Source organism: Haladaptatus sp. AB643 (assembly GCF_024136975.1).
In the GTDB taxonomy this organism is placed as follows: Archaea; Halobacteriota; Halobacteria; order Halobacteriales; family Haladaptataceae; genus Haladaptatus.
In genome coordinates, this window is sequence record NZ_JAMYJW010000004.1 from 334949 (window position 1) to 390432 (window position 55484).

56 protein-coding genes, 3 tRNA genes and 1 pseudogene (1 of these 60 cut by a window edge) are annotated in these 55484 nt (G+C 61.4%); 37 read left to right on the top strand and 23 right to left on the bottom strand.

The annotated features are described in order from the left end of the window. Positions 1 to 365 precede the first annotated feature (365 nt). From NKF25_RS10965 to NKF25_RS10975, 3 genes are all read right to left on the bottom strand, one after another. A tRNA-Asp gene (locus tag NKF25_RS10965) sits at positions 366 to 438 on the bottom strand. 82 nt (positions 439 to 520) lie between these two features. Continuing rightward, complete coding sequence (locus NKF25_RS10970; protein ID WP_253226713.1) at positions 521 to 964, bottom strand: group I intron-associated PD-(D/E)XK endonuclease; 444 nt, start codon at positions 962 to 964, stop codon at positions 521 to 523. A gap of 223 nt (positions 965 to 1187) precedes the next feature. After that, positions 1188 to 1260: transfer RNA gene (locus NKF25_RS10975), tRNA-Asp, on the bottom strand. A 286-nt stretch (positions 1261 to 1546) separates the two neighbouring features. On the opposite strand from NKF25_RS10975, the gene NKF25_RS10980 reads away from it, so the two are divergent. The 8 genes from NKF25_RS10980 (at position 1547) to NKF25_RS11015 (ending at position 11071) form a co-directional block, all read left to right on the top strand. Beyond that, entirely contained in the window at positions 1547 to 1774 is a 228-nt protein-coding gene (locus NKF25_RS10980) for a DNA-directed RNA polymerase subunit H (protein WP_253226714.1), read from the top strand. Further along, on the top strand, positions 1774 to 3330 hold the full coding sequence (locus tag NKF25_RS10985; RefSeq protein WP_253226715.1) for a DNA-directed RNA polymerase subunit B'': 1557 nt from the start codon (positions 1774 to 1776) through the stop codon (positions 3328 to 3330). The genes NKF25_RS10980 and NKF25_RS10985 overlap by 1 nt, the downstream gene beginning before the upstream one ends. Further along, on the top strand, positions 3330 to 5156 hold the full coding sequence (gene rpoB, locus NKF25_RS10990; RefSeq protein ID WP_190303755.1) for a DNA-directed RNA polymerase subunit B: 1827 nt from the start codon (positions 3330 to 3332) through the stop codon (positions 5154 to 5156). Before NKF25_RS10985 ends, rpoB begins: the two co-directional genes overlap by 1 nt. Beyond that, positions 5156 to 8086, top strand: a complete 2931-nt coding sequence (locus NKF25_RS10995) for a DNA-directed RNA polymerase subunit A' (protein WP_253226716.1) — start codon at positions 5156 to 5158, stop codon at positions 8084 to 8086. Before rpoB ends, NKF25_RS10995 begins: the two co-directional genes overlap by 1 nt. Further along, complete coding sequence (rpoA2, locus tag NKF25_RS11000) at positions 8079 to 9260, top strand: DNA-directed RNA polymerase subunit A'' (protein ID WP_253226717.1); 1182 nt, start codon at positions 8079 to 8081, stop codon at positions 9258 to 9260. Before NKF25_RS10995 ends, rpoA2 begins: the two co-directional genes overlap by 8 nt. Further along, positions 9260 to 9703: a NusA-like transcription termination signal-binding factor gene (locus NKF25_RS11005; RefSeq protein ID WP_253226718.1), complete on the top strand. Its 444-nt coding sequence runs from the start codon at positions 9260 to 9262 to the stop codon at positions 9701 to 9703. Before rpoA2 ends, NKF25_RS11005 begins: the two co-directional genes overlap by 1 nt. A 310-nt stretch (positions 9704 to 10013) precedes the next feature. Beyond that, a complete protein-coding gene (locus tag NKF25_RS11010; protein WP_007979666.1) occupies positions 10014 to 10442 on the top strand; it encodes a 30S ribosomal protein S12 in 429 nt (142 codons plus the stop codon). Between the two features lie 2 nt (positions 10443 to 10444). Then, positions 10445 to 11071 carry a 30S ribosomal protein S7 gene (locus tag NKF25_RS11015; RefSeq protein ID WP_253226719.1) on the top strand — a complete coding sequence of 209 codons (627 nt, stop codon included), beginning with the start codon at positions 10445 to 10447 and terminating at the stop codon, positions 11069 to 11071. 198 nt (positions 11072 to 11269) lie between these two features. Here the strand turns inward: NKF25_RS11015 and NKF25_RS11020 are convergent, their stop codons facing one another. Beyond that, a complete protein-coding gene (locus NKF25_RS11020) occupies positions 11270 to 12031 on the bottom strand; it encodes a DUF5781 family protein (RefSeq protein ID WP_253226720.1) in 762 nt (253 codons plus the stop codon). 141 nt (positions 12032 to 12172) lie between these two features. On the opposite strand from NKF25_RS11020, the gene NKF25_RS11025 reads away from it, so the two are divergent. From NKF25_RS11025 to NKF25_RS11060, 8 genes are all read left to right on the top strand, one after another. Further along, positions 12173 to 14359 carry an elongation factor EF-2 gene (locus NKF25_RS11025; RefSeq protein ID WP_253226721.1) on the top strand — a complete coding sequence of 729 codons (2187 nt, stop codon included), beginning with the start codon at positions 12173 to 12175 and terminating at the stop codon, positions 14357 to 14359. A 534-nt stretch (positions 14360 to 14893) separates the two neighbouring features. Further along, positions 14894 to 15433: an amino acid-binding protein gene (locus tag NKF25_RS11030; protein ID WP_066144434.1), complete on the top strand. Its 540-nt coding sequence runs from the start codon at positions 14894 to 14896 to the stop codon at positions 15431 to 15433. After that, on the top strand, positions 15430 to 16380 hold the full coding sequence (locus NKF25_RS11035) for a homoserine dehydrogenase (protein WP_253226722.1): 951 nt from the start codon (positions 15430 to 15432) through the stop codon (positions 16378 to 16380). Before NKF25_RS11030 ends, NKF25_RS11035 begins: the two co-directional genes overlap by 4 nt. Positions 16381 to 16523: 143 nt before the next feature. Continuing rightward, positions 16524 to 17789: a translation elongation factor EF-1 subunit alpha gene (gene tuf, locus NKF25_RS11040; protein ID WP_253226723.1), complete on the top strand. Its 1266-nt coding sequence runs from the start codon at positions 16524 to 16526 to the stop codon at positions 17787 to 17789. A 3-nt stretch (positions 17790 to 17792) separates the two neighbouring features. Further along, positions 17793 to 18101, top strand: coding sequence for a 30S ribosomal protein S10 (gene rpsJ / locus NKF25_RS11045; protein WP_007979652.1), 309 nt, complete (start codon positions 17793 to 17795; stop codon positions 18099 to 18101). A gap of 155 nt (positions 18102 to 18256) precedes the next feature. Beyond that, complete coding sequence (locus tag NKF25_RS11050; RefSeq protein ID WP_253226724.1) at positions 18257 to 18874, top strand: rhomboid family intramembrane serine protease; 618 nt, start codon at positions 18257 to 18259, stop codon at positions 18872 to 18874. A gap of 5 nt (positions 18875 to 18879) precedes the next feature. Next, positions 18880 to 18951: transfer RNA gene (locus NKF25_RS11055), tRNA-Ala, on the top strand. Positions 18952 to 19327: 376 nt separating this feature from the next. Then, the gene (locus NKF25_RS11060; RefSeq protein WP_253226725.1) at positions 19328 to 19732 is read left to right on the top strand and encodes a hypothetical protein; all 405 of its coding nucleotides are present in this window, start codon (positions 19328 to 19330) and stop codon (positions 19730 to 19732) included. Between the two features lie 114 nt (positions 19733 to 19846). On the opposite strand, the gene NKF25_RS11065 is transcribed toward NKF25_RS11060, so the two are convergent. Further along, complete coding sequence (locus NKF25_RS11065; protein WP_253226726.1) at positions 19847 to 20428, bottom strand: hypothetical protein; 582 nt, start codon at positions 20426 to 20428, stop codon at positions 19847 to 19849. Between the two features lie 601 nt (positions 20429 to 21029). Here NKF25_RS11065 and NKF25_RS11070 point away from each other — a divergent pair. Then, positions 21030 to 21506 carry an AsnC family transcriptional regulator gene (locus NKF25_RS11070; protein ID WP_253226727.1) on the top strand — a complete coding sequence of 159 codons (477 nt, stop codon included), beginning with the start codon at positions 21030 to 21032 and terminating at the stop codon, positions 21504 to 21506. Between the two features lie 105 nt (positions 21507 to 21611). Continuing rightward, positions 21612 to 21917: a HalOD1 output domain-containing protein gene (locus NKF25_RS11075; RefSeq protein ID WP_253226728.1), complete on the top strand. Its 306-nt coding sequence runs from the start codon at positions 21612 to 21614 to the stop codon at positions 21915 to 21917. Here NKF25_RS11075 and NKF25_RS11080 read toward each other — a convergent pair whose 3' ends face one another. The 5 genes from NKF25_RS11080 to NKF25_RS11100 all read right to left on the bottom strand — a co-directional run bounded on the left by NKF25_RS11080 (position 21918) and on the right by NKF25_RS11100 (position 25482). Further along, positions 21918 to 22526, bottom strand: coding sequence for a uracil-DNA glycosylase (locus NKF25_RS11080; protein WP_253226729.1), 609 nt, complete (start codon positions 22524 to 22526; stop codon positions 21918 to 21920). Positions 22527 to 22535: 9 nt separating this feature from the next. Continuing rightward, complete coding sequence (locus NKF25_RS11085; protein WP_253226730.1) at positions 22536 to 23819, bottom strand: ribonuclease R family protein; 1284 nt, start codon at positions 23817 to 23819, stop codon at positions 22536 to 22538. A gap of 42 nt (positions 23820 to 23861) precedes the next feature. Continuing rightward, the gene (locus NKF25_RS11090) at positions 23862 to 24164 is read right to left on the bottom strand and encodes a hypothetical protein (protein ID WP_253226731.1); all 303 of its coding nucleotides are present in this window, start codon (positions 24162 to 24164) and stop codon (positions 23862 to 23864) included. A gap of 58 nt (positions 24165 to 24222) precedes the next feature. Beyond that, positions 24223 to 24702 carry an RNA-binding protein gene (locus NKF25_RS11095; protein WP_253226732.1) on the bottom strand — a complete coding sequence of 160 codons (480 nt, stop codon included), beginning with the start codon at positions 24700 to 24702 and terminating at the stop codon, positions 24223 to 24225. A 75-nt stretch (positions 24703 to 24777) separates the two neighbouring features. Continuing rightward, entirely contained in the window at positions 24778 to 25482 is a 705-nt protein-coding gene (locus NKF25_RS11100) for a DUF1028 domain-containing protein (RefSeq protein WP_253226733.1), read from the bottom strand. A gap of 114 nt (positions 25483 to 25596) precedes the next feature. Between NKF25_RS11100 and sepF the strand changes: the two genes are divergently transcribed. Beyond that, positions 25597 to 25956 carry a cell division protein SepF gene (gene sepF, locus NKF25_RS11105; RefSeq protein WP_066144483.1) on the top strand — a complete coding sequence of 120 codons (360 nt, stop codon included), beginning with the start codon at positions 25597 to 25599 and terminating at the stop codon, positions 25954 to 25956. On the opposite strand, the gene NKF25_RS11110 is transcribed toward sepF, so the two are convergent. The 3 genes from NKF25_RS11110 to NKF25_RS11120 are packed head-to-tail and all read right to left on the bottom strand — an operon-like array spanning position 25953 to position 27971. After that, complete coding sequence (locus NKF25_RS11110; RefSeq protein ID WP_253226734.1) at positions 25953 to 26345, bottom strand: DUF5611 family protein; 393 nt, start codon at positions 26343 to 26345, stop codon at positions 25953 to 25955. The genes sepF and NKF25_RS11110 overlap by 4 nt on opposite strands. Positions 26346 to 26395: 50 nt before the next feature. Further along, on the bottom strand, positions 26396 to 27280 hold the full coding sequence (locus NKF25_RS11115) for an oxidoreductase (protein ID WP_253226735.1): 885 nt from the start codon (positions 27278 to 27280) through the stop codon (positions 26396 to 26398). A 52-nt stretch (positions 27281 to 27332) separates the two neighbouring features. Next, positions 27333 to 27971 (bottom strand): FAD-dependent oxidoreductase, encoded by a 639-nt coding sequence (locus NKF25_RS11120; protein WP_253226736.1) that lies wholly within the window; start codon positions 27969 to 27971, stop codon positions 27333 to 27335. A gap of 93 nt (positions 27972 to 28064) precedes the next feature. Here NKF25_RS11120 and NKF25_RS11125 point away from each other — a divergent pair. From NKF25_RS11125 to NKF25_RS11135, 3 genes and pseudogenes are all read left to right on the top strand, one after another. Beyond that, positions 28065 to 29818 (top strand): annotated as a pseudogene (locus tag NKF25_RS11125) (2-oxoacid:acceptor oxidoreductase subunit alpha). Further along, entirely contained in the window at positions 29815 to 30678 is an 864-nt protein-coding gene (locus NKF25_RS11130) for a 2-oxoacid:ferredoxin oxidoreductase subunit beta (RefSeq protein WP_253226737.1), read from the top strand. The pseudogene NKF25_RS11125 and the gene NKF25_RS11130 overlap by 4 nt, the downstream one beginning before the upstream one ends. A 363-nt stretch (positions 30679 to 31041) precedes the next feature. Further along, positions 31042 to 32274, top strand: a complete 1233-nt coding sequence (locus NKF25_RS11135; protein ID WP_253226800.1) for a digeranylgeranylglycerophospholipid reductase — start codon at positions 31042 to 31044, stop codon at positions 32272 to 32274. Between the two features lie 47 nt (positions 32275 to 32321). Here NKF25_RS11135 and NKF25_RS11140 read toward each other — a convergent pair whose 3' ends face one another. After that, a complete protein-coding gene (locus tag NKF25_RS11140; protein WP_253226738.1) occupies positions 32322 to 32480 on the bottom strand; it encodes a hypothetical protein in 159 nt (52 codons plus the stop codon). Between NKF25_RS11140 and NKF25_RS11145 the strand changes: the two genes are divergently transcribed. Next, entirely contained in the window at positions 32479 to 33768 is a 1290-nt protein-coding gene (locus NKF25_RS11145) for an NUDIX domain-containing protein (RefSeq protein WP_253226739.1), read from the top strand. The two genes, NKF25_RS11140 and NKF25_RS11145, sit on opposite strands and share 2 nt — an antisense overlap. A 290-nt stretch (positions 33769 to 34058) precedes the next feature. Further along, positions 34059 to 34994, top strand: a complete 936-nt coding sequence (gene ddh / locus NKF25_RS11150) for a D-2-hydroxyacid dehydrogenase (protein WP_253226740.1) — start codon at positions 34059 to 34061, stop codon at positions 34992 to 34994. Positions 34995 to 35093: 99 nt separating this feature from the next. On the opposite strand, the gene NKF25_RS11155 is transcribed toward ddh, so the two are convergent. The 3 genes from NKF25_RS11155 to NKF25_RS11165 all read right to left on the bottom strand — a co-directional run bounded on the left by NKF25_RS11155 (position 35094) and on the right by NKF25_RS11165 (position 36866). Continuing rightward, complete coding sequence (locus tag NKF25_RS11155) at positions 35094 to 36221, bottom strand: M20/M25/M40 family metallo-hydrolase (RefSeq protein WP_253226741.1); 1128 nt, start codon at positions 36219 to 36221, stop codon at positions 35094 to 35096. A gap of 81 nt (positions 36222 to 36302) precedes the next feature. Further along, a complete protein-coding gene (locus tag NKF25_RS11160; protein WP_253226742.1) occupies positions 36303 to 36605 on the bottom strand; it encodes a hypothetical protein in 303 nt (100 codons plus the stop codon). 99 nt (positions 36606 to 36704) lie between these two features. Further along, positions 36705 to 36866: a hypothetical protein gene (locus NKF25_RS11165; RefSeq protein ID WP_253226743.1), complete on the bottom strand. Its 162-nt coding sequence runs from the start codon at positions 36864 to 36866 to the stop codon at positions 36705 to 36707. Positions 36867 to 36947: 81 nt separating this feature from the next. Between NKF25_RS11165 and NKF25_RS11170 the strand changes: the two genes are divergently transcribed. Both NKF25_RS11170 and NKF25_RS11175 read left to right on the top strand, forming a co-directional pair. Beyond that, on the top strand, positions 36948 to 38780 hold the full coding sequence (locus NKF25_RS11170; protein WP_253226744.1) for a PINc/VapC family ATPase: 1833 nt from the start codon (positions 36948 to 36950) through the stop codon (positions 38778 to 38780). Between the two features lie 179 nt (positions 38781 to 38959). After that, positions 38960 to 39208, top strand: coding sequence for a DUF4242 domain-containing protein (locus tag NKF25_RS11175; protein ID WP_150123107.1), 249 nt, complete (start codon positions 38960 to 38962; stop codon positions 39206 to 39208). A gap of 63 nt (positions 39209 to 39271) precedes the next feature. Here NKF25_RS11175 and NKF25_RS11180 read toward each other — a convergent pair whose 3' ends face one another. Further along, a complete protein-coding gene (locus NKF25_RS11180; RefSeq protein ID WP_253226745.1) occupies positions 39272 to 40291 on the bottom strand; it encodes an NAD-dependent epimerase/dehydratase family protein in 1020 nt (339 codons plus the stop codon). 106 nt (positions 40292 to 40397) lie between these two features. Beyond that, entirely contained in the window at positions 40398 to 40676 is a 279-nt protein-coding gene (locus NKF25_RS11185) for a helix-turn-helix domain-containing protein (protein WP_253226801.1), read from the bottom strand. Positions 40677 to 41011: 335 nt separating this feature from the next. Between NKF25_RS11185 and NKF25_RS11190 the strand changes: the two genes are divergently transcribed. The 4 genes from NKF25_RS11190 (at position 41012) to NKF25_RS11205 (ending at position 45281) form a co-directional block, all read left to right on the top strand. Beyond that, positions 41012 to 41323 (top strand): hypothetical protein, encoded by a 312-nt coding sequence (locus NKF25_RS11190; RefSeq protein ID WP_253226746.1) that lies wholly within the window; start codon positions 41012 to 41014, stop codon positions 41321 to 41323. Between the two features lie 2 nt (positions 41324 to 41325). Continuing rightward, positions 41326 to 43137 (top strand): ribosome biogenesis/translation initiation ATPase RLI, encoded by a 1812-nt coding sequence (locus tag NKF25_RS11195; protein ID WP_253226747.1) that lies wholly within the window; start codon positions 41326 to 41328, stop codon positions 43135 to 43137. Between the two features lie 152 nt (positions 43138 to 43289). Continuing rightward, positions 43290 to 43976, top strand: coding sequence for a thioredoxin domain-containing protein (locus NKF25_RS11200; protein ID WP_253226748.1), 687 nt, complete (start codon positions 43290 to 43292; stop codon positions 43974 to 43976). 45 nt (positions 43977 to 44021) lie between these two features. Continuing rightward, positions 44022 to 45281 carry a hypothetical protein gene (locus tag NKF25_RS11205; protein ID WP_253226749.1) on the top strand — a complete coding sequence of 420 codons (1260 nt, stop codon included), beginning with the start codon at positions 44022 to 44024 and terminating at the stop codon, positions 45279 to 45281. Positions 45282 to 45334: 53 nt separating this feature from the next. On the opposite strand, the gene NKF25_RS11210 is transcribed toward NKF25_RS11205, so the two are convergent. After that, positions 45335 to 45871 (bottom strand): archaemetzincin family Zn-dependent metalloprotease, encoded by a 537-nt coding sequence (locus NKF25_RS11210; protein WP_066144548.1) that lies wholly within the window; start codon positions 45869 to 45871, stop codon positions 45335 to 45337. A 21-nt stretch (positions 45872 to 45892) separates the two neighbouring features. Here NKF25_RS11210 and NKF25_RS11215 point away from each other — a divergent pair, with 21 nt between their 5' ends. Continuing rightward, positions 45893 to 46300 carry a UPF0146 family protein gene (locus NKF25_RS11215; RefSeq protein WP_253226750.1) on the top strand — a complete coding sequence of 136 codons (408 nt, stop codon included), beginning with the start codon at positions 45893 to 45895 and terminating at the stop codon, positions 46298 to 46300. 366 nt (positions 46301 to 46666) lie between these two features. Here NKF25_RS11215 and NKF25_RS11220 read toward each other — a convergent pair whose 3' ends face one another. After that, positions 46667 to 47278: a methyltransferase domain-containing protein gene (locus tag NKF25_RS11220; RefSeq protein WP_253226751.1), complete on the bottom strand. Its 612-nt coding sequence runs from the start codon at positions 47276 to 47278 to the stop codon at positions 46667 to 46669. Positions 47279 to 47402: 124 nt separating this feature from the next. Between NKF25_RS11220 and NKF25_RS11225 the strand changes: the two genes are divergently transcribed. From NKF25_RS11225 to NKF25_RS11245, 5 genes are all read left to right on the top strand, one after another. After that, the gene (locus tag NKF25_RS11225; protein WP_253226802.1) at positions 47403 to 48275 is read left to right on the top strand and encodes a TIGR01548 family HAD-type hydrolase; all 873 of its coding nucleotides are present in this window, start codon (positions 47403 to 47405) and stop codon (positions 48273 to 48275) included. Between the two features lie 240 nt (positions 48276 to 48515). Further along, positions 48516 to 49964, top strand: a complete 1449-nt coding sequence (locus NKF25_RS11230; RefSeq protein ID WP_253226752.1) for a PKD domain-containing protein — start codon at positions 48516 to 48518, stop codon at positions 49962 to 49964. A 70-nt stretch (positions 49965 to 50034) separates the two neighbouring features. After that, entirely contained in the window at positions 50035 to 50583 is a 549-nt protein-coding gene (locus tag NKF25_RS11235) for a GMP synthase subunit A (protein ID WP_253226753.1), read from the top strand. Positions 50584 to 50618: 35 nt separating this feature from the next. Continuing rightward, positions 50619 to 52472 carry a DUF2070 family protein gene (locus NKF25_RS11240; protein ID WP_253226754.1) on the top strand — a complete coding sequence of 618 codons (1854 nt, stop codon included), beginning with the start codon at positions 50619 to 50621 and terminating at the stop codon, positions 52470 to 52472. Positions 52473 to 52537: 65 nt separating this feature from the next. Further along, the gene (locus NKF25_RS11245) at positions 52538 to 53935 is read left to right on the top strand and encodes an FAD-binding oxidoreductase (protein ID WP_253226755.1); all 1398 of its coding nucleotides are present in this window, start codon (positions 52538 to 52540) and stop codon (positions 53933 to 53935) included. A 471-nt stretch (positions 53936 to 54406) separates the two neighbouring features. On the opposite strand, the gene NKF25_RS11250 is transcribed toward NKF25_RS11245, so the two are convergent. Next, positions 54407 to 54664, bottom strand: coding sequence for a DUF3194 domain-containing protein (locus NKF25_RS11250; protein WP_253226756.1), 258 nt, complete (start codon positions 54662 to 54664; stop codon positions 54407 to 54409). 3 nt (positions 54665 to 54667) lie between these two features. Continuing rightward, the gene (locus NKF25_RS11255) at positions 54668 to 55063 is read right to left on the bottom strand and encodes a prefoldin subunit beta (protein WP_066144567.1); all 396 of its coding nucleotides are present in this window, start codon (positions 55061 to 55063) and stop codon (positions 54668 to 54670) included. Between the two features lie 220 nt (positions 55064 to 55283). Between NKF25_RS11255 and NKF25_RS11260 the strand changes: the two genes are divergently transcribed. Then, positions 55284 to 55484, top strand: the start of a protein-coding gene (locus tag NKF25_RS11260; protein ID WP_253226757.1) for an NAD-dependent epimerase/dehydratase family protein. It continues 786 nt past the right edge of the window; 201 of the gene's 987 nt are visible here — the first part of the coding sequence; its start codon is at positions 55284 to 55286; its stop codon lies off the right edge, out of view.

The window sequence follows — 55484 nt, forward strand, 5'->3', positions numbered from 1 at the left end:
GTGAGCGACCAGCAATACCAGAATGAGCGAGACAACTACCCGACGATTCATCCGCCCCATCCCATGAGAACCGTCTCCCCCGTTCGTGCCATTCGTTCGTCCCCCACACCTGTCACGACGCCACCATTTGTATAGGTTTGCCTCGTGTCGGAGTGGGATTTCGTCCCGAAATCACGTCTCAGGAGACGGATGGTTCTATTCGAGAGTTGAGAGTTTAGAAAGCGCCCGAGGCGGGATTTGAACCACACCCGAGGACCTACACACGGCGCAGAACCTCAGTCTGATTCAAATTCGCTGGCGATTTCGTCCTCACTGGGAGACGAGCAACGTGGATGCGTTGCTCGTCGGTGAGTTCGGAAGAAATACGCCCGAGGCGGGATTTGAACCCGCGTCACAACCGTGACAGGGTTGTATGATGGGCCACTACACCACCCGGGCCTTCGCATTCACTTCTTTCTCGCGCCCTTATTAAGGGGTGTCGATTTCGTCGCTCTATGGTACTACGTTACGTGGGTGAATATTAAGCACACTTTCTAGGTGGGATTTCACCCGTGAACTCGTACTCTTTCGCCCAATTGATCAAAGGATGGTCGATTTTGGCATCGAATCTAAGTTCCATTTTCTGTACTGTTGCTTCATTCACATATATCCAGTACGTTTTTCCGTTTCTTGGATAACGAACGACGAATGCATCGATCTTTCCGTGATATGGATTTTCGTGATAATTTCCTTCTTTAGTTGTTTGTGAATGAGTATTGAATCGTATCGTTTCCTCCTTGTTCTGCCATGCCGTTTTGCACTGAATCCGATATAACTGTCCATCATCATCAACTATCAAGTCGTATTTGTCATTGTCGCCAAATGGGATTGAAACGCTGTATCCATGCGAGATCATTTTGTGAATGACTTTCGCCTCGGTTTCATCTCCCCTATCCTTCGTATTTGTCTCACCCGAGCATCTCATCTGTCGTATTAATGAGCTATATCAAGTATATTGACTATTTCGGTGAGAGGGACAATTTTCCGAAATCGATTTTCACGAGGTATCGAAATTACCGAAGGGGTAGAAGGGGTAGTAAACTACGGGCGAGAGCCAACGGTACATGTAATGCTTCAGCCTACACAAGAATCGAAGATCACAGAAATCAGTAGAAATGACTCTGTTCGAGAGTTGAAAGTTCAGAAAGCGCCCGAGGCGGGATTTGAACCCGCGTCACAACCGTGACAGGGTTGTATGATGGGCCACTACACCACCCGGGCCTTCGCATTCACTTCTTTCTGGCTAGTACTCTTAAGGCTTTCCAATGACGCTCCGTATGTGGATTCGTACCGAGCTATGTTAACGCATCCCGCTTGCCCAAACCATTTATACCAGAACGGAGTAGATAGCAGTGTTCAGTTGGCTGCCTCCGTCCGGTGCGGAGGTATTCGGGATAGCCGAGCGTGTGCGAACCCTATTTAGCAAGCCTTAAATGAGTGCTACGTGTAATACCCTGTAGTATCTCGTGATAGCCATTTCTCCCGCTAGCCGGAAACTCGTGCACACATGGTAGACGTAAGCCAACACAAAATGGTTCCGGAGCACACCATCGTCGATTCGGACGAAATCGACGAAGTGCTCGCGGAATACGACATCAAGAGTACAGACCTGCCGAAGATCAAACGGACCGACCCCGCACTGCCCGACGACGCAGAGCCGGGTGACGTTATCAAAATCGTCCGCGACTCACGAACGACCGAACGAGCAGTCGTGTATCGACTCGTGGTGGAATAATGCAACAGCAAGATCGACGCGAACTATCGAGGGAGTATTTCTCGAAAGAACGACTCGCGGAGCATCACTACCGCTCGTTTAACGCCTTCCTGAACCGAGGTATGCAGGAAGTCGTTACCGAGAAGGGAATCATCGACACCGACATCGGTGACAAGGAAGGAGAGGAACCGGTGTTCGTCGAACTCGGCGACATTCGTGTGGTTACTCCGCGCGTACGCGAAGCGGACGGGAGTGAAGAACTCCTCTACCCGCAGGAGGCACGCCTCCGTAACATCACGTACTCCGCACCGGTGTTCATGGAGATGACCATCGTCAAAGGCGAAGGCGACGACAAGCGTGTCGTCGATTCAACCGAGACGAAGGTCGGACGGATGCCGATCATGGTCGGCTCCGAGAAGTGTAACATCGCCAACTTCGACGAGGACGACCTGGTCGAAATCGGTGAGGACCCTGCTGACCCCGGCGGCTACTTCATCGTCAACGGTTCGGAGCGAGTGTTGATGACCTCCGAGGACCTGGCACCGAACAAGATTCTCGCCGAGTACGACACGAAGTACGGCGACGAAATTCAGGTCGCAAAGACGTTCAGCCAGCGCCGAGGATACCGTGCCTTGGTTCTGGTCGAGCGCTCGCGTGACGGCCTGCTCGAAGTGTCGTTCCCGTCCGTTTCGGGAAGCGTCAACTTCGTCACGCTCGTTCGTGCGCTGGGACTCGAATCCGACGAGGAGATCGTCCACCGCGTCTCCGACGACCCGGAAATCGTGAAGTTCATGCTCGAAAATCTGGAGGCCGCCGAAGTCCAGACACAAGAGGAGGCAATCGAAACCCTCGGGAAGCGGGTCGCCTCCGGACAGGGCAAAAACTACCAGTTGAAACGGGCAAACTACGTCATCGACCGCTATCTCCTGCCGCACCTCCACGAGGACGGTGTCGAGGAGGAGGAAGTTCGCATCAACAAGGCGTACTACCTCGCCCGGATGGCCGAGGCGTGTTTCGAACTCGCACTGGGTCGGCGCGACTCGGACGACAAGGACCACTACGCCAACAAGCGACTGAAAGTGTCCGGCGACCTGATGAAGGACCTGTTCCGGACGGCGCTGAACAAGCTGGCACGCGACGTGAAGTACCAGCTCGAACGCGCGAACATGCGTAACCGACAACTGTCCGTGAACACGGTGGTTCGGTCCGACGTTCTCACCGAGCGTCTCGAACACCCGATCGCGACGGGGAACTGGGTCGGTGGCCGCTCCGGCGTGTCGCAGTTGGTCGACCGGACGGACTTCATGGGTGTGCTGTCACACCTTCGCCGTCTCCGCAGTCCGCTCAGTCGTTCGCAGCCTCACTTCGAGGCACGTGACCTGCACGCGACCCAGTGGGGTCGCATCTGCCCGTCCGAGACGCCGGAAGGGCCGAACTGTGGACTGGTGAAGAACTTCGCGCAGGCGATGGAACTCAGCCAGAACATCGAGGACGAACAGGAACTGAAACAGGAACTCTCGTCGATGGGCGTCGAGGGGATTCCCGGAATCGAGAGCATCGAAGGGAGCGCAGACTGATGAGTCAGGGACGAGAAGCCAAAGTATACGTCAACGGCAGTTTGGTCGGAACACACCCCGACCCCGAACAGCTTGCAGATCAGGTCCGCGAGGCGCGCCGACGGGGCGACGTCAGCGAGATGGTCAACGTCTCGGTCAAGGGACGCACCAGCGAGGTCATCATCAACGCCGACGCGGGGCGCGCACGCCGCCCGCTCCTCGTGGTCGAGGACGGCGAAACGCGCATCACGGACGAGGAAACCGAGGCGCTCAAGCAGGGCGACCTCTCGTTCGAAGACCTCGTCGAGCGTGGGAAGATCGAGTTCATCGACGCCGAGGAGGAAGAGGACATCTACGTCGCCGTCGATGACACCGAGTTGAACGAGGACCACACGCACCTCGAAATCGACCCGCAACTCATCTTCGGTATCGGTGCCGGGATGATTCCGTACCCGGAGCACAACGCCAGCCCGCGGATTACCATGGGTGCAGGGATGATGAAGCAGTCGCTCGGTCTGCCGTCGGCGAACTACCGTATTCGCCCGGACACGCGACAGCACCTCTTCCACTACCCGCAGCTCTCGATGGTGAAGACGCAGACGACGGAGCAGATCGGTTTCGACGACCGACCCGCCGCACAGAACTTCACCGTCGCGGTCATGAGCTACGAAGGGTTCAACATCGAGGACGCGCTCGTCATGAACAAGGGGTCCGTCGAACGCGCGCTCGCGCGTTCGCACTTCTTCCGTACCTACGAGGGTGAGGAACGCCGATACCCTGGTGGACAGGAAGACCGCTTCGAGATTCCGGGCGACGACGTGCGCGGTGCCCGCGGTGAGGACGCGTACACGCATCTGGACGAGGACGGACTGGTCAACCCCGAGACGCGCGTGGACGAGAACAGCGTTTTGTTGGGGAAGACGAGTCCGCCGCGATTCCTCGAAGAGCCGGACGACATGGGTGGCCTGTCGCCACAGAAACGCCGCGAAACCAGCGTCACGATGCGCTCGGGCGAATCCGGCGTCGTGGACACGGTCACGCTGATGGAGGGCGAGGACGGTTCGAAGCTCTCCAAGGTGTCCGTTCGTGACGAGCGAATCCCGGAACTCGGGGACAAGTTCGCGTCGCGACACGGACAGAAAGGTGTCGTCGGTCACATCGCACCGCAGGAGGACATGCCCTTCACGCAGGAAGGGGTCGTCCCGGACCTCATCGTCAACCCGCACGCGCTGCCGTCGCGGATGACGGTCGGTCACGTGCTGGAGATGATCGGCGGAAAAGTCGGCGCGATGGAAGGCCGTCGCGTGGACGGAACCGCGTTCACCGGCGAGGATAAAGAGGACCTCCGCGCCGCGCTGCAGGAACGCGGGTACAAATCGTCGGGGAAGGAAATCATGTACTCCGGCGTGACGGGCGAGAAGATTGAAGCCGAGATTTTCGTCGGCACCATTCTCTACCACAAGCTCTACCACATGGTGTCGAACAAGCTCCACGCTCGTTCGCGTGGACCGGTGCAGGTGCTCACGCGCCAGCCGACGGAAGGTCGTGCCCGCGAGGGTGGTCTCCGTGTCGGTGAGATGGAGCGTGAGGTGCTCATCGGACACGGTGCCGCGCTGGCACTCAAGGAACGACTGCTCGACTCCTCCGACCGCGAATGGATCTACGTCTGCGGTCAGTGTGGAATGAGCGCGGTCGAGAACATCGACCAGAACCGTGTGTACTGCCCGAACTGTGAGGAAGAAACGGACATTCACGAAATCGAGATGAGCTACGCGTTCAAGCTCCTGCTCGACGAGATGAAGGCGCTTGGCATCGCGCCGCGACTCGAACTGGAGGACGCAGTCTAATGGCAACAAGTCAAACTCCCAAGGAAATCGGATCCATCAGCTTCGGGCTGATGGACCCGGAGGAGTACCGAGAGATGTCGGCGACGAAGATCATCACCGCCGACACGTACGACGACGACGGATTCCCCATCGACATGGGGCTGATGGACCCGCGATTGGGCGTCATCGACCCCGGTCTGGAATGCAAGACCTGCGGGCAACACTCCGGGTCGTGCAACGGCCACTTCGGTCACATCGAACTGGCCGCGCCGGTCATCCACGTCGGCTTCACGAAACTCATCCGCCGACTGCTTCGCGGGACGTGCCGTGACTGCTCCCGACTCCTGCTCACCGAGGAAGAACAGGAGAAGTACCACAGCATGCTCACGCGGACGAAGGAACTCGGCAACGACATCACCGACGTGACGAAGGCGGCCATCCGCGAGGCGCGGAAGAAGGACCGCTGTCCGCACTGTGGTGAGGTCCAGTACGACATCAACCACGAGAAGCCGACGACCTACTACGAGGTCCAACAGGTGCTCACGAGCGAGTACTCCGAGCGAATCGCCTCCCGGATGCAGGGCCGTGACGAGAACGGTGAGGAGGACGAGGACCTCGAACCCATGGCGCCACAGGAGTTGGCGGACAAAACGGGCATCGAGATATCGCGCATCAACCAGATCATTTCCGGCGAGTTCCGCCCGCGCGAGGCCGACCGGAAATCCATCGAGAAGGCGCTCGGTATCGACCTGACGACCGAGGACATGAACAAGCTGATGCCCTCGGACATCCGCGACTGGTTCGAGGACATCCCGGACTCGGACATCGAGGCGCTCGGTATCAACTCCGACCGCTCGCGTCCCGAGTGGATGATCCTGACCGTCCTGCCGGTCCCGCCGGTGACTGCTCGGCCGTCGATCACGCTGGACAACGGCCAGCGGTCCGAGGACGACTTGACCCACAAGCTGGTGGACATCATCCGCATCAACCAGCGGTTCATGGAGAACCGCGAGGCCGGTGCGCCACAGCTCATCATCGAGGACCTGTGGGAACTGCTGCAGTACCACGTCACGACGTTCATGGACAACGAGATTTCGGGCACGCCGCCCGCTCGTCACCGTTCCGGGCGTCCGCTGAAGACGCTGAGCCAGCGCCTGAAGGGCAAGGAAGGTCGCTTCCGTGGCTCGCTGTCCGGAAAGCGTGTGAACTTCTCGGCACGGACCGTCATCTCGCCGGACCCGACGCTCTCGCTGAACGAAGTCGGTGTCCCGCGAAGGGTCGCCCGCGAGATGACCCAGACGATGAACGTCACGCCGCGAACCATCGAGGACGCGCGACGCTACGTTCGAAACGGACCGGAGGGTCACCCCGGCGCGAACTACGTCAAGCGACCCGACGGCCGACGCCTGAAGGTCACCGAGAAGAACTGCGAGGAACTCGCGGAGAAGGTCGAGCCGGGATGGGAGGTCAACCGACACCTCATCGACGGGGACATCGTCATCTTCAACCGACAGCCGTCCCTGCACCGGATGTCCATCATGGCCCACGAAGTGGTCGTGATGCCGTACAAGACGTTCCGACTGAACACCGTCGTCTGTCCGCCGTACAACGCCGACTTCGACGGGGACGAGATGAACATGCACGCACTCCAGAACGAGGAGGCACGCGCGGAAGCGCGCGTGCTCATGCGTGTGCAGGAACAGATCCTCTCCCCGCGCTTCGGTGAGAACATCATCGGCGCGATTCAGGACCACATTTCCGGAACGTACCTGCTCACCCACCATAACCCGCACTTCAACGAGACGCAGGCACTCGACCTGCTCCGTGCGACGCGGATCGACGAACTGCCGGAGGAGGACGGCACGGAAGAGAACGGAACCCCGTACTGGACGGGTCAGACGCTGTTCTCGGAACTCCTGCCCGACGAACTCGAACTGGAGTTCATGAGTTCGACCGGCGACACGGTCGTCATCGAGGAGGGTCAACTCATCGAAGGGACGATCGACGAGGACGCGGTCGGCGCGTTCGGCGGGGAGATCGTCGACACCATCTGTAAGGTGTACGGCGAGACCCGCGCCCGTCACTTCATCAACGAAGTCGCGACGTTGGCGATGCGCGCCATCATGCACTTCGGTTTCTCCATCGGTATCGACGACGAGACGATTCCGCTGGATGCACAGGACCAGATCGACGAGGCCATCGAGAACGCATACGACCGCGTGCAGGACCTCATCGGCACGTACGAGAACGGCGAACTGGAATCGCTTCCGGGTCGAACCGTGGACGAGACGTTGGAGATGAAGATCATGCAGACGCTCGGCAAGGCGCGTGACTCGGCCGGTGACATCGCGGAGGATCACTTCGCGAGCGACAACCCGGCAGTCATCATGGCCGACTCCGGTGCACGTGGGTCGCTGCTCAACCTGACCCAGATGGCCGGCTGTGTGGGACAGCAGGCAGTTCGGGGCGAGCGCATCAACCGCGGGTACGAGGACCGTACGCTCTCGCACTACCAAGCCGACGACCTGTCCGCGGACGCCCACGGCTTCGTGGAGCACTCCTACACCGGCGGTCTGACCCCGCTGGAGTTCTTCTTCCACGCGATGGGTGGACGCGAAGGGCTGGTGGACACGGCAGTTCGTACCTCCAAGTCCGGGTACCTCCAGCGCCGTCTCATCAACGCCCTGTCCGAACTCGAAACGCAGTACGACGGAACGGTGCGCGACACCAGCGACACCATCGTCCAGTTCGAGTTCGGTGAGGACGGTACCTCGCCGGTTCAGGTCTCCTCGTCCGAGGAGAACCCGATAGACGTGGACAGCATCGCAGACCAGATTCTCGACGAGGAGTTCGACAGCGAGACCCGCAAGCTCGAATTCCTCGGCGACCGACAGCCGCCGACGAATCTGTCCGAACACGCGGACGCACGGCAGGTGGAGTCAGATGACTAACGTAACAAACGATATGGAAGCCATCGTCGAGGACACGGAACTTCCGCGACGACTCAAGGACGAAGTGTACGAGACCATCGAATCCCGCGATGGCGTCTCGCTCGAACAGGTAACGGACATCGCCAAAGCGGTCGAACACCGCTACCTCGACACCCGTGTCGACCCGCTCGACCCCGTGGGGACGGTGAGTGCCCAATCCATCGGGGAACCGGGAACGCAGATGACGATGAACACGTTCCACTACGCGGGTGTGGCGGAGATGGACGTGACACAGGGGCTGCCGCGCCTCATCGAACTAGTGGACGCGCGGAAGACGCCCGACACGCCCATCATGACGGTGTACCTCGAAGACGAGTACGCCGAAAACCGCGAGAATGCTCACGAAGTCGTCTGGAACATCGAGGCGACGAAAATCCTCGCGCTCGGTGACATCTCGACGAACGTCGCCGACATGATCGTGTCCATCAACCTGAACGAGGACACGCTCGAAGAGCGGATGATCACCCCGGACGAGGTCGCATCCATCATCGAGGACAGCCTGGGCGTGCAGACGACCCAGCAGGGAACGGTCATCGAGTTCGGTCCCGACCAGCCGAGTTACCGCAAGCTACTCCAGTTGGTCGAAGAACTCCGTGAAATCGTGTTCAAGGGAATCGAGGAGATCACCCGCGTCGTCATCCGCCGCGAATCGCTCGACGACGGCGAGGAGTTCGTCCTCTACACGGAGGGGTCGGCGTTCGCCGACGCCCTCGAGATCGAGGGCGTCGATGCCTCCCGAACGACGTGTAACAACATCCACGAGATCTATCGGACGCTCGGCGTCGAGGCGGCCCGCGAGTCCATCATCGAGGAGACGATGGACACGCTGGAAGAACAGGGTCTCGACGACGTGAACGTTCGCCACCTGATGCTCGTGGCCGACATCATGACCAACCGTGGAACGATCGAATCCATCGGTCGCCACGGTATCTCCGGCAGCAAGGAGTCCGTCCTCGCGCGTGCAGCGTTCGAGGTGACGGTGAACCACCTGCTCGACGCCGCCATCCACGGCGAAATCGATGACTTGAACGGCGTCATCGAGAACGTCATCGTCGGCAAGCCGATCAAACTCGGAACCGGTGACGTGGACCTCCGGATGGGCTCGGTTAGTCGCGGCGCGGAACCCTCCGACTGATGACGGTCACACTCACCGATACGGCACGGCAGTACATCGCCCTCTTCGAGGACGAGACGGGTGCGACCGCCCGCGACTGTGTCGTACTCGGTGACGATGGAGACGACGACGAGGAGAAACGCGTCATCTTCGTCGTCAAACCGGGGGAGATGGGACAAGCCATCGGCCCGGGAGGCGCGAACGTCCGCACGGTCGAGGAGGAACTCGACGCGGACGTGGAACTCGTCGAGGACGCCGAGGACCCGGCGCGGTTCGTCATCAACGCGCTCGCCCCGGCGGAAGTTCACCACGTCACGATCAGCGAGAACAACGATACGGTCGCCTACGCCGAGGTGGCACAGCAGGACACCGGCGTCGCCATCGGAACGAACGGTCGCAACATCGAAGCCGCGAAACTGCTCGCGGCGCGCCACTTCGACGTGGACGACATCCAGCTGACCTAAACCACCTTTTACGACGGTCACAAGCAGGAGCGATGATTGTTGTCATCGCTCCTGCTCGCGGCGAGTGTTCGACTCCTGCGATGGGTGGACATCCTGTTTGGGTAGTTTGCGGACGCCATTTCACGCTCGTTACGGACGAATTCCTTGACCGGTCAATGACACAGTTCGGTTCGAACGAACCATTTGACTCGGCTTAGAATCATTGAAACGCGCTCAGATCGCTTTATCGACCCCTTTCGAGCGACCTGCGGGCGTCTCTTCGCTTCCAAAAGGGGACGCTTAAGTACCTTCGTCGGATAGTCCACAGCATATGGCGAACGGCAAGTACGCAGCTCGTAAGCTGAAGAAGGACCGCCAGAAGCATCGGTGGTCTGACTCCGATTACGCCCGACGTGAGCGTGGTCTCGGGGAGAAATCCGATCCCCTCGAAGGCGCGCCGCAGGGCCGAGGTATCGTGCTGGAGAAAGTGGGCATCGAAGCGAAGCAGCCCAACTCCGCGATCCGAAAGTGTGTTCGTGTCCAGCTCATCAAGAACGGAAAGCAAGTCTCCGCGTTCTGTCCCGGTGACGGCGCGATTTCGTTCATCGACGAGCACGACGAGGTCACCATCGCCGGTATCGGTGGTGCGAAAGGTCGTGCGATGGGTGACATCTCCGGTGTCAACTACAAGGTCGAGAAGGTCAACGGCGTGAGCCTGAAAGAACTGGTTCGCGGAAACGCGGAGAAACCGGTCCGATAACCATGAGTGCAGAAGAAGAAGAACAACCGGAAGCGGAAGCGGAAGAGGAAGTCGACACCGAAGGCGACGAGATGGCGGCGAAGCTGTTCGGTACGTGGGACGTCTCGAACATCGAGTTCAACGACCCCAGCACCGAGCGCTACATCAACATCACGCCCGTCGCGCACACGATGGGCCGCCACGCATCGAAGCAGTTCCAGAAGAGCGAGGTCAGCATCGTCGAGCGCCTCATCAACCGTCTCATGCAGACGGAGGAGAACACGGGCAAGAAACAGCAGACGATGAAAATCGTCCGCTCCGCGTTCGACATCGTTCACGACCGTACCGAGGAGAACCCCGTTCAGGTTCTCGTCCGTGCAGTCGAGAACGCCGCCCCGCGTGAGGAGACCGTCCGCCTGAAGTACGGTGGTATCTCGGTCCCGAAGGCAGTCGACGTCGCGCCCCAGCGCCGTGTCGACCAGTCCCTGAAATTCATCGCGGAAGGCGCACTCGGCGCGTCCTTCAAGACGTCCACCGACGCTGAAGAGGCACTCGCCTCCCAGCTTATCGGCGCTGCGGACTACGACGTCCAGACCTACGCGGTCAACCAGAAAGAAGAGAAAGAGCGCGTCGCCGCCGCGGCCCGCTAAATTTCTCCCGGATATTCTCTCGTTTATCGCTCCTTGAGTGACGACTTCGGAGAGTTGGTCTTCGCCCTTGCAGTTGTAACTACCGAGAAGTAGATTTGGAAAGCCCTCGTCCGTTCCGAGAAAATGCCGGTTCCGTCGTGGCTGCAAGTATCGAGCGGCAATGAAACCGCTACGCAGAGCAACCGAGACCGGATCTGCTTAGTCCGCCGCTTGTTCGGAACCACCTTCTTCGCCACCGAGGACGTATTCACGGGCGGCGTCGACCAGCGCTTTTCGGTACTCGCTTTCGGTGGGGTCGTCGCCGAGTGAGAGGAAGCGGTATTTGAACCCCTGTACGTCAACGGACGGGGCGTCACGGGAGGCGGTGCGGGCGAGGTCGTAGAGGCGGTGGTCCCGCGCGACGAGGTCGTGGCGCTCGACCATGGCGAGCGCGAACGCGGCGTTGACGGCCGTCATCTCGGGGTCGGAGGTCGCGGTCAGTCGGCGGCCCGGAAGTCGTTGTGGGCGGTCGGCAACCGCGGCCGCGAGTTGCGATTCGAGGAAAGTGACGAGTTTGTCGCTCGGGCCGAGGTCGAGCGTGATGTCGTCGGCGTAGATGTCCTTCATGTGATTGGCGATCTGATAGCAGTGAGTGAGTTTCCGACGCTCGACTGACCGACCCGCGAACGCGAGGAACAGCGCCTCGGCGGTCGATTGGGTGTGCGAGGGGTGGGACTGCTCGTTGCGGGCCATGTGCGAGTACTCGTGGAGCGCGAGTTCACGGGCCATTACGCTGGTCGCGGCCTGCCGGGAGATGTTGAGGACGTGGTGGTCGTCGGGGTGTGCAGTCCACGTTCGTTCGTCCGGATCGTCACGCACACGTACGTGAACGGGTCGTTCGAGGTCGAGTTCGGTTTCGAAGAGGTCGGAAGCACTGAGGAATGGGTTGGGGGACGTAGAACCGTGTACTCGAATATCCATGCGTGTTGTTGTCACGCTCTGAATGGCCATTACTCTTGTGCCATATGTGACTGTTTGGCAGGGTAATGGGCCGTTTCCAGCCGTTTTGCGGGCGGGAAAACACTACGCTTTTCAACCTCGTACAGGTAGAGACACCCATATATGGGTAGACGAAAGAAGATCGTCGAACAGTGTGAGCGGCTCATGGACAAGCCGGAGCAGATTCGGAACATCGCCATCGCCGCCCACGTCGACCACGGTAAAACGACACTGACGGACAACCTTCTCGCTGGTGCGGGCATGATCGCCGACCAAGGCGAAGCCACCCAGTTGATGATGGACACGGAGGAGGACGAACAGGAACGCGGTATCACCATCGACGCGGCGAACGTCTCGATGACCCACGAGTACGAGGACAAAGACCACCTCATCAACCTCATCGACACGCCGGGCCACGTCGACTTCGGTGGCGACGTGACCCGTGCGATGCGTGCCGTCGACGGTGCGCTCGTCGTCGTGGACGCTGTCGAAGGCGCAATGCCGCAGACGGAGACCGTCGTCCGACAGGCGCTCCGTGAGGGCGTTAAGCCAGCCCTGTTCATCAACAAAGTGGACCGACTCATCTCGGAACTCCAAGAGGGTCCCGAGGAGATGCAACGCCGCCTGCTCAACGTCATCGACGACGTGAACGAGCTGATCCGCGGCATGACCGAGGACATGGACGACGTGGACGACTGGACCGTCTCCGTCGAAGAGGGAACCGTCGGATTCGGGTCGGCACTCTACAAGTGGGGTGTCTCCATGCCGTCGATGCAAGCGACGGGCATGGACTTCGGGGACATCATGGACCTCGAACGCAGCGACAAGCGTCAAGAACTCCACGAGCGAACGCCGCTGTCGGACGTCATCCTCGACATGGTCTGTGAACACTTCCCGGACCCCATCGAGGCGCAACCGCGACGTATCCCGCGCGTCTGGCGTGGTGACGACGAGTCGGAACTCGCCGAGCAGATGCGACTCGTGGACCCGGACGGCGAAGTCGTCCTGATGGCCACCGACATCGGTATCGACCCGCACGCTGGCGAAATCGCCGCCGGTCGTGTCTTCTCCGGAACACTGGAGAAAGGTCAAGACCTCTACGTCTCGGGAACCGCCGGAATGAACCGCGTCCAAAGCGTCGGTATCTACATGGGTGGCGAACGCGAGGAAGTGGAGCGCGTCCCTGCCGGGAACATCGCGGCCGTCACCGGTCTGAAAGACGCTATCGCCGGTTCGACGGTATCGAGCGTGGAGATGACGCCGTTCGAGTCCATCGAACACATCAGCGAACCCGTCATCACGAAGTCCGTCGAGGCAAAGAGCATGGACGACCTGCCGAAACTCATCGAGACGCTTCGACAGGTCTCCAAAGAGGACCCGACCATCCAGATCGACATCAACGAGGACACGGGTGAACACCTCATCAGCGGACAGGGTGAACTCCACCTCGAAGTCATCACCCAGCGTATCGAGCGCAACCAGGGAATTCCGGTGACGACTGGTGAGCCTATCGTCGTCTTCCGCGAGAAGGTCCAGGGAGCGACCACCGAAGTCGAAGGTATCTCCCCGAACCGCCACAACCGGTTCTACCTCACGGTTGAACCGCTGTCGGACGATATCGTCGAGAAGCTGAAACTCGGGGAGGTCTCGATGGACATGCCCGAACAGGAGCGCCGTGAAGCGCTCCAAGAGGCTGGCATGGACAAGGATAGCAGCCAGAATGTCGAGGAGATTCACGGGTCGAACATCCTCATCGACAACACGAAAGGTATCCAGCACCTGAACGAGACGATGGAACTCGTCATCGAAGGACTGGAAGAGGCGCTCGACAACGGTCCGCTCGCTGGCGAACCCGTCGAAGGAACGCTCATCAAACTCAACGACGCACGTCTCCACGAGGACACCATCCACCGTGGTCCGGCACAGGTCATCCCTGCGGTCCGGCAAGCAGTGCACAATGCACTCATCCACGGTCACGTCAAACTCCTCGAACCGATTCAGAACGTCCGTATCGACGTTCCGAACGACCACATGGGTGCCGCGTCCGGCGAGATTCAGGGTCGCCGTGGCCGCGTGGACGACATGTACCAAGAGGGTGACCTCATGGTCGTCGAGGGTATCGCGCCCGTCGACGAGATGATCGGGTTCTCCTCGGACATCCGCAGTGCGACGGAAGGTCGTGCGTCGTGGAACACGGAGAACGCCGGGTTCCGCTTTATGGCGGACAACCTCCAGCGAGAGACCATCATGGAGATCCGAGAGCGCAAAGGCATGAAGTTGGAACTCCCGCAGGCCGTCGATTACTTCTAATCGAGGAATCCCCTCGAACGTCCTTTCTTTCGTGCAGTCACGAACCGAGGAGCCGACGCTCTGCTCTGTTGTTCGATGGATATCGCGCCACGTAGAATCACTGTCGTCTCACTGCACTGGCTTAGAATCGCTAGCATCGCTCGCCGAGCGTTTTCAGGTCGGTGAGAAGGTGTCGTCAGTTACAGTCGCGAACAGCTATCGGTCCCCCCGGAAAACGATCTCCGCGTCGCACATGGGGCACACCCGGTTCTGGCTGTCGAACGCCGTCTGGCAGAATGCACAAACGTGATCCTGCTTCCGACTCGTACCGGAACTACTCGCACGGACCGCATCAGTAAATCTCATTTCCTATCACCGATTCATCGGTTCACGCTCCATCGATATTACTACGACCCCGTTAACGTGTAGCATAGGCAATGACTAACTGCGGTTTCGCACCGTTTTTCTCCGTTGCATCCCGTTCCCCGCTTGCGATTGGATAATTTTGCGACCGTCTGAAGGCTTATACTCCTCCATCACCCCACTCCAGTCATCATGGCGGATCACGACGAGGGGCGCGTCCAAGCATACACGGTTCGACTGGAACTATCGGACGAACCGGGTCAACTGCTCCGTGCCCTGAAACCTATCGCCGACCACGGTGGCAACTTGCTCAGTGTCTTTCACGAACGCGGGTCGCTCACACCACGCGGCAACATTCCGGTCGAAGTGGATTTCGAATGTCATCCGAACCGATTCGAGACCATCGTTGCGGCGCTTCGAACCGCGAGTATCAACGTCATTCGCGCGGGTGCGGAACGATACGACGAGGAGATCACCGTCATCCTCACGGGGCATATCATCGACACCGACGTTTCGGACACGCTCTCCAGAATCACGACGGAATCGAACGCTTCCGTCGTCGATATCTCGCTGTCCGCCCCCGAGGGGACGAGCGACGTGTCGAGCGCTCGGCTACGCCTCGCCACGGATTCCACCGAGACGAACGACGTTCTCGACACGGTGGCCACTATCGCCGGTGAGAAGGAATTACGCGTCATCCAACCGCTGACGGACGGGGAGGCGGTAGCATGAAACTCGCGGTGTTCGGAGCCGGTGCCGTCGGTCGGTCCGTAGCCGAACTGGCGGCCGAGTACGGCCACACGGTGACGGCGCTCGCGGATTCGTCGGGTGCCGTCGTGGATGCGGACGGTATCGACGTGGAGTCGGTGCTCGCGCGCAAGCAGAGCGACGGAACCGTCGGGGACGCCGACCCGGAAACGGCGCTCGAAAGCGAGTACGACGTGCTCGTCGAGGCGACGCCGACCACGCTCGGCGATGCACAGCCCGGTTTCGGTCACGCACGCGAAGCGTTCGCCAGGGACCGTCATGTCGTGCTGGCGAACAAGGGACCGGTGGCTGAACGATACGACGAACTGCGCGCACTCTCCCGCGACAGCGAAGGAAGTCTCCTGTTCGAGGCGACCGTCGGCGGCGCGATTCCCGTGCTCTCGACCATCGAGGACGTTGGCGCGGACAACGTCACTGCCGTTCGCGGCGTACTCAACGGGACGGCCAACTTCGTGCTCTCGCGGATGGCCACCGAGCGACTGAGCTACGAACACGTCCTCGCCGAAGCACAGGATTTGGGAGTGGCGGAAGCCGACCCATCGTTCGACGTGGACGGGACGGACGCCGCACTGAAATGCGCCATCCTCGCCAACGTACTGTTCGACGGTGGACACACGCTTTCGGACGCGGACGTCGATGGAATCCGCGATTTGCCGGGGAGTGCGCTCGAACTGGCGGCCGAGGACGGGTGGACCATTCGGCTGGTCGGCGAAGTCGCCCGGGACGGTGTCAGCGTCGGCCCGCGTCTCGTCCCCGAAAACGGGACGCTCGCGGTGTCCGGAACCCGGAATATCGTCCAATTCGAGACGAGATACGCCGGACGACTCAACATCAGTGGACGCGGTGCGGGCGGTCCCGAAACGGCGACGGCAGTGCTGGCCGACGTGACGCGGCTCGAACGCGAATCATAAACCCCCCGTGTTCATTTTCACCATGACATCTGTTGCCATTAACCGCCAGACGGCGGCGAGATGGCTCGCATAGCGTATCGAAATGGTTTTAACCGCTTCTGCCAAATAATTCCTCCAGAGCGCATCTGCGCGTGAGATATACAATGAGCGACAAACCACACCAGAACTTGGCCGTCATCGGCCACGTCGACCACGGTAAAAGCACGATGGTCGGGCGACTCCTCTTCGAGACAGGGAGCGTCCCGGAGCACGTTATCGAACAGCACCGCGAAGAAGCGGAAGAGAAGGGTAAAGGCGGCTTCGAGTTCGCCTACGTGATGGACAACCTCGCAGAGGAGCGAGAGCGTGGTGTCACGATCGACATCGCCCACCAAGAGTTCGACACCGACGAGTACTACTTCACCATCGTCGACTGTCCGGGCCACCGTGACTTCGTGAAGAACATGATCACGGGCGCATCGCAGGCAGACAACGCTGTCCTCGTCGTCGCCGCAGACGACGGTGTCGCGCCCCAGACCCAGGAGCACGTCTTCCTCTCGAAGACGCTCGGTATCAACGAGCTCATCATCGCGGTCAACAAGATGGACGTCGTCGACTACAAGGAAGACACCTACGACGACGTCAAAGAGCAGGTTTCGAAGCTCCTGAAGCAGGTCAACTTCAAGTCCGACGACGCGACGTTCGTCCCGACCTCCGCGTTCGAGGGTGACAACGTCTCCGAATCCTCGGACAATACGCCTTGGTACGACGGCCCGACCCTGCTCGAGGCCCTCAACAACCTCGACGCACCCGAGCCGCCAACGGACGCAGACCTCCGTCTGCCCATCCAGGACGTGTACACGATTTCCGGTATCGGTACGGTGCCGGTCGGACGTGTCGAGACGGGTACGCTCAACGTGGGCGACAACGTCTCGTTCCAGCCGAGCGACGTCGGTGGCGAAGTGAAGACCGTCGAGATGCACCACGAGGAAGTTCCGAAAGCGGAACCCGGCGACAACGTCGGTTTCAACGTGCGTGGCATCGGCAAGGACGACATCCGTCGCGGTGACGTGTGTGGCCCAGCCGACAACCCGCCGAAAGTGGCCGACACGTTCCAGGCTCGCATCGTCGTGATGCAGCACCCGAGCGTCATCACGGCCGGTTACACGCCGGTCTTCCACGCCCACACGGCGCAGGTCGCGTGTACCATCGAGTCCATCGACGCGAAGATCAACCCGTCCACCGGTGAAATCGCGGAGGAGAACCCCGACTTCATCAAGTCCGGTGACGCAGCAACCGTCACGGTCCGACCGCAAAAGCCACTCAGCATCGAGCCTGCGGGCGAGATTCCGGAACTCGGTTCGTTCGCAATCCGTGACATGGGTCAGACCGTGGCAGCAGGTCAGGTCCTCGAAGTCAACGAGAAGTAAACGATGCAGCAAGCACGTGTCCGACTCGCAGGAGCCAACCCCTCGGACCTCGACGACATCTGCGACGATGTCCGTGAGATCGCTGAGAAGACCGGCGTCTCCCTGAGCGGTCCGATTCCGCTCCCGACGAAGACGCTGGAGATCCCGACGCGCAAGTCGCCCGACGGAGAGGGCACTGCGACGTGGGAACACTGGGAGATGCGCGTCCACAAGCGCCTCATCGACCTCGACGCCGATGAACGCGCGCTTCGACAGTTGATGCGCATTCAGGTTCCGAACGACGTCAGCATCGAGATCGTCCTCGAAGACTGAACCGAGGAACTCACCGGTTGCGCGGATACCCGCGCGACGGAAATCTTTGCAAATCTTCTTTCGTTTTTCACCTATCGACCAGCGGTTGCGCCGTCACGACGACGAGCAGCCGTCCCGTGGTGTCATTTTTTGTGGTCTCGGTGACGAGTAGTAGTATGCGTCTTTCCCGCTCGCCGACGATTCAGACGCTCGCCGTCTGTCTCGTCGTCTTCGTCGTCCAATCCGCGGTTCGGTTCGTCAGCCCCGCGTTAGCGCTGGGGCTGTTCGCGCTCTCGCCGCCCGTGGCGGGCCACGTGTGGACGCTGCCGCTGAGCGTGTACTCACACGCCGGGTTCGCCCACCTCTTCTCCAACGCCGTCGCGCTGGTGCTCGTCGGGTTCATCGTCGAGCGCGGGACAACGACGGCCCGCTATCACGCCTTCTTTCTCACGGTGGGGATGGCGGCCGGACTGGTGCAGGTGTGGGTGACGGAGCTGTTCAGCAGTCAGGCCCCCGCCGTCCTTGGAGCCAGCGGCGCAATCCTCGGCCTGTACGGCTACCTCATCGCCAGCAACGACATCTCGGAGGCCGTGTTCGGCCGCCTGCGACTCTCGCGCCGCGTGCAGGTCCTCATCGTCGTCGTCTTCACGACCCTCGTCACGCTGATGACAGCGGCTCCTGGCGTCGCCCTGCTCGCCCACTTTACCGGCTTCGCACTGGGGCTAATCGCGGGACGCCTTCACATCCTCCGCACCGAAACACAAGCTACAAGTAACGCACGGATGGTACAATAATTCGAGGGCTCGTAGATCAGTGGCAGATCGCTTCCTTCGCAAGGAAGAGGCCCCGGGTTCAAATCCCGGCGAGTCCACTTCTCTCACTCCACTCCGGAAGAGCTTCGCTCTTCCGTGCTCCCGTTCGCTTCGATCACGGGAACTCCGTTCAGTCAGTCAGTGGACTCGCCGTAGTCCCCCTCGCTCACTTCGTTCGCTTGGTGGCGAGGCGATTGGTGAGTGTTCCGCAGGAACTCCACCGGACCGCCGCCCGTTCGGAAAAGCCGAAGCGAGTATCGACAAGGAGTCGGTAACAGCCAGTAGTTTCACGGAATCGAATACGTAGTAGTTCCCTGATTCATCTGGACAGCGCCTGGGGACGATGGTTGAAAAGGCCTGACTCGAAAACGATGGGTATAGTAAATATATGCCTCGGTCGTACTCGTTCTCCGCCACCTCCGACGGCGAAGAACGATGACGTTTCCAGCCCAGCGCCTTCCGGACGGGAACATTCTGGCTCCGCACCACCTCTACATCGGTGTGTTAGCGGCGTACATCGTCTGCTGGGTGGCCTCGAACCGCATGCCCAAACGAGAGGCATGGATCACCGTGACAGCGCTGACGGTGGCGCTGTTCGGCTTCCTCTTCGTGTGGCCGGATTACCCCGCCACAGGAGCGTTGCTGACACTATCGGGTATCGTAGGTTCGTTACTGGCGGTGGTGTTCCGTTCGTTCTGGTCGGACAGCGCGTCCGATCTCCGGTTGGCGGCGCTGTTTTGCGTGCTCATCGCGCTCGATGACGCCGTGTCCCACTCCTTCGGCGTTTGGACGCCGCTCGATTGGTTCTGGCACGTCTATCTGATTCATCTCGTTACTTGACGGCTTCTCGATTCATTTCGACGATATAGTGGGTTCAGGAACCGCAAGGACCCATCTCCGCGAGTCCACTTCCACCGTTTACGACGAGTAAAAACAGGAGTGACGAGTGGGAGGTTATCCCCGAACGACGTGATAAACCAAGCCGCCGAGTGAACCGACGACGAGGGGGAGCAGGAGGCCCATGAACAGGAGCGTGTCGAGATACCTCGGACCGACGCGCGCGGTCACGCCGATGGCGGAGACGTGTTTCGAGGCGATGTACGCACCGACGAGACTGATCGGCAGGTAACCGACGACGACGTGTGCACCGTTCAGCGCCGCGTGCGGGACCGTCCGGGCGCGACCCAGGTGAGAAGCGAGGAGAACGCCACCGATGAAGATGGCGACGAGCGGCAGGAGATGGAGGAACTGGATATACGGATCCGAGGAGTTAGTGATCAGATCGACGCTGTTCCGAAGATAGTTGGAGTCATCGGAACCGGAGATGGTTTGGGAGATTTCGACGAACTGCGCGTTGTAGAAGTACCACGTGACGACTTGCCACTTCTCGGCGGCGAACGAAAAGGTCGGTAGCTCGTCGAGCGTGACGAAAGCCCACGTCAAGCCATAGCCGCCAAGAAACGCCCCCACACCGGCTAAAAGCCCGGAAAATAGCCGATTTCGGTAGGTATGGTTTATCCGCCTCGTTGCTTGCATGGTGAGTGGAGTATTCTATCAACCCATAAGCCTTGTCGAGTCGTGGGAAATTCCAAATCAATAAGTGTGACATTTTATTCCACCAAGTCGAGAGCGATACGTACGACAGTTCTCTCGAAACAACCCGTAGCACTCGATTCGGCGCTCGATTCTCGCCGACTTACTCGTGCCTCCGAGGAGTCCAGCGGGTGGAGAGGTTCGAACATCCGACGATCCTCTCAACACGACAGACAAGAGGATTGTTCAGCAAAATCCGTCATTTCTCGGACCGTTTCATGGCCCAAACCCCGCGAAAACCGGCTGCAAACCGGAATTTGACCGACCCGAGAAATTCGGTTCGACCACCGTTTCACCGAGTTTTTTCCGAGGACGCCTCGCTTATTCGGAATATAATAAAGGGGGTAGCGGTATTCGTATGAAATACGCCCGAAGCCCGGGTGTACTACCAGGCAAGTGTTCGACGGTGCCGGAGGCTCTGGTGGCGAGTTGGCTTCTCGCCATGTTTCGGCCATGCCTCCCACGAAAGTTTGTCATCTCGAACGCGTGCCGACTTTTTAGGAACAGGGTATGAATAGTGAGTAGCGGTTTCGATAACAGACCAATGAGCCACGACACACTTGACGACGTAGACCGGGGCATCCTTCACTTGCTCCAAGAGGACGCACGCAATATGACGACGACGGAAATCGGGGATGCTGTGGGTGTCTCCGCCAGTACCGTCGGAAATCGACTCCAACGTCTCGAAGAGGCGGGAGTCATCAGAGGCTATCACCCACAGATCGACTACCACGAAGCGGGATTCCCGCTCCGCGTTCTCTTCATCTGTACCGCTCCGATCCCCGAGCGCGAGGAACTGGCGGCGGAGGCACTCGACGCGTCGGGCGTCGTCAACGTCAAGGAGATCATGGTCGGCGTGCAGAACCTCCACGTCGAGGCGGTCGCAACGACCCGCGAGGACGCGACCGAGGTCAGCAAACAACTCGACGACATGGGTCTAGATGTCGTCGATCAACTGCTGGTGAAAGACGAACACATGCAACCGTACGACCACTTCGGTCAGAAGGACGTCTCCGATTGAAGTCGTGATTATTTCGAAATTGGGGAAATACTATCTTTAGGATGGTATTTACACAGATTTATCCGACATACTTAACCATTGACGAATCTTAAGAGAAGTACTGGAATGGAACATACTTCCTACCATTTGCAGGACGGCGAGCGGCCCAGTACCGCCGTCGTCAACGCGATCGCGGATCACGAGGACGCGTCACCCGACGAGATCGGTCCACGTCTATACGACGCGGTGGACCCCGATGCATTGGACTCGTTGTTTCGGCCGCGAGTCGATGGGCAGGATCGGATCGGCGGCAAAGCGGTATTTAGCTACCGCGGTTACGAGATCACGTACGAAAGCGACGGGATGATACACATCACGGACGACACAGACACACCGTCCGGTGCATCCGAAACAGCACCTGCTGACGAGTGATCAAACCAACGCCGAGAGTTCGGAACCGATAGCCGCAATGTATTCCGGTCGGTCGTAGCCGAGTCGCTTCCGCCAGACGTTCTCGTACGATGGATGAAGCAGTGGCAAAGCCGTCACGCCGAGTCGCTCGCATTCGACCGGCGAGAGCACGCGTTCGAGAAAGCCGTTCATTCGAATCGACTCGAAGTCAAACAGGAGTTTCGTGGCGTGTTTTCCCGTCGTGACGACGACGGACGGGCCGACCTGTTCGATTTCCGTTTGCAAGTGCTCGAAGCAGTTCGCCAACTCCTCGGCACGCGGCTCGCGGTTCGAGCCGTCGTCCCCCTCGGGAAAGCACTTCACGGCGTTGGTGAAGTACGCGTCGTAGCCGAGTTCGTCGAACACCCTGCGAATCTTCCGTCCCGAGTGTCGCGTGGTGTACGCCATTCCCGTCCAGTTGCCGCCCTGCCACAGGTCCGCGTCCGGCGCGCCAGCACCGGGTGCTTCGCCGACGACCATCACGTCGGCATCCAACGGACCGGTCCCCCACGAGATGCGGTTTCGACACGCGGCGAGTTCGGGACAGCGCGAGCAGTTCGGTTCGAGAACGTTGCGGGAGTCGGGGAACATCGATCGCGTCTACTCGTCGTCCTCGACGACCTCGATGCCGCGGTTGTTGACCGCGTTGGGGTCGAGTCCGACCTCTTCGAGGAACTGTTTGTACTCGCGCTCACAGGCTTCCGCGTCGGCCTGTTTGTCGCTGGCGCGATCACACAGCGCTACGAGGTCCTCCGGGACATCGTTGGTGTAGACGATCCAGTGGTTGATGAGGTCCGAGAGCCGCCGGATCGGGCTGGTGAAGTGGCCGTAAATCTCGAAGTTCAGCGCGTGGTGGCCGCCGAACGGGTCGCTCATGTAGCGAGCGCGGGGCATCACCTTCATGACGGCCCACTGGATCTTGTCGAGCTGTCGGCCCGGCGCTTCCTCCAGCGTGGCGTTGACGGCCATCCGCGGGTCGTCCCACGTACTACCCGGAATCGAAACGCCGTTCAAGTCCTGTATCTCCTGGAGCGCCTTACCCCACTCGTCGGGCGTCGGCTGTGGGTGGACGCGGTACATCGCCTCGACGCCACGGCCCCACATCAGTTCGTGCGTGACGGCCTTGTTCGCCTTCAGCATCGACTCCTCGATGATGGTGTGGGCGCGGTCACGTCGCGGGTTCAGGACGAGACTGCCGTCCTCCTTTCGCTGCTCGTGCATCCGGTCGGCGAGTTCGAAGGAGAGTTTGCACTCCTCGTGGAGCGGGGCGTCCTCGTCGTCCAGTCGCTCCTCGGCCTGCGAGTAGGTGAGTCGCTCGTCGCTCCGGATGACGGATTTGTAGATGTCGATGGTCTCGTACGAGAGGTTCTCCTTGTCGAGGTGCATCTCGACGGTGTGGGCGAGGCGGTCCTCGTTGGGGACCAGCGAACAGACCGTCTCGGCCAGCATCGGCGGGAGCATGTGGATCGTGTAGGCGGGGAGATACACCGTGTTACCGCGTTTGACCGCTTCCTCCCACATGTTCGATTCGGGGTGGACGTAGTGGGTCACGTCGGCGATGTGAACCCAGAGAACGTACTCGTCCTCGTGCTCCTCGACGGAGATGGCGTCGTCGAAGTCCTGTGCGTCGACGGGGTCGGTCGTCCACGTCGTCATCTCGCGCAGGTCTTTTCGTTCCTCGACTTCGTCCTGAATCTCCTGTTGGATGTTCTCGGTTCGTTTCTCGGCCTCCGTCATCACGGGGCCGGGAAACCCGTCCCTGATTTCGAACTTCTCGAACAGCTGTTCGCGCTTGCTGTCGAGTCGCTCGGCGAGATCTTCGGAGATTTCGACCGGGCCTTGGCCTTCGGCGGTGCCCGCCTCAGCCTGTGCGTCGCTCGTCATGCCCGCTGATAAGGGAGTTGGGAAGTTAGGCGTATCGACTGACTATCCTTCCCGTTCTTCCAGCGGGCCGTATCGGTCTCGGATGGCGGTTTCGTACCGGGCTAAAAACTCGTCCTGTTCGACGTGGTCGGCGTCCATCTCCACGAGAAGCCCCTCCAACTCGTCGCGGGGCTGATGACACAACTCGCGGTGACACGCCTTGCAGAGGTGCTCGAAGGTCTTTCCGTTGCGCTCCCAGCGATTCCCCTCCTTGTCGTACTCGCGCGCCGCGGAGCGCCGAACGGCATCGCCACACGCGATACAGTCGACCGACTTTTTCTCCCGGGTCCACCGGGAACCCAACATATCACGCCCTTCGACGCCCTCACACTTCGCCTTTTTGCCGGGAACGTTTCGGGTCCGATCAGACCACGAATTCGTAGAGGTCGTCCCCGACGAAGTGAACGGATTCGACCACCTTGCCGGAGTCGCCGACCATCTCGTCGCCGTCCGTCTTCGCACGGCCGATGGCGAGCACCTTGCCGTGGGTCTCCTCGGCGATAGCCACGAGGTCGCCCGATTCGATGTCGTCGCTCGCTTCCACGATTCCGGGCCGCATCACGTCGGCACCGTCGCTGACGAACGAGACGGCACCCGCGTCCACGGTGACGACGCGCTTCGTCGGCGGGTAGGCGTTCGCACCCTGAACGGTGAGGAACGGTTCGCCGTCGGTGTAGAAGACCGTCGGTTCCCCGTCCACGAGGACGATGTCGAAGGCCGAATCCTCCAGTTCCACGAGTTCGTAGGTGTCGGCATCGAGTTCGACGCCGAGGGTGTCTTCGAGCGCCGCGTCGATCTCCCGAACCTCGTCGCTCCGGAGATGATGGCGAGATTTGACTTCCATAATCCGTCGTGCGTTCGTCTCGTCTATAAACCCACCCGTTTCGACCGGCATCGTCCGCATCGAGGGTCGTACGTGCTACGTGTCGTCGTTCCCGTCATCGTTGGCCGCTTCGTAGCGCTCGACGGCGGCGGTGAACCCGTCACCGGCGAGTTCGTAGGCCTCCCGCAGGTCCCTGATCGGCGTTTCGGTCGCGTCCACGCGCAGATCGTTGTAGTACGGATCCGTCTCCTTGGGTTCGGTCGTCTCGATCAACAGCGCGGCGCTCTGGACGGTCAGTTCCTCGCGCTTGTCCCCGCCTTCGGCGTAGCCCGCGGCCAGCGCGTCGATGAGCCGTTGGGCGAGCGGCCGGTCCTCGTCCGCGCTTTCGCGGTACGCGCGTGCCGTCTCGGCGACGACGGATTCGCCGGTCAGCAAGTTCCCGGCGACGGTGTAGTTCTCGCCGCTTTCGTGGCCGTACCAGCCGTGACACTCCTCCCCGGAAAAGGTGAACGTCCCCTCCGCGTCCACGCCGTGCAGTTGTCGGTTCTCCGCCCCTTCGTCGGCGTTGAGCAGCGCCGTGAGCGCATCGTCGATCGCGAGGCCGTCGTCCACGTACTCGATTCCCTTCCGTCCGAGTTCGACGTTGACGAGGCTCTGGGTGGCGATCGCCCCGTTTTCGCTGGCGAACGGACAGAGCGTTCCGACCCCCGGAAGGCGTGTCGTCACCGCGACGCCGAACCGCGTCTGGTCGTCCCCGCTTTCGTCCGTGTACTCCTCTCGGACACAGATGCTGAACGTCATGGAGAGGGGAACAAAGCGTGCGAGCAAAAAAGCGCGTTATTTACCTGCTCTACGTGCTCGCTCGTCGCTCCGTCTGACGTAAGAACTATACTCGTTCGATTGCCCCGTAGTTCTATGGGATTCATGAATAAGATTCTCGGCGAAACGCAATCGGGAAGCGCCGGGGATTATGTCGAGCTGGATTTGGACGATTTCGAGACCACACCCAGCGAGTCAGGATTGAACGTTCACATCGCCGAGATCCAAGGACAGCAGGACGTTATCGCCATCAAAGACGCCGTCTACGACGGCGACATCGTTATCGCTGATATCACTCGACTTCGAACGCAGGACACCACCGTCGAGCGCATCACTGACGAACTCCAGCAGGTCGCCCGCGAAGTCAACGGCGACATCGTTCAGAAAGGTGATGACCAACTTATCGTGACGCCGACCGGTGTCAACGTCAGTCGAACAAAACTCGGTCGGAATTAGACGTCGTCCGGCGTGTCCGCGTCGTCTTCGACGGTTCGTTTCAGCGAGTCACGGCGTGCCTTCGCGTCGCGGCCGGTCGCTTCGAGAAGGAACTCGTTTTTCTTGCTCACCGCGTCGGCAGCAGCGTCGGCGTTCCCCTCCGCGATGACGTCCTCGGCGGGACGCTCCTCGAAGTCAACGGCGAGTTTGTCCTTCTTTCCGCTGTACGATGCGGCACCGGCCACGATTCGCTTGAAAACGGGGTTGTCCGGTTCTTCGACCACGTAGAGTTCGTGTCCGTTGAAATCCTCGGTGGCCGTTATGGGACCGAAGTAGTCCTCGATGCTCGCTTTCAGGTCGGGCATTCGGTCTTCGAGATGCTCACCGCGTCGCATTTTGTATTCTTTCATGAGTTGGACCCAGATTAGAGGGGTGGATGTTTACCCTTTTCGCGTCGTGTCTACTCGTGTTCGCTTAGGTATCCTTTCCGACACTCCGGGCAGATGTCCCCTGCGCGGAGTGACGAACCCGAGGCAGCACCGCCGAACTGCCCGCATTCGGGACAGATGAGTTCTGCGCTCGGACTCGATTCCGAAGCTTGGTCCGGTTTCGGTGCCTCCCGTGCGCGTGTGAATCCCGTTTCCCGCTGTGGTTCGGGCCGCGTGGTCCGCACGAACCCCGTTTCTTCACTGGGCTCGGCCTCCACGAACTCGGCATCGTCCTCCGCGTGAGGCGCGCTTTCCGGCGTCAATCCGCCACCGAAGCTCACCTCGACGTCGCTTCCGTCATCGACTTGCGCGTCGAATCCCTCGTCATCGAGTCCGGTATCGGGCCAGTCCGTCGACCCGCGGGCCGACTCGTCCACGTTCGTGTCCTCGGGGTCAGGCCACTCACCGTGACCACGGCCCCGTTCTTCGACCTCGTCGTCCTCGTCGTCGAGGATGACGCCGTCGTCCTCGTCCGCGCTCTCCGGCGGATGGAAGTCATCGTCGTTGAAACCGACTGGTTCCGGGTCCGACTCGACCGTCTCGTCGATGATTTCCGTCTCGGATTCCGGTCCGGTCGTCATCGGTTCGACCGATTCCTGTTCGGCCGGTGTCGGTTCTACCGATGCCGATCCCGCTAGCCCGTCTTCCGTCCTGCTTTCCATCGGCTCCGGTGTCGGTTCCGGTTCCTCGATCGTCGTGACTTCCTTGTTCTCGCTGATGATGCTTTCGGCACCACAGCGTTGGCATTTCTCGAACTCCCGAACCGTGACCACCACTTCGTTACCTTGCTCTTCGCGCTCGCGCTCGATTTCGGACTCGCCGTAGTCGTGGCCTAACAGCGAACATCTGAGACCCATTAAGTGTGGGTTATTTTCACGGTGTGATAAAAGGGTATTGTTTTTTCCAATATCAACCGAAGTTTTCGGACTTCGCCTCGTCCGGGTCGTGTCCGACCGTCGCCAGAACGTCCCGTGCCTCCGTCAGGAACGGCGTGAATCCGTAGATGAACACCTGTCCGTCCGCGCGCGCGAGAACTGTCCGCGCGTTCTCGCTCTCGGGAAGCGGTTCGTCGGTGATGACGACCGTCGCACCGCCCGCTTCCAGTTCCCGCAGTCGTCCCTCGTGGACGGGAGCGTCGTCCTGATAGACGATGGTCACGTCGCCGCCCTCCGCGAGCGCGCGCTCCCCGATTCCGACTGCCGGGCCGACACCCGGTCCGCCCGCGAGAACGACGACGCTCGGTTCGCCCTCGTAGTACGACCGCCCGAACGGACCGGCAATCTCCACCGTCTCGCCCGCACTGCGCGCCGCGAGCCACGGGCCGAGTTCGCCGTCCGGGTCGACGGCGACCGTGATCTCGAACGTCCCCTCAGCGTCGGGCGACGAAAGGGTGTAGTGGCGCGTGATCTCCTCGTCATCGACGGTTCCCGCGACTTGCAGGAACTGTCCCGGCCGAGCCGAAAAGTCCGAAGGGGCCTCGATCTCCAACGCGATTGTATTTCCGCCGACATTACTCACCGACTTCACTTCGACCTCAGTTCCATCCATATCGGACCTTTGGCCGTAAGTACCAAATTCCTTGCCGCTTCACCGAGTCCGCTTCAGAAGGCTTTTGATTTGCCACCGGGTAGCCTAGCAACGATGCAAGACCTGAACTGGGCCTCGGCGGCGAAGCCGGCGATGGAATCGATTCGACCGGGAAAATCTTTGCGCAAGCACTCTCCCGGGCGGGCCGACATGTCTTCACGTCGAAGGATTTCGCGTCCCGTATCCGAGGTGGGTACACCGCGTACAAGATTCGGTCGTCTACCGACCGAATCGAGAGCGTCGTGGACCGATTGGACATTCTCGTAGCACTGACCCAGCGGACGATCGACGAGAACCTCGATGAGCTTCACGAGGACAGCGTCATCATCTACGACGGGGAACGAACGGAGATGGAGGACGTCGACATCCCCGAGGAGATGATCGGGCTGGCCGTTCCGCTCCGCAGCCTCGCGAAGGACGCTGGCGGAACCATCATGCAGAACGTCGTCGCGCTCGGCGCGGCCTGCGAAGTAACGAACTTCCCCATCGAGAACCTCGACAGCGCACTCGAGAAGAAGTTCGGTTCCAAAGGTGAGGCCATCGTCGAGAACAACAAGAAAGCCGCCCTTCTCGGGCAGGAGTACGTCCAGGAGGAGTACGACCACGACTTCGCCTACGACATCGAGACGACGGACAACGACTACGTCCTACTCAACGGTGACGAGGCCATCGGCATGGGCGCACTCGCCGCAGGATGTCGGTTCTACTCCGGCTATCCGATCACCCCGGCGACGAACGTCATGGAGTATCTCACGGGCCGAATCGAGCACTTCGGCGGCACCGTGATGCAGGCCGAGGACGAACTGTCGGCCATCAACATGGCGCTCGGCGCGGCACGCGCAGGCGCACGTTCGATGACGGCGACGTCCGGTCCGGGTATCGACCTGATGACCGAGACGTTCGGCCTCATCGCACAGAGCGAGACGCCGCTCGTCATCTGTGACGTGATGCGCTCCGGTCCATCGACCGGGATGCCGACCAAGCAGGAACAGGGCGATTTGAACATGACGCTGTACGGTGGCCACGGCGAGATTCCGCGGTTCGTCGTCGCACCGACGAACATCGCCGAGTGTTTCCACAAGACCATCGAGGCGTTCAACTTCGCCGAGAAGTACCAGACGCCGGTCTTCCTGCTCGCCGACCTCGCGATGGCGGTCACCGAGCAGACGTTCGCGCCCGAGGAATTCGACATGGACGCGGTCGAAATCGACCGCGGAAACGTCGTGGACGAGGACGACATCGACGCGTGGACGGACGAACAGGACAGGTTCCAACCCCACTTCCCGACCGCGGACGGCATCAGCCCCCGCGCGTTCCCCGGAACGAAGGGCGGTGCCCACATGTCCACCGGTCTCGAACACAACGCGCTCGGTCGCCGGACGGAGGACACCGAGATTCGTGTCGAACAGGTCGACAAGCGCAACCGCAAGGTCGAGACGGCCAAGGAAGAGGAGGACTTGACGCCGCGCGAGTTCGGTGACGCCGACTCGGACACGCTCGTCATCTCGTGGGGGTCGAACGAAGGGCCGATGCGCGAAGCCCTCGACTTCCTCGAAGAGGACGACGTGAGCGTTCGGTTCCTCTCGGTTCCGTACATCTTCCCGCGTCCCGACCTCACCGAGGACATCGAGTCCGCGGACACGGTCATCGTGGTCGAGTGTAACGCCACCGGGCAGTTTGCCGACGTTCTCGAACACGACGCGCTTACCCGTGTCGAGCGGATAAACAAGTACAACGGTATCCGATTCAAGGCCGACGAATTGGCTGACGATATCAAGGCGAAACTCGGACAGGAGATAGAAGCATGAGTTCAGAGGTTCGATTCACCGACTTCAAGTCGGACAAGCAACCGACGTGGTGTCCCGGATGCGGTGACTTCGGGACGATGAACGGGATGATGAAAGCACTCGCCGAAACCGGCAACACGCCGGACGACACGTTCGTCGTCGCCGGTATCGGCTGCTCCGGTAAGATCGGGACGTTCATGCACTCCTACGCCATCCACGGCGTTCACGGACGTGCGCTCCCGGTCGGCACGGGTGTCAAACTCGCCAACCCCGACCTCGAAGTGATGGTCGCGGGTGGTGACGGTGACGGTTACTCCATCGGTGTGGGTCACTTCATCCACGCAGTTCGACGCAACGTGGATATGTCCTACATCGTCATGGACAACCGCATCTACGGACTGACGAAGGGACAGGCCTCGCCGACCAGCCGCGAGGACTTCGAGACGAGCACGACGCCGGAAGGCCCCAAACAGCCGCCGGTCAACCCGCTCGCGCTCGCCCTCTCGGCGGGCGCGACGTTCATTGCACAGTCCTTCTCGACGGACGCACAGCGTCACGCGGAAATCGTCCAGAAGGCCATCGAGCACGACGGCTTCGGCTTCGTGAACGTCTTCTCGCCGTGTGTCACGTTCAACGACGTGGACACGTACGACTACTACCGCGACGCCATCGTCGACCTCGCGGACGAGGGTCACGACCCGCACGACTACGACGCGGCAAAGGAGAAAATCCTCGACGCCAGCAAGGAGTATCAGGGCGTCATCTACCAGGACGAGGACAGCGTCCCGTACGGCGAACTCCACGGTCTCGGGAAGAACATGACCGAGATTCCGGACGGCGCACCCGAGGACGCGATGGACCTCGTGCGCGAGTTCTACTGAAGCAGTTCGGGTTCGATTTCTATTTCGTTTTTTCCGCGACGGCCGGGTAGTCTACCGGCTGTCGGCCGTCCATGGTAGTATGAGACATAGACACATCTGACCATCCGCTCACGACGAAAACCCGGTTCATCAAGCCGTTTGCGCCTGTTTTTTATGAGATGAACGGTAAGAAGGTATAGAGATGACTGCGGACATGTGTACTGTCGTTAGCGGCACCGGGTGTTCCCCCGCCGCGACGACATTCGACTCTTATGACACTGGCCGACGCTGCGACGGAACCGACGGCCGTTCGACCGCCGATTCCCCCTCATTGCAAGCGTTCGAAACGGAGGAACCCTCCTCATGCGCGACGAAGGTGACGGCATGAGCGAGCACTACGATGTGATCATCGCAGGTGCGGGTCCCGCCGGTGCACAGTGTGCGCGGGACTTGGCCCAGCGTGGCTACGAGGTCGTCGTTCTCGAAGCCGAGAAGGAAGACGGCTTCCCACAACAGAGCAACAAATCGACCGCCGGGACGTTCTCGTCGATGATGGCGGCGTTCGGCATCCCGGACGAAGTCGTGATGAACTACACCGACAACGTCGTCCTGGAATCCCCGAACGAGTACTTCGCCAAGTCCCAACCGGGTGCAGTTCTCGAATTCGCTGATTTCAAGCGCTTCTTGGTGGAGGATAGCCGGGAGGAAGGTGCTGAATACTGGTTCGGCTCCCGCGTCGCGAAACCCATCATGGAGCACAACGATATCGTCGGGGTTCGCTACTCCGGCAACCAGGAAGTGTACGGCGACATCATCATCGACGCGACCGGTCCGAGCGCCCCGCTCGCAAAGCATCTCGGCGTGAGCGACCTCAAGCGCGAGAATCAGGCCATCGGCGTCGAGTTCGAGATGGAAGGCATCGATATCGACCCCGAGGGATATGCCGACCTCACCGACGCGATGATGCTTCGACTCGACCACGACCTCGCGCCCGGCGGCTACTCGTGGATCTTCCACACGGGCGAGGACACGGCAAAGGTCGGACTCTGTTACATCCAGAACGAGAGTCACAGCGACTACGCCAAGGAGGGCATGGGCATCGACGACTACCTCCAGTACTGGCTCGACAACGACCCACGGTTCGAGAACGCGGAACGAATCGAAGGCAAGCAACACCGTGGCTCCGCCCACATCCAGACGCCGGGCGCGCTCTCCACGGACAACTTCATGGCCATCGGCGACACCGTTCCGACCATCGACCCGCTCTGGGGCGAGGGTATCCACGTCGGCATGAAGTCCGCACGCGCGGCGGCGATAACCGCCGACCGCTGTTTCATGACGACCACCCCCGACACGTCGGCGGACAACATGTCCATCTACGACAATCTTTGGCACAGCAACGTCGCACCTAACGCCCGGATGCGCTTGCTGATGACGCAACTGCTCTACCTCGCCAAAAACGAGCGCTACGACACGCTGATTCGTGACCTCAAACAGCTCAGTCACAGCACGCTGGCGAACGCGAACAACGGGCAGATTCGCGGCATGCTCAAACTGATCCACAAGGAAGATATCCCGCTCCTCAAGCGGTTCATCAAAGAACGGCTCCCGATGTAACGGTCGGTTCCCGAATTACTCTCTGTTTTACTCGATTCTCGAAGTGCTCACGTATCGAAATCCGTCTCCGTTTTCGACGATGCGCTCCCGCTCTGGTGAATTCTCGCCCGATACTTTTCGAGCGCCTCGTCCAAGGCGTCGTCCGCGTCCACGTCGAGGGCGTTCGCCCACAGGTTGAACTCCCGCGCTCTCGTCGCTTCGCTCATGGACGAAACCCACGTCGTGACCTGTATGCTGCGCAACCGTGGGGAGGTGTTGCTCCTCCGGCGAAGCGAGGAGGTGGGGTCGTACTCCGGGCAGTGGGGAGGGGTGGCCGGACACGCGGAGGGGGACCCCGACGCCCTCGCGCGCGAGGAAATCGAGGAGGAGACCGGACTGCTGGACGACTGCACGTTCGTCCGAGCGGGCGACCCGTTCGAGGTGGACGACGAATCGCTGGACAAACGCTGGGTCGTGCATCCATACCTGTTCGACTGTGCGAGCCGGGACGTTCGAATCGACTGGGAGACGACCGAGGCGGAGTGGGTCCCACCGACGGAAATTCTCCGTCGCGAGACGGTACCTGATCTGTGGACCTCCTACGACCACATCGCGCCGACCGTCGAATCGGTCGCCGAGGACGCCGAACACGGGTCGGCGTATATCTCCGTCCGGGCGCTCGAAGTCCTTCGAGACCGAGCGGGAACGTGTGCGGTTCGCGGTGGCGGTGGTAGTGGTGGCGGTGGTGATGGCGGGAGCAGTGACTGGAACGAACTCACCGCCCTCGCCCGTGACTTGCTCGACGCGCGTCCGAGCATGGCCGCGCTGGGAAACCGCGTGAATCGCGCCATGGCCGACGCGAGCGGTTCGGGAGGGGACCCCGAGACAGTCGAACGCGCCGCTATCGAGGGCATCGAACGAGCCTACCGAGTGGACGAGGACGCGACGGAAAACGCCCGCGAGGAAATCGCCGACGCGGCGGTGCTCACGCTCTCGCGCTCGGGGACCGTGCTCGATGCGCTCCGGAACGCGGCGCGCGTGTTCGTCGCCGAATCGCGTCCCGCGAACGAGGGAGTTGGCGTGGCGGAGGCGCTGGCCGAGGGAACCGACGTGACCCTGCACACCGACGCCGCGACGGCGCACGTGCTGGCGACCGAAGAAATCGACTACGTCGTCGTCGGCGCGGATTCGGTGCTCCCGAGCGGCGACGTGGTGAACAAGACCGGAACGCGGGGCACGGCGCTCGCGGCGAACCGGGAGGACGTTCCCGTTCTCGTCGTCACCGCGACTGACAAGGTTCGGACGACGGACGAACCCGTGTTGGAGGACGGCTCACCGAATGCGGTGTACGACGGCGATGCGGACCTGTCGGTGGTGAATCCGACCTTCGACGTGACGCCCGCCGAACTCGTTTCCGGCTACGTGACCGAGCGCGGTATCCTGGACCGCGGAGGAATCGGTTCGGTGGCCGAGGAACTGGAAGGTCTCACCGGATGGCAGAACGAGAGTCGTTGAGTCAGCTTGCTGAACATCGTTCGGAGTCGTCGCTCGCAAGAGTCAAACCGTTCGAGCGGATACTCCCGCCCGGGCGGCGGTGACGAAAGTTACCCCCTCCGAGCCCCTTGTGACGAGGATTTCTCCCGAGCCGCCCTTCGAAATTTCGTCGAGTCGAATCTTCACACGCCTTCGAGCACCGCGACAGCCACCGCGCCCGATTTGGTACCGGGGTGACAGGAAACTATCGGTGAACCCGATCCGACTGCCGCCGTCCGAAGATTCATCCTGTCGCCGTGGGTACCCCCTCCATGGAGATTTCTCACCTCGGTGTCCACGAGTCCGTACGCGCCATCTTCCCTCCCGCGCAGTTGCGTGACGCGCTTTCGTCCGTCGACCCGACGGTCGTCGTCGTGGGCGACGACCCGGACGAGTTGGCGGACTGCGACGCGCTCGTCACCTTCGCGTACCGTGATTCGTTTCTCGATGCCGACCTCGAATGGATCCACTCGGTTCAGGCCGGATACGACCGCTTCCCGCTGGACGAGTTCGAGGACGCGGGGATCATTCTGACGAACAGCACGGGGATTCACGGCACCAGCGTCGGCGAGACCGTGTTGGGGACGATGCTCCAACTCGCCCGCCGTCTACACGTCTATACCCGCCAGCAGGGTGACCACGAGTGGAGTCGCCCGGACTGGGACGTGCCGTTCACGCTACAGGGCGAATCGCTCTGCGTCGTCGGTCTCGGCACGCTCGGACAGGGAATCGCCAAACGGGCCGACGCCATCGGTATGCACGTCACCGGCGTCCGCCGCTCGGCCGAGTCGGTTCCCCACGTCCGGACCGTCTACGCGGACGACCACCTCCACGAGGCCATCTCGAACGCCCGCTTCGTCGCGCTGGCCACCCCGCTCACCGCCGAGACGGAAGGGTTGATGGGAGAAGCGGAGTTCGACGCCATGCGTGACGACGCCTACTTCATCAACGTCGCCCGTGGCCCCTGCGCGGATCAGGATGCCTTGGTTGCCGCCCTGCAAGACGGGAGTATCGCCGGTGGCGTACTCGACGTGTTCGAGGAGGAGCCGTTACCCGAGAACTCGCCGCTCTGGGACATGGACGACGTCATCATCACGCCGCACGCCTCCGCCATGGAGGTGGATTACTACGATCACATCGCGGAACTGGTCCGGGAGAACGTCCAGCACATCGACGCCGACGAACAGCTTACGAACCGCGTCGTCTGAGTCGTGACTGGGCAGTCGATGCCCATCTCTCGGGAACTGCAATCACGGAAAGTACGACGGACAGAAAAGTCCCAACTCCGTACCCCACTCGCCACTGCCCTACAGTCGCTCGGCGGTGTTCAGGTAGGTCCGGTAACAGCGCTCCAGCACGTCGATGCCGACGCTCTCGTTCTTCGTGTGTGCTTCGCCGGGTTCTGAGGCACCGCAGACCACGCACGTCACGCCCGCTTGTGCCAGCCAGCCCGCGTCCGTGGCGTGGGGTTTCGTCACCTGTTTGGGGTCGTTGTCCTGTGCATCTTCCGCCGCCGCGAGCACGGTGTCGGCGAAGTCGGCGTCATCGCACTCCATCGGTGGCAAGTCCTGTTCGACGGACCACTCGACGCCGTCGAGTTCCTCGACCGCTTCGAGGGCGGCGCGTTCGCCGGGGACGGTGCGCTCGTCGATGGTGACGTCACAGGTCGCGGGAATGACGTTCCACGCGCTACCGCCCTCGATTTCGGTGGCGACGACGCTCCCCGAGAGTTCGTTCCCGAGGACGGAGACGGTGGGGACCGAACAGTCGCGCACGATGTCCACGGCGTCGGTGGCGCGATAGATCGCGTTCTCGCCCGCTTCGGGTTCACTGGCGTGGGCGGCCGTTCCGTGTGCCGTGATGGTGCTCGCCCGTCGGCCCCGGTGGGCGACGACGACGTCCGTGACGTCCCCTTTCGAGTAGTTCGTGGAGCCTTCGGCGATGATAGCACAGTCCGGAGCGAAGTCGTGGTCGATGGCGTAGCGTGCACCGGTCCCGCCGATCTCCTCGCCGACGAAACTGGCGAAGACGAGGTCGCAAGTCGGGTCGGCGTCGCGGAACGCGAGCATCGAGGCGGCGACGGAGCCTTTCATGTCCGCCGCGCCTCGCCCGTACAGCCGTCCGCCGCGTTCTTCGACCACGTAGTCGTCGCCGTCGGTCTGGGAGTCGTCCGGCGGAACGACGTCGTGGTGGCCGACGAACGCGAGGGACGTATCGGTCGTTCCATCGTCCGTCGTTCCGCGAGCGACGACGTTCCCGGACTGCGTCTGGGAGCCAGTCGCTCTTCGAGCGATGACGTTTCCTTTTCCGTCGCGGGTGACGTCGGCGTCCGTCTCCGATCGGAGCCATTCCTCGATACGGTCCCCCGCTGCCGTCTCGTCCTCGTGACTCGGAATCGAGACGAGGTCGCGGGTCAACTCGACCAGTTCGTCCATACACCCATCTGTTTGGCGGGGGGCTTAGTATCCAGCAACTCGGCAAGAACGGATCCGGAACTCACGTCCGGAGCGGTAGTTTCACGAGGTGAACTCGTCGGGACAGCAGTCGATTATTCGTTCCAAAAACGGGGTTTCCCGATATCGAACCGTCTCAGTCCGATCGTCGTAATCGACCATCGCGGTGTCCCGGAGATACGGAATGTGAACGTGTCGAAGACGTATTTCGGTTTGCTGTGCATTCCCCCCGAGTAGTTCGATCAGTTCTTCGACCGTCGCGGTGCCATCCGATGATTCGGAGAGGTAGTACAACAGTTGTCGCCGTTGTTCGTCCGAAAGCGTCTCGAACGTTTCATCGAGGCTCGCGGACGTGAGTGCTACCATCCTGCGCATTTTGTTCTGTCAGCCTTCTAATCTTGGCGCTTGCGATAGCAAGTGGCTTCGGCAGCAAGTGACGAAATTCGGAAGCGAACGGCGAAACCGTCAGATGCCACAGTCATCGACGTATTCGTACTCCGCGTAGCGGTCGAGTTTCCGTTCGACGGCGTCGAGAAGCCACTCTTCGACGGTTTCGTCCGCGAGGTCGGCTTCGATTCGGTCGCGTGTCTCGGCGTCGACGGTGAGAACGAGGTGGGCGTGACGCATCGACCCACATACGTTACCGACTACCAAAAGCATGACTCACACGCTGAAACCCTTATCAGGCTACCGCACGAACCGAGAGACATGAACGTAGTGCCGGATACGAGCGCCGTCGTCGATGGCCGGATTTCCCAGAAAGTCGGTGACGGTGACTTTGCCGGGGCGACGGTTCTCATCCCCGAAGCCGTCGTTAGCGAACTCGAATCGCAGGCGAACAAAGGAGAGGAGAGCGGTTGGGACGGTCTGTCGGAACTGCAGCGACTCGCGGACTTCGCGGACGCGGGCGACATCGATCTCGATTTCGTCGGGGTGCGCCCCGGACCCGAAGAGCAGGGGTACGCCCACCGCGGCGAGATAGACGCGCTCATCCGCGAACTGGCCGAGGAACACGACGCCACCTTCGTCACGAGCGACCTCGTGCAGAGCGAGGTGGCGAAAGCCAAGGGGTTGGACGTGGAGTACATCGCGCCGAAGACCGAGGACGTCGGCCGACTCAGTATCGAGGATTTCTTCGACGAGCAGACGATGAGCGTCCACCTCCGGTCGCGGGTGCCGCCGATGGCCAAACGCGGCGAGATCGGCGATATGCACTATCAGAAAATCCGTGACGACCCCTCGACCGACGAGGATCTCAAGGAGTACGCACAGGAGATCATCCAGAGCGCGAAACAGAGCAACGAGGGCTTCATCGAGATCGACGAACCGGGTATGACCATCGTCCAGTTCCGCGACTACCGTATCGCCATCGCGGAACCGCCGTTCGCGGACGCGTGGGAGATCACGGCGGTTCGACCCATCGTCAAGACCTCGCTGGACGACTACGAGCACGCGGACGAACTCCGCGGGCGACTCCTCGAACGCCAGCGCGGCGTTCTCATCTCCGGTGCACCCGGTGCCGGGAAATCCACCTTCGCACAAGCCGTCGCGGAATTCCTCGCGGACAACGACTTCGCCGTGAAGACGATGGAGAAACCTCGCGACTTGCAGGTCGGCCCGGAAGTCACCCAGTACACCGAGTTGGCTGGCGAGATGGAGAAGACCGCCGACTCCCTGCTGATGGTGCGGCCGGACTACACCATCTACGACGAGGTGCGGAAGACGAACGACTTCGAGGTGTTCGCCGACATGCGCCTCGCGGGCGTCGGCATGGTCGGCGTCGTCCACGCCACGCGACCGATCGACGCGCTGCAGCGGCTCATCGGCCGGGTCGAACTCGGCATGATTCCGCAGATCGTGGACACCGTCGTCTACATCGAAGCCGGGCAGATCGAGAAGGTGTACGACGTACGGACGAAGGTCAAGGTGCCCGCAGGCATGACCGAGGAGGACCTCGCCCGCCCCGTCATCCTCGTGGAGGAGTTCGAGACCGGAACGCCGGAATACGAGATCTACACCTTCAACCGGCAGGTCGTCACGGTCCCTTTGGAAGACGGTGACGAGAAGGAAACCGGCGTCTCGCGCCTCGCCCGACAGGAGATCGAGCGCGAAATCCAATCCGTCTCGCGCGGGCACGTCGACGTCGACCTGCAGGGGCAGAACAAGGCCGTCGTCTACGTGGACGAAAACGACATCTCCTACGTCATCGGCAAGGGCGGCGGTCGCATCGACGACATCGAGAACCGCCTCGGCATCGACATCGACGTGCGGACCCACGACGAGAAACCGTCCTCGGTCGGGACGACGGCGGTGGCTCCGAAGGGGAACGTCGTTACCCCCGAAATCACGTCGCGTCACGTCATCATCCCGCTCGACGGCCACGCCGGGGAGACCGTCGAGGTGCAGGCCGACGGCGAGTACCTGTTCACCGCAACGGTCGGCCGCGGCGGCGACATCCAGGTTTCCCGCGGCAGCGCCATCGCGGAGGAACTGGAGTACGCCATCGACAGGGAACGCCAGATCACGGTCGTTTCGGCGTAATTGGACAGCGTTCAGTCACTATTTGCTCGTGGGAAATCAGCCATCCGCGTCGATTTACGCAATCTTCACGAGCCGTCGTGGTGCTATCTCAAGAATACCCGTTCGAGTAGCTATCGTCCATCAGTAAACGTATCAATCAAAAATATTTATTCTGGTGTGTGTGCTAGATACAAGCTGCCATGCCACTATACATGGACGTACACCGGGGGGTAGAAGGGACCGCCGAAGACGTGGCGAGGGCACACGAGCAGGACATCGAGACCCAGGAAGAACACGGCGTGGAGTACAAGACCTATTGGGCAGGCGAGGACGAGGGAGTGGTCTTCTGCCTCTTCGAGGCACCGAACAAAGAAGCGGGCGAGAAGGTTCACCGGGAGGCACACGGACTCGTCGCCGACGAAATCTTCGAAGTCGAAGAAGGCGAGTGATCGTTCGTCTGTGCACCTCTGTTTTTAGTCGTGATCGATTCAGGGACCCGGATTTTATCCGTTTTACCGATACTCCGCTAGCTCTGCGACCACGTCCGAGGTCGCCACGCGCCACTCCTCGATGAGCGCGTCCTCGAACGGTTCTTCGTCCCAGTCGTCTATCTCGTCGTTCTCCTCCAACCACTCGACGGTCCGGGCGACGCCGGTCTCGAAGTCGACCGTGTACTCGTGGTCCAGATCGCGTTTCGCCTTGCTGTTGTCGAACGTCGTGGCGAACTGGAAGTGGTCGCGGAGCATGCCGGTCCGCTCCGGGACGACCGACGTGAGCACGTCGGTCGGGATGTGGACGAGTTCCGGTTCGGGCGCGCCGATGGCGCTGGCGACGCGGCGGTGGTACTGGTTCCACGTGATGAACTCCTCGCTGGTGACGTGGTAGGCCTCGCCGTACGCGGCCTCGTTGCCGATGGCGTTCACGAACGCGCGGGCCACGTCGTCGCGGTGGCACGGCCCCCAAATCGAGGTGCCGTCGCCGTGGACGATGATGGGTTTCCCCGCCCGAAGGCGGTCGAGGTAGTACGTGTCGTCGCCGAACGAATGGAGGACGCCGCCGCCCTCGCCGTAGGTGCTCCACGGGCGGATGACGGTCGTTTCGAACTTCCCGTCCTCGTGAGCGCCCATGAACACGTCCTCGGCGTCGGCCTTGTTGCGGCCGTAGTCGCTCACGTTCGGGTGTCTGGCGGCATCCTCGGTGATCGGGTTGCGCTCCGGCGGGCGGTGGTAGACATCGACGGTGCTACAGAAGACGTACTGGTCGACGTGGGGCGCGACCGCATCGACGGTCTCCCGCGCCGTCTCGGGCGAGAAACAGACCATGTCGACCAGCGCGTCCGGGTCGGCGTCCGCGACCGCCGCTTCGAGGGCGTCCGTGTCGTGTCGGTCCCCCTGTACGTGCGTCACGGTCCCCGGCAGTTCGCCGTCGTGGTTCCCGCGCGTGAAGACCGTCACGGACCGGTCGTCCGCGACGAGTTGCGTGACGATGCCGGTGCTGATGAGTCCGGTACCGCCGATAATGAACACGTTCATACCGTGTCGTTCGTGCGTGAGAACTAATGGATGCGGGTAGCGGCGAGCGAATCGAAGCATCGCCGTCGGCAAAAGGAAAGACGAAAATTGGGAGAGATGAGCGGAGTTATTCGGCACACTGGGCGTCGACGGACTGGTCCGTCTCCGCCTCGGTCGGGACGTTAATCTCGTAGAGGTTCTGTCGGGCATCGGCGAAGTAGATGTCTTCGTCCACGACGCCGATGTCTTCGAGTCGTTCGAGCGCGTAGCGAACCGTCCGTGCGGACAGCATCGATTCGTCCACGATCTGTTTCTGCGTCAGCGACCCGTTGTATTCGAGAACTTTGAAAACTAATTTCGCACTGGGTGGTAGGTCGTCAATTTCCTCCCGTTCAGTTTGGCTCATCATCGTTACGAATCGAAACACCCCATCGCCATAAAACTATTGAGACGGAGTGACACGGAAAGGACACGCGTAGCCACTACGACAGTCGTTTTCGGGGGACGAAACGGGTCTCGAAGCGTTTTCGCCGACAGCGCAGCGTCGGCATTGATACTGATTCACATACACATCCTAAAAGTCATCCACCGTCTGTATTCGGGTCGTTTCCCTGAGGACTTCGTCCCATTTCGACATCCCGACGAAACGACGTTTTCCCGCGCGACGGAACCGTCTCGGGGAAGCGGCGGAGGGTATGGACAAGCGAACATCTTTTGAGGTAGGATACCCGATTGCCACGCATGGCGACTGAAAAGGCATCTGAGCAACGGGCGTCCCATCTCCGTAGTATTACTATTACGTCGCTCGCGTCGATTGCAGGAATCATCGCCGGAGTGGCCTCCGCCATGGTGGCGGGGACCACCCCCCCAGCGGCGAAGGATCAGATGGGATTGGTCATTATGCTCGCGTTCGTGGTGGTGCAACTGCCACTGCTGTATCTCATCGGTTACGAACTGGATGGTGTGAAAGACGCGCTCTTCGTGGCGTTCATGACGTTCTCGCTCTGGTTCATTACGTGGGGAATTCTCCTGATTAACCAAGTGAGGATCTGAGAATGGCAGACGACAGTATCGCGGTCGTGGACCTTGAGCGGTGCTCACCCGACCGTTGCAACTACGAGTGTAAGAACTTCTGCCCGCCGAACCGGACGGGAAAGGAGTGCATCACGCTCCGCGGCGAGGACACGACCGAAGGACAGCCCGACCAGGTCCACATCAGCGAGGAGATCTGTCTCGGCGAGACGTGCGGTATCTGTGTCGAGAAGTGTCCGTTCGACGCCATCGAGATCATCAACCTGCCGAGCGAACTGCAGGAGGACCCCGTCCACCGCTACGGGGAAAACGCCTTTTCGCTCTACGGACTGCCGGTTCCACAGGAAGGGCAGGTCACGGGTATTCTCGGTCCGAACGGGAGCGGGAAAACGACCGCAGTGAAGATTCTGGCGGGCGAACTCGCGCCGAACCTCGGCCAGTTCGACGACCCACCGGGATGGGACACCATCCTCGAACGCTATCGCGGGACGGAACTACAGGACTACCTCGGCGATGTGCGAGACGGCGACGTGACCGTCGCCCGCAAACCGCAGTACGTCGATAAGATCCCGGACCGATTCGACGGGAGCACCGCCGAGTTGCTCACCCGAACCGACGAGCGCGGCGTGCTGGACGACCTGCTCGAACGGCTCGAAATCGAGCACGTCATGGAACAGGACATCGACAGCCTGTCCGGCGGTGAACTCCAGCGCGTCGCCCTGACGGCGGCACTCGCTCGGGACGCGGACTTCTACTTCCTCGACGAAATCACGCCGTATCTCGACATCAGCCAGCGCGTCACGGTCGCCCGCCTGCTCCAGGAGATGGCGAACGAGCAGGGTCGCTCCATGCTCGTGGTCGAACACGACCTCGCCATCCTCGACTTGGTGGCCGACAACCTCCACGTCGCGTACGGCGAACCCGGCGCGTACGGTGTCATCACGACGCCGAAATCGGTCCGCAACGGCATCAACGAGTACCTCAAGGGCTATCTCAACAACGAGAACATGCGGATCCGCCCGAACGCCATCGAGTTCGACGCACACGCCCCGCGCGAGACGGTCACCGCCGACCCGCTCGTGGAGTACCCGGACCTCAGAAAATCGTACGGCGAGGGCGAGTTCTCGCTCGACGTGGAGGGCGGAACGATCTACGAGAACGAAGTGTTGGGCATCGTCGGTCCGAACGGCATCGGGAAATCGACGTTCGCGCGACTGCTCGCCGGACGGCTCGAACCGGACGAGGGCGACGTTGACTTCGCGCTGGACATCTCGTACAAACCCCAGTACATCGAGATCGACCAACCGATGCGCGTGGACGTCTTCCTGTCGTCGCTGACCGACGACATGGGGACCTCCTACTGGGACACGGAAATCTCCCAACCGCTCCAACTCGAACGCATCATGGAGCAGGACCTGACCGACCTCTCCGGCGGCGAGCGTCAGCGAGTCGCCATCGCGGCCTGTCTGTCGAAACCCGCCGATCTCTACCTGCTGGACGAGCCGTCGGCGTACCTCGACGTCGAACAGCGCGTCCGCGCGACGCGCGCCATCCGCCGCTACGCCGAGATTCAGGACGCCACCGTGCTGGTCATCGACCACGACACGTATATGATCGACCTGCTCTCGGACCGCCTGATGGTGTTCGACGGCGAACCCGCCGAACACGGTCACGCCGGACGCCCAAAGGGAATGCGCGACGGCATGAACGACTTCCTCGCCAACCTCGACATCACGTTCCGCCGCGACGAGAACGTGGGTCGCCCGCGCATCAACAAACCCGGCAGCCAGCTCGACCGCCAACAGAAGAACGAGGGCGAGTACTACTACAGCTAGAGTCGCGTTTTTCTCATCTCACGCGTTTTCGATCCGCATCAGCGGCGGTCGCTCCGTGCGACTGGTGACAAACGACCCGACGCAGAGCGACGGGACCCATCCCCCGAGAACAGACGAAAGGTACTCAATCCAGAAGTCCGAAGGGTACGAAAATGGGTCTCTCACGGCGACGACTTCTCCAGGCAACCGGCGTAACCGGCGTAGCCGCCCTCGGCGGGTGTCTCGGTCTCGGTAAGAGCGGCGATTCGAATAGCGACTACAACATCGCGGACGCCCCGATTCCCGATAATCCGGGCAAACACACGTACGCGATCGCGGGAACGGGCAACGCCGATACGACGGTGCAGTACTTCAGCAACTGGAAGTGTCCGTACTGCGCGCAGTTCAGCACGGGCTTTCTGCATACGGTGATGTCCGACTACGTCGAACCGGGGAAGATCGACCTCGAATTTCGGTCGCTCGCGTACTACAACGGCCAACCGTTCCTGGGGGCGGACGCGCCACGCGCCTCCGAAGCGGGACTCGCGGTGTGGAACGTCGATCCGCAGTCGTTCTGGAAGTACTACGAGCAGGTGTTCTCCAACCAGCCTTCCGAACAGAAGCAGTGGGCGACGACGGACAAACTGCTCTCGTTCATGAAGAAAGCGGGCGTGAAACACCGGGACGAGATCAAATCGCAGATAGAGTCGAACAAGTACAAATCGGAGCTACAGAAGACCGATACGGCGGCCCAGAAAGCGGGCGTCAACAGCACGCCGATGTTGATCATCGACGGCCAAACGGTCGCCGCTCTCAAGACGGACAAGGTAACCAAACTGTTGGATTCCGCGACGAACTGACCCGAAACCGAATCCCTTTTTCCCCCGTCTGCGTAGGGAGGAGTAGTGATTTCCACGCTCTCCTCGTGGCTTTCTCTCTCGGACAACCGCGCAAAGTTGTTCGCCGCCCTCACGGTCGTTCTGTTCGCCACCGCAGGAGTCGGGGCGCTCACCGCACCCGACGGCCCCCACCTGACCGTCGATCAGCAGCGCCCGGCCAACAACACCTACATCGCGTTGCAGGGCTACCAACACGAAGGACGCGCCATCGAGGTCAACCCCGCAGGAAAGATCGTCTGGCAGTACACGAAAGCGGACGACGTGTTCGACATCGAAGCGCTCGGACCGAACCGAGTGCAAATCGCGACCGCCGAAGAGATTCCCGACGAAAGCTGTCCCGCGAAGTACCGGAACGACGGGTACGAAAACTGCGTTCGTGATTCCCTCCGAATCGTGGAGAAGAGCACGAAAAAGACCCTGTGGAACTATTCGTGGTACGACGCCAAACTCCAACACCACGAACTCCACGACGCCGACCACTACGTCGTCGACGGCGAGGACCGCTGGGTGATGGTCGATATGGGCAACAACCGCGTGTTCGCCGTGAACCGCGACAAACAGATCGTCTGGCAGTGGAACGCCACCGACACCTACGAATTCCCGAAGGGGATGGACAAGGAGGGCGACTGGACGCACGTCAACGACGTGGACCGAATCCGACCGGGCGTCTTCCGAATCAGCCTCCGCAACTTCGATACGGTCGCGGACCTGCACGTGCAGGAGAACGGATCGGTCACTGTCACCCCCGTGGTTGGGCCGAATTCGTACTCGAAATCCGGGAAAATCCTCTACGAACAGCACAACCCCGACACGCTGGCCAACGACACCCTGCTCGTAGCCGACAGCGAACACGACCGCGTGGTCGAGATTCGAAACAACACGACCACTTGGACGTACGGAGGGAGCGGCATGTTCGACTGGCCCCGTGACGCCGACCGACTGCCGAACGGCCACACGCTCATCACCGACTCGTACAACGACCGCGTCGTGGAAATCGACCAAAACGGGAAGGTCGTCTGGGCCATCAAAACCGGGTCGCTTCCCTACGAGGCGGATCGAGTGCCGGGCGAGGGAAGCAACGGCCCGACGGCCAGTCAACTCGGGATTCCGAATCGCACCGAGGGAGCGTCCGTGGTGAACGAACGGGTCGATTGGGGCGTCGCGATGGCGAAGTACGTCCTGCCGAACGACCTCGCACAGCAGTTGGTCACGATGCTCTTCGGCCTGTTGGCGCTCGTCGGGGCCGTCATCGAACGCTTACGCTAGCGGATCGAGATCAAGATCGTTTACCGGACCCAAAAACGGGATCGAGAGTTCCTTCAGAGCACTTGACGCTGACAGGTACCGCAGAGGTTCTCCTCTTTGACGTCCACTTCGCGGACGGTCGGGGAGAAGTTCATCACACAGCGGTTGTTGTCGCAGTGTTCGAGACCGAGGGTGTGGCCGATCTCGTGGACGACTTCCTTTCGAACACGGTCGGAGAACACCTCCTCGGTCGGTTTGGTCGTGATGCCGCCGTCGGAGGAGAGACCGTCCTTCGTGGGTTCCAGTCGATAGGTGGAGATGACGCTGCCGCGTCCGTCGAGATACGCGAGGCCGAATACGTAGTTCCGGCGACGATAGAAGAGATCCTCCGGCGTGATGGCGATGTTTTTCTCACCAGTCCCGATACGACTGGCTAGCTCGATGAACCCCTCGGCGCGATACTGGTCGCGGTTCGGGTCGTGGGTCCCGGAGGGTATTTCCTGTCGCTCGTGCACCATCACGTCGCAATCGTAAATCGTCCGAAGGGCCGCTGAAGCCTCGCGTTTGACCCGCCCCGTGACGTCCCCCACGGGGACGATGTCAATCAACATGGCAACTTCTATGGGCGGACGATGCATAAACATCCCGCCGTGGACCCGAAACCCCGTGACGAAATCGTTATGCGGCTCGCCAACTATCAGCGCGCCGTCGAGATCGGAATCGGCAATCGACCGGACGTCGCGGGCGAACTCGCGGCGGCCGGTGTCGCCGTCACCGCGACCGATATCGTCCCACGGAGAGTACCCGACGGCGTCGGATTTCATCTGGACGACGTGACGAAGCCGAAACTGGAAGTGTATTCGGGGGCCGACCTGCTGTACGCCCGGAACTTGCCGCCGGAACTCCACCGACCCGCGCTCGCCGTCGCGAAGGAGTGTGACGCCGATTTCGTCTTCACGACCCTCGGCGGCGACGGGCCGTCCGTGCCGGTTCGACGGGAGACGATTCCGGGCGAGACGCTGTTCTGGGCGCGCGAGTGAAGGATGAAAATTTCCGTTCTTCGTTCCTGGCGCTTACTCCGCCACGTCGTAGCCGATTTCGGTGATGGCCTGTCGAACGCGGGATTCCGTCGCGGGTTCACCCTGAATGACGACTTCGTTGGCTTGTGCGTCCGGATCAACGCTGCTCACGCCACGTGGTCCCGTCACCTCGCTTCGGACGATGTTTTCACAGCTTCTTGCAACTCATGCCGATGGCTCGGAGGGTGTATCGTTCCATCTGCACTCGGAGAGAGGGCGGGAATTTAGTCGATTCCTTGACACCGTGCAGACATATTGACCAGTCGGCTGAAACGCATTCGAAGAGCCTTCGTCTAAAAGACGTTCGAAGGGACGAACGACGACCGTCTACGCTTCGGGTTTCGCCACGACGATAGTCTCGGCGGCGTGCTGGTGGGGTTCCCCGCCGGACTCGTCGTCGAAGACGAACTCGTCTTCCGCCAACAGGTCCCAGTCGTCGTAGTAGCTCCCGAGTTCGCCCTGTTCGTAAAAGAACTCGTTGTCACCCCAGTCGGGTGCGGTCGGAATCTCGGGGTGGTCCACGAACGCGAACAGGACGTGTATCCCGCCGTCCGTGGTCGCGGTTTTGAACCGCTCGAACTGCGATTCGCGGTTGTCCGGGCGAAGATACTGGAGCGCACCGCAGGAGTAGACGACGTCCATCGCGGGGAAATCGAGGTCGTTGATGTCGGCCGTGCGGGTCTGAATGTGGACGTCGCGCTCCTCGGCGAGTCGTTCGGCCTTTCGTAGCCCGTTCGGTACGGGATCGACCGCGAGAACGCCGTATCCCTGTTCGGCGAGATACACCGCGTCCCGACCCTCGCCGCTTCCGATATCGACCGCTGCGGGTGCCTTTCGTTCGGGTGCGAACTCCAGTACCGTCTCCGCCAACCCGTTGGGATCGGTCCCCCAATAAAATTCGTCGCTCCCGTAAAGTCGCTGGAGTTCGTCGTGATCCATGCACGGACCATGAGAGCGAACGACCATAGTCGGTTCGGCAGACACGTGTTACCGCGGGTGATGACCGACGATGGGTTCTCCCTCGATTCGGCACATCCTTATCGCCGCGGACGAACGCGATGGTATGAACGCCGACGCTGTCGTGCTGGATATCGACGGGGTGCTCGTGGACGTGGCGAACTCCTACCGGCGGGCGATACTCGAATCCGTCGAGCGGGTCTACGACGAAACGGTTCCCAAGGACGCCATCCAGTCGTTCAAGGACGCATCGGGATTCAACAACGACTGGGAACTCACCTACGCGGTGGCGCTGTACGTCCTCGCATCCCGTGAGCGCCTCGATGACTCCATCGAGGAGTTCACCGACCGAATCGCCGCGAACGGGGGCGGACTCGACGCCGCAGAACGGGTGGTCGAGGAGGAACTGCCCGAGGACGCCCACGACCGAGTGCGCACCGAATGGGACCCCGAAACGCTCCGCGAGGTGTTCCAGCAACTGTACCTCGGCGCGGACCTGTACGCCGACTTCGAAGGGGACGACCCGACGCTGGACACGCGAGGGTACATCAACGACGAACCCGTCCTCATCTCGGCCGAGACGGTCGAGACGCTCACCGAGAACTATCCCGTCGGCGTCGTGACGGGCAGGCCGAGTGCCGAGGCGGACATCGCCCTCGAACGCGTCGGGCTGGACGTTTCGGACGACCGCCGGTTCACGATGGACGACTGGGAGCAGGGCAAACCGCACCCGCACGCGCTGGTGACCCTCGCCGAGCGATTCGACGCCGAGCGGGTCGCCTTCGTCGGCGATACCCTGGACGACATCCAGACAGCCGTGAACGCCGCGGAAGCCGACCACGACCGCGAGTACTTCGGCGTCGGCGTGCTGACCGGCGGATTGACCGGCGAGTCCGGGCGTCGAAAGTACGAATCGGCGGGAGCGGCGGCGGTCATCGACTCCGTCGATGACCTGCCCGCGCTGTTGGCGGAACGATAGTACTACACGGTGTGGCTCGCCGTCGCGATTCCCTTCGCGAGACGGGTCACCGGCCTCGATCCCAAAACGCGGGTTTCGCCGAAGGAACGGCCTAAGCGGCCCGCAGGTGGCCCATAACAAAGGCAATCACGACTGTCTCGGAAACCGGTAGAGCACGTACAACGCGTGCTATCGGAGAATCGTGATTATGACGTATCCAGCCACACAGACGCAGTATCGCATTCGGAGGCGACCGGTGCAATGAAGCTTCGCCCCGTGCTTATCGCCCTCCTCGTCCTCTGCTCGGTCGGGACCGCCGTCGCGCTCCCCCCACCGGGAATTCCCAACGGCCCCCTCCCCGACGCCCCGACGAATCATCACAGCACCTACGCCGTCGAGCAGGGCGGATCGTGTACGCAGGTGTCGCCGATTCACGGCAGCAAGAACGTCGTCGACTTCTACGATTACGAGTCCCCGTACACGAACAAGAGCAGTTGGGCCTACGGCTCCTTCGGGACGAAATCCGTCACGCACGAGAACGGGAGCACGATGTTCCTCTATCAGGCCCCGAGCGGCGTGATGAGTCTCGTGATGATTCACGATCGGATGAACAAAAGCCGGACCGGCGGCAGCCTCCCGATCAGCACGGTGACGTTCAAATTCAGCGGCCTGCCGAGTTCGGGCAAGTGGGTGCTGATGGACGATACGTACCCGCACCGGGACGACAAGTGGTCCCGCAACGAGTTGGACTGGATGTGGGCCGGGTCGCGCACCGACGGCGGCGTCTTCCGCGGTCTGCCGGGTGACTCGAACATCACCGTCACGCCCTCGTGGAACCGGGACGCGGCACTGTACAACCCCTCGGAAGCGCACGAGAACGTCACGTCGTGGTCCTTCCTCACGGGCAGCGTTTCGAACCCCGATTCGAAACAACTCGATATGGACGAACCCGTGAGCATCCACGCTGGAACATGTGGTGAGTCGCTCAACCCCGTCGTGGGCGTCAGCGGAACGGCCGGTGCCGGAAATCCCGTCTCCTTCGACGCGAGTCAAACGAGCGATTCGGGTGGCTCGCCGACGAAGTACCACTGGGACTTCGACAACGACGGAACGGTCGATCAGACGACGACCCGTCCCACGACCACACACGTCTACGAAACCCCCGGAAACTACATCGCTCACGTGACGGTCGAGGATAACAACGGCCGCCACGCCGGTACGACGGTTCCCGTGACCGTGAAGAAAACGAAGTCGAACATCCGGGTCACGGGCGCGTCGCTCGACAAACAACAGGTCTCGAAGGGGGACACCGTGACGGTCACCGCGACGCTCAAAAACACGGGCGACGGTGCCGGGGAGATCCCGACCGTCCTCGCGGTCGGTGACTCCGTCGGTGACAGAAAACGGGTGCAGGTCGGAGCAGGGGCGACGAAGAAAGTCACCTACAGCTACAAAGCGACCTCGTCCGGGAAACAGGAGGTTGCCGTCAACGGCGTGAAGGCGGGAACGCTCGTCGTGCAAACCCCGACGACGCAGCAGCAGACGACGACGCAGCAGACGACCACACACTCGAAGCCGAGCGGGACGACACACAGCGCGACCGACGACAACACGTTGCCGGGACCGAACATCGTGTTCAAACATCCCGGTGTGAGCGGTCTCATCGCCGCACTCGTCCTCCTCGGTGCGGCGATCGTGATCCGTCGCTAACAGGAATCGATGCCGTCGCGTCGCGACGGTGACGAGGCGTTTTTATTCGCGCCCTCCATATCGCCCGCCAATGACGAAAATCTTCGTCGTGGACAACCACGGACAGTTCACCCACCTCGAACACCGGGCGCTCCGTGACATGGGAATCGACACCGAACTCATCGACAACGATACGCCGCCGGAGGAGATCGACGCGGACGGCCTCGTCCTCTCGGGCGGCCCGTCGATGGACGACATCGGAAACTGCGCGGAATACCTCGAACTAGATATTCCGGTGCTCGGCATCTGCTTGGGCATGCAAGTGATTGCACACGTTCTCGACGGCGAAGTAGGCGAGGGAGAGTACGGTGGCTACGCCGACGTGACCGTCGAAATCGACGACGAGGACGACCCGCTCGTCGGATCGCTCGCGCCGGAAACCCGCGTGTGGGCCAGCCACGCCGACGAAGTGAAGCGGGTTCCAACCGGCTTCGAGCGCACCGGCACCAGCGACGTGTGCGGTATCGAGTCGATGAGCGACACCGACCGCGACCTGTACGGCGTGCAGTGGCATCCCGAGGTCGCACACACCGAAGAGGGCGAGGAAGTGTTCGAAAACTTCCAGGATCTCTGCGAGTAGCATCCTTTAACTCTTCGCGGCGTAGCTTTTCGCCAATGACAGCGACCCAGAGCGACCTGGCGAGTCTGTCCCGGTACATCTTCCGTGCCCCGCGGTGGTACGCGAGCATCGCGTTTGCGCTCCTCATCGCCGCGATTGCGGGTGTCGGGGCATTCGATTCCCAGTATATCCTGCAGGACGCGTGGGAAGGCATCTTCTTCATCGGGGTGCCGACGGTCATCGCGAGCGTCTTCACGACGCCGGTGGACCGCCGCCTGAGCGGTCAGTTGACCTACAATCGGTCGTCGCTGCTCGCGCTGACGTGTGAGATCATCGTCGTCGCCGTCCTGTCGATAGCGGGTATCATCGCCGCGCTCACGAAACTGGATCAGCAGTTCGTCTTCGACGTGCTCCTCTTCAGCCTCGCGTCCGTCTTCGCGTTTCGGTTGCTCATCGTGATGGCCGTCTCACGCACGTCGTTTCTGGTCTCCCTGATTCCCGCCGGGATCCAGACCGGCACCGCCGCAGTCCTCTTTTTCATCTACAGCGAGACGATTCGCGTCTTCGAAGTCGGCGGACCGCTGGTGCAGAAATTCCTCGCACGGGGGGACAAGGCACCGGCCGCACTCGGTATCATCACGCCGCGTGATTTCATCGTGCTCGGGATCATCAGCGGGATGTACGCCCTCGCGGTGTACGGCTTTCTCGTCGTCATCGACCGCCCGTGGCGGCGCAGTCTCGGGGTCAGCGCGCTCGACTTCCTTCGGGGATTCATCGGTCACATCGCGGAGGGGACCCGCGAACTGGAGGACTTCTTCGAGCAGATGGGACAACAAGCCGTCGTCCCCGTCACCGTCCTCTCCTTTCGTCGGGAAGGCGGCAGCGAGAAGGCACGGTTCGTCCTCCCGATGATTCACCCGGGTCCGATGGGCGAAATCGGCGGCGGCAACCTCCCCCGCCGCGTCGCCGCCCAGTCGGAGGGACTCGCGTTCCCGCCGCACGCCACCGCCGGACACGATTTCAACCTCGTCACCGAGCGCGAGGTCGATACCCTCCTCGAAACGGCTCAGGAAGCCTACGAACGGATCGAGTACAGCGACGACGCCAGTCGGAGCGTTCGAACGCAGGAAGGTGACGCCAAACTCCTCGGACAGGCGTTCGGCGACGACGCGCTCCTCGTGGCTACCTACTCCCCGGAGTACGCCGACGACGTGGAGTACGCGGTCGGTCTCGCCGCCGCCGCCGAAGCCCGGTCGAGCGGGTTGGACGACGTGATGCTGGTGGACGCCCACAACTGCAACAACGGGCTCCAAGGTGAGGACATCGGCCACATCTACCCCGGCAGCGAGCGCTCGTTCCACATGATTCAGGCCGCGAAAGGAACGGCGAAGGAACTCGGGATGACGAAACGTGGCCGTCCAAAACTCGGAGTCGCATGGGACGAAACGGAGTGGCTGCCCGCGGACGGTATCGGCCCGCTCGGCGTCCGCGTCGCCGTACTCGACGTTGCGGACCAGCGGACGGCCTACGTCCTCGTGGACGGCAACAACATGGAACCCGGCCTCCGTGACAGAATCGTGAAAACCGTGGAGGCGGACGAGGTGGAAGTAATGACCACGGACACGCACATCGTGAACATGGTCGAGTCCTCGAATCAGGTCGGCGGCGCAATCGACCACGACGAACTCATCTCGCTTATCACGCGATTGGTCGATGACGCCACTGCCGACCTCGAACCCGTCGAGGCCGGAATGGAGAGCGAGTACGCGGAGGTCACCGTCTTTGGCAACGACCGCACCGAGACGCTGGCCAGCCACGCCAACGCCGTCATCGCCATGGGTGCGGCGCTGGCCGGGGCGGTCATCCTCGCCGTGACGGCCATCGCCGTTCTCGTCTTCTTCCTCGCCTGAGAATCGCGAACGATTGCAGTCGCATTTATCGACGCCGCTCGCCTACTCGGATTGGGGGAGGAAAAATGGCGACCGAAACAGCCGAAATCGAAGTGGAAACGCTTCGAGCGGAGTTCAAAGGCGACATCGTCACGCCGGACGACGAACCGGTGTACGACGACGCTCGCCGGGTCTGGAACGGGATGATAAACAAGCGTCCGGCGATGGTGGCTCGCTGTGAGGGCGTCGCGGACGTTCGGGCAGCCGTGAACTTCGCCCGCGACCACGACTATCCGATTGCGGTACGCGGCGGCGGTCACGGCGTCGCCGGGCGGGCGGTGGTCGACGACGGCCTCGTCATCGACCTCGAACCGATGAATTGGGTGCACGTCACGCCCGAAGCGGGACGCGTTCGCGTCGGTGCCGGGGCGACGTGGGGGGACGTCGACCACGAGACGCAAGCGTTCGGGCTGGCGGTTCCGGGCGGCGTCGTCTCGGATACCGGAATCGCGGGATTGACCCTCGGCGGCGGGATGGGACACCTCCGGCGGAAGTACGGCCTCTCGTGTGACAACCTCGTTTCCGCCGACGTGGTGACCGCAGACGGGGAGTTCCTCACGGCGAGCGAGGACTCCCACGAGGAACTGTTCTGGGCGCTCCGCGGCGGCGGGGGCAATTTCGGCGTCGTCACGGCGTTCGAGTACGACTGCCATCCGGTGGGTCCGGACGTCGCCATGTGCTTCGTCTGGTTCGACGGTGTGGAGGCACCCGACGTCCTCCGTTCGTTCCGCGAATACGCGCCGGACGCTCCCGACGAGGTGAGCCTGCTCCCGTTCTACGCGTGGGTTCCGGAACTGCCCGAGTTCCCCGAAGCGTCGTGGGGCGACCCGGCCATCGCCGTCCTCGGATGCTACGCGGGAACCCCGGAGAAGGGCGAGGAGGAACTGCGAACGGTTCGTGCGTTCGCGGAACCGGTCGCGGATTTCAGCGGGACGATTCCCTACGTCGAACTCCAGACGATGCTGGACGAGGACTATCCGAGCGGGCGCTACTACTACTGGAAGTCGCTGTATCTGGACGCGTTGAACGACGACGTGATCGACGCCGTCGTCGACTGCGCCGAGCGGTGTCCGGTGTCGCTCTCGACCGTGGACATCTGGCAGGGCGGCGGCGCGGTCTCCCGCGTCGGCGAGACGGAAACGGCCTTCGCCCACCGCGACGCGCCGTACGGACTCAACTTCGAAGCGAACTGGGACGACCCCAGACAGACCGAGGCGGTCATCGAATGGGTGCGCGACTCGGTCGCCGAGATGGAGGAGTTCCCCGAGGCCCGGGGCCAGTACGTCAACTTCCCCGGCCTCGAAGAGGAGTCCTCGGAAGTGCCGTTCGGGGAGAACGCAACGCGACTGGCGAAAGTCAAAGCCGACTACGATCCGGACGACGTCTTTCACGCCCACGGCAACCTCAAGCCAGGGCCAGAGTAGTCACTTTTTGTACTCCCGTCGTGCAGAAAACGGTCCAAAAGCCGAAACAGCAGTGAATCTATCCTCGTTAACTCCCCGAAAACCGTACCATCCCCGTATCGCGTCCGAACGCGAGCCTACTCCCCCCCAGCGTCTCCGCCGAGGGTTTTCGGGTCACCATGTTCGGCGTGTCCCGGCGTGCAGTCGGTCGTGTCGGTCCTCGCTGTCTCCCGGATGGGAGGGCGTTTGCCACTCGATTGCTGCCGGTTCGCCCGAGGGAAATGTGTCCCGGTCATCGGTTGTCCCGATGGGTGGCGGGTGGGCGGGTCAGCCCCGAGGGCGCTGTCTCACGGCGCGAGGAAAGCGCGCCGGTTCCGCCGTTTTCGGCGGTCGCCCTCCGGGCAGGCCAGTGACTGGCGACTCGTCACAGTGTCCCTTTTGCATTATCTATTATAATATTTCGGCTTGAATAAGCAAGTCAAGAGAGTGACGTTATGCCGATTCCTCGGCTTCCGCCTCGGCGAACAGTTCGTCAACCGCCGCGCGGGCGGCCAGTGCGGCATCGTTCGCCACCTTCTCCTCGTCCCGATTCGCGTTCGGGGCGTTGACGTACACGTCCACTTCGAGGATACCCTCCTCGAACGTGACCGTCACGTCGAAATCCTTGACGTTCGACTGCTTGATTCGTTCGAATATGAGGTCCTCGGCCGCTTCCGAGGCAGTCTGGACGACCGCTTCGTCGCTGGGCATCGCTTACGCGCCGCCAGCGCCGCCGGGACCGGTCGGGCCGGACGGGCCGCCCGCGCCGCCGCCGAGCATCTCTTGGAGTTCGCCCTGCAGTTTCTCGAACTGGGTTCGGACACGCTCTTCCTGCTTGTTCAGCGTCTCGACGCGGATTTCGAGGCTGTCGACCTTGTCTTCGAGGTCCTCCTGAGCCTCGTCGTAGCCGGTCTTGACGAACAGTTCGCCGACTTCGCGGAACATCGTCGCGTCCTCGTCGATGTCTTCGAGTTCTTCGAGCGCGTTCTCCGATTCGGTGAGCTGTGTTTCGGCCTGATTCTTCTGCACGGCGACCTGCTGTGCCGTATCCTGAAGGTCCTGCAGCTGTTCGAGCTTCTCCTGTGCTTCCGGTGGAAGATTACCCTGCATACCCGTCCCTTGTCGTCTGGACTGAAAAAGCCCCGCTTTTACTCGCGCGGAGAGAGCCAGAAGGACTTTGCACGGGTTACGCCCGGCACGCTCCGCCGTGGTTTCGCCCGGTTCGAGTACCGGTCGAAGATATTTCGTAGTACGATCGTGTCCGGAAACGGGAGAGCCATCCGACACACGCGGCAAAATTCGTATTGTCGCGGCGGTCGTGACATCGAGTATGAACGTCTTCGTCGCCGGTGCGACCGGTGTCCTCGGCCGTCGTCTCGTCGCGGAACTCTCGGCACGGAACCATCACGTCGTCGGCCTCACGCGGGACGAGCGCGGCGACGAACTCGTTGCGGAGAACGGTGGAGAGCCCCGACGTGGGGACGTTCTCGACCGGGAATCGCTAGTGGAGGCGGCCGACGGCTGTGACGTG

Coding starts and splice junctions, on each gene's coding strand:
- NKF25_RS11220 (WP_253226751.1), bottom strand. CDS start 47,278: ATGGATCACGACGAACTCCAGCGACTTTACGGGAGCGACGAATTTTAT.
- NKF25_RS11250 (WP_253226756.1), bottom strand. CDS start 54,664: ATGCCCAGCGACGAAGCGGTCGTCCAGACTGCCTCGGAAGCGGCCGAG.
- NKF25_RS11215 (WP_253226750.1), top strand. CDS start 45,893: ATGCATAAACATCCCGCCGTGGACCCGAAACCCCGTGACGAAATCGTT.
- NKF25_RS11010 (WP_007979666.1), top strand. CDS start 10,014: ATGGCGAACGGCAAGTACGCAGCTCGTAAGCTGAAGAAGGACCGCCAG.
- NKF25_RS11135 (WP_253226800.1), top strand. CDS start 31,042: ATGAGCGAGCACTACGATGTGATCATCGCAGGTGCGGGTCCCGCCGGT.
- NKF25_RS11195 (WP_253226747.1), top strand. CDS start 41,326: ATGGCAGACGACAGTATCGCGGTCGTGGACCTTGAGCGGTGCTCACCC.
- NKF25_RS11065 (WP_253226726.1), bottom strand. CDS start 20,428: ATGCAAGCAACGAGGCGGATAAACCATACCTACCGAAATCGGCTATTT.
- NKF25_RS11190 (WP_253226746.1), top strand. CDS start 41,012: ATGGCGACTGAAAAGGCATCTGAGCAACGGGCGTCCCATCTCCGTAGT.
- sepF (WP_066144483.1), top strand. CDS start 25,597: ATGGGATTCATGAATAAGATTCTCGGCGAAACGCAATCGGGAAGCGCC.
- NKF25_RS11245 (WP_253226755.1), top strand. CDS start 52,538: ATGGCGACCGAAACAGCCGAAATCGAAGTGGAAACGCTTCGAGCGGAG.
- ddh (WP_253226740.1), top strand. CDS start 34,059: ATGGAGATTTCTCACCTCGGTGTCCACGAGTCCGTACGCGCCATCTTC.
- NKF25_RS11020 (WP_253226720.1), bottom strand. CDS start 12,031: ATGGATATTCGAGTACACGGTTCTACGTCCCCCAACCCATTCCTCAGT.
- NKF25_RS10970 (WP_253226713.1), bottom strand. CDS start 964: ATGAGATGCTCGGGTGAGACAAATACGAAGGATAGGGGAGATGAAACC.
- NKF25_RS11210 (WP_066144548.1), bottom strand. CDS start 45,871: ATGTTGATTGACATCGTCCCCGTGGGGGACGTCACGGGGCGGGTCAAA.
- NKF25_RS11165 (WP_253226743.1), bottom strand. CDS start 36,866: ATGCGTCACGCCCACCTCGTTCTCACCGTCGACGCCGAGACACGCGAC.
- NKF25_RS11110 (WP_253226734.1), bottom strand. CDS start 26,345: ATGAAAGAATACAAAATGCGACGCGGTGAGCATCTCGAAGACCGAATG.
- NKF25_RS11075 (WP_253226728.1), top strand. CDS start 21,612: ATGGAACATACTTCCTACCATTTGCAGGACGGCGAGCGGCCCAGTACC.
- rpsJ (WP_007979652.1), top strand. CDS start 17,793: ATGCAGCAAGCACGTGTCCGACTCGCAGGAGCCAACCCCTCGGACCTC.
- NKF25_RS11025 (WP_253226721.1), top strand. CDS start 12,173: ATGGGTAGACGAAAGAAGATCGTCGAACAGTGTGAGCGGCTCATGGAC.
- NKF25_RS11160 (WP_253226742.1), bottom strand. CDS start 36,605: ATGGTAGCACTCACGTCCGCGAGCCTCGATGAAACGTTCGAGACGCTT.
- NKF25_RS11080 (WP_253226729.1), bottom strand. CDS start 22,526: ATGTTCCCCGACTCCCGCAACGTTCTCGAACCGAACTGCTCGCGCTGT.
- NKF25_RS11255 (WP_066144567.1), bottom strand. CDS start 55,063: ATGCAGGGTAATCTTCCACCGGAAGCACAGGAGAAGCTCGAACAGCTG.
- NKF25_RS11240 (WP_253226754.1), top strand. CDS start 50,619: ATGACAGCGACCCAGAGCGACCTGGCGAGTCTGTCCCGGTACATCTTC.
- NKF25_RS11140 (WP_253226738.1), bottom strand. CDS start 32,480: ATGAGCGAAGCGACGAGAGCGCGGGAGTTCAACCTGTGGGCGAACGCC.
- NKF25_RS11005 (WP_253226718.1), top strand. CDS start 9,260: ATGACGGTCACACTCACCGATACGGCACGGCAGTACATCGCCCTCTTC.
- NKF25_RS11115 (WP_253226735.1), bottom strand. CDS start 27,280: ATGGGTCTCAGATGTTCGCTGTTAGGCCACGACTACGGCGAGTCCGAA.
- NKF25_RS11235 (WP_253226753.1), top strand. CDS start 50,035: ATGACGAAAATCTTCGTCGTGGACAACCACGGACAGTTCACCCACCTC.
- NKF25_RS11070 (WP_253226727.1), top strand. CDS start 21,030: ATGAGCCACGACACACTTGACGACGTAGACCGGGGCATCCTTCACTTG.
- NKF25_RS11100 (WP_253226733.1), bottom strand. CDS start 25,482: ATGACGTTCAGCATCTGTGTCCGAGAGGAGTACACGGACGAAAGCGGG.
- NKF25_RS11095 (WP_253226732.1), bottom strand. CDS start 24,702: ATGGAAGTCAAATCTCGCCATCATCTCCGGAGCGACGAGGTTCGGGAG.
- NKF25_RS11185 (WP_253226801.1), bottom strand. CDS start 40,676: ATGAGCCAAACTGAACGGGAGGAAATTGACGACCTACCACCCAGTGCG.
- NKF25_RS11090 (WP_253226731.1), bottom strand. CDS start 24,164: ATGTTGGGTTCCCGGTGGACCCGGGAGAAAAAGTCGGTCGACTGTATC.
- tuf (WP_253226723.1), top strand. CDS start 16,524: ATGAGCGACAAACCACACCAGAACTTGGCCGTCATCGGCCACGTCGAC.
- NKF25_RS11180 (WP_253226745.1), bottom strand. CDS start 40,291: ATGAACGTGTTCATTATCGGCGGTACCGGACTCATCAGCACCGGCATC.
- NKF25_RS11060 (WP_253226725.1), top strand. CDS start 19,328: ATGACGTTTCCAGCCCAGCGCCTTCCGGACGGGAACATTCTGGCTCCG.
- NKF25_RS10985 (WP_253226715.1), top strand. CDS start 1,774: ATGCAACAGCAAGATCGACGCGAACTATCGAGGGAGTATTTCTCGAAA.
- NKF25_RS10980 (WP_253226714.1), top strand. CDS start 1,547: ATGGTAGACGTAAGCCAACACAAAATGGTTCCGGAGCACACCATCGTC.
- NKF25_RS11130 (WP_253226737.1), top strand. CDS start 29,815: ATGAGTTCAGAGGTTCGATTCACCGACTTCAAGTCGGACAAGCAACCG.
- NKF25_RS11200 (WP_253226748.1), top strand. CDS start 43,290: ATGGGTCTCTCACGGCGACGACTTCTCCAGGCAACCGGCGTAACCGGC.
- NKF25_RS11035 (WP_253226722.1), top strand. CDS start 15,430: ATGAAACTCGCGGTGTTCGGAGCCGGTGCCGTCGGTCGGTCCGTAGCC.
- NKF25_RS10995 (WP_253226716.1), top strand. CDS start 5,156: ATGGCAACAAGTCAAACTCCCAAGGAAATCGGATCCATCAGCTTCGGG.
- NKF25_RS11030 (WP_066144434.1), top strand. CDS start 14,894: ATGGCGGATCACGACGAGGGGCGCGTCCAAGCATACACGGTTCGACTG.
- NKF25_RS11230 (WP_253226752.1), top strand. CDS start 48,516: ATGAAGCTTCGCCCCGTGCTTATCGCCCTCCTCGTCCTCTGCTCGGTC.
- NKF25_RS11015 (WP_253226719.1), top strand. CDS start 10,445: ATGAGTGCAGAAGAAGAAGAACAACCGGAAGCGGAAGCGGAAGAGGAA.
- NKF25_RS11225 (WP_253226802.1), top strand. CDS start 47,403: ATGAACGCCGACGCTGTCGTGCTGGATATCGACGGGGTGCTCGTGGAC.
- NKF25_RS11155 (WP_253226741.1), bottom strand. CDS start 36,221: ATGGACGAACTGGTCGAGTTGACCCGCGACCTCGTCTCGATTCCGAGT.
- NKF25_RS11175 (WP_150123107.1), top strand. CDS start 38,960: ATGCCACTATACATGGACGTACACCGGGGGGTAGAAGGGACCGCCGAA.
- NKF25_RS11145 (WP_253226739.1), top strand. CDS start 32,479: ATGGACGAAACCCACGTCGTGACCTGTATGCTGCGCAACCGTGGGGAG.
- rpoA2 (WP_253226717.1), top strand. CDS start 8,079: ATGACTAACGTAACAAACGATATGGAAGCCATCGTCGAGGACACGGAA.
- rpoB (WP_190303755.1), top strand. CDS start 3,330: ATGAGTCAGGGACGAGAAGCCAAAGTATACGTCAACGGCAGTTTGGTC.
- NKF25_RS11120 (WP_253226736.1), bottom strand. CDS start 27,971: ATGGATGGAACTGAGGTCGAAGTGAAGTCGGTGAGTAATGTCGGCGGA.
- NKF25_RS11085 (WP_253226730.1), bottom strand. CDS start 23,819: ATGACGAGCGACGCACAGGCTGAGGCGGGCACCGCCGAAGGCCAAGGC.
- NKF25_RS11170 (WP_253226744.1), top strand. CDS start 36,948: ATGAACGTAGTGCCGGATACGAGCGCCGTCGTCGATGGCCGGATTTCC.
- NKF25_RS11050 (WP_253226724.1), top strand. CDS start 18,257: ATGCGTCTTTCCCGCTCGCCGACGATTCAGACGCTCGCCGTCTGTCTC.